The following is a 43,872-nucleotide window of genomic DNA, read 5'->3' as shown; positions in this document are numbered from 1 at the left end:
CCTGTAACACATGCCTACTCCTGCCCAAACATGGCTTACTCAATGAAGCGCATTCGCAAAGCAGTCCTCCCCGTTGCCGGTCTCGGCACCCGTTTTCTTCCGGCCACCAAGGCCGTTCCGAAGGAGATGATGTGCGTCGTGGACCGCCCCGTGGTTCAGCACGTGGTGGACGAGGCGCGCGCCGCCGGAATCGAGCAGTTCATCTTCGTCACCGGCCGCAACAAGGCCGTGATCGAGGATCATTTCGACATCGCCTATGAGCTCAACCGCACCCTCGAAAGCCGCGGCAAGACCAAGGAGCTKGAGCTTCTCGCCAAGGACCAGCCAAAGGCCGGCCAGACCAGCTTCACCCGCCAGCAGGAGCCCCTCGGCCTCGGTCATGCGGTGTGGTGCGCTCGCGAGCTCGTGGGCGACGAGCCCTTCGCCGTCATTCTCCCCGATATGCTCAGCCGGGGCTCCATGGAGCAGATGATCGCGGCCTACGACAAGCATGGCGGCAACATYATCGCCGTCGAGGAGGTGCCGGAGGACCAGACGCACCAATACGGCATCGTCTCGGTGGGCCAGGAATTCGGCCAGACCTTCGAGATCACCGGCATGGTGGAGAAGCCSCCGAAGGGCACCGCGCCCTCCAACTACATCATCTCCGGCCGCTACATCCTCCAGCCCGAGATCTTCGACCTGCTCTCCACCCAGGAGCGCGGCGCGGGCAACGAGATCCAGCTCACCGACTCGATGATCCGCCTGATGAAGRACCATCCTTTCTTCGGCATGAAGTACGAAGGCAGGACCTACGATACGGGCTCGAAGATCGGCTTCCTCATGGCGAATGTCGCCTATGCGCTGGAGCGCGAGGAGCTCTCGGCCGACTTCCGCAAGGARCTCGAGGCGCTGCTGCGCCARAAGTAATTAAGCTCGATAACGCGACAAGGCAGGAGACACAAATGACAGTGCTGGTGACGGGCGGTGCGGGCTATATCGGCAGCCATATGGTCCTCGAACTGCTTGATGCGGGCGAGAAGGTCGTGGTGCTCGACAACCTGTCCACTGGCTTCCAATGGGCCGTGCCGCCGGAGGCCACTCTCGTCGTCGGCGATGTGGGCGACCAAGCGCTCGTGACGCAGGTCATAGAGGAGCACGGCATCGACAGCATCCTGCATTTCGCGGCGCGCATCGTGGTGCCGGAATCGGTCACCGACCCGCTCGGCTATTATTTCAACAACACGGTCAAAACCCGCGCGCTCATCGAGACGGCGGTAAAGACCGGCGTGAAGAACTTCGTGTTCTCCTCCACGGCCGCCGTCTACGGAAATTTACAGGCACCGCTCCTGACCGAGGACATGCCGCTCTCGCCCATCAATCCTTATGGCCGCAGCAAGCTCATGAGCGAGTGGATGTTGCAGGACGCCGAGGTCGCCCACGGCCTGCGCTATGCGATCCTGCGCTACTTYAACGTGGCGGGCGCCGATCCGAAGGGGCGCTCGGGGCAATCGACGCCGCAGGCGACCCACATCATCAAGGTGGCGGCCCAGGCGGCGCTGGGGCAGAGGCCCCATCTCGACGTGTTCGGCACGGATTACGAGACCCCGGACGGCACATGCGTGCGCGACTACATCCAGGTCAACGATCTGGCCCGCGCCCATCTCGTGGCCCTGCGTTACTTAAGCGCGGGAGGGGCCTGTACGGTCATGAATTGCGGCTACGGCCACGGGGCCTCGGTTCTGGARGTCGTGGACACCGTCAARAAGGTYTCSGGCAYCGATTTCGAGGTGCGCCTGAGCCCCCGCCGCGCCGGCGATCCGGCCCAGCTGGTGGGAGCAGTCGATCGAATCAGGGCGCTCGGCTGGGAGCCGCTCCATGACAATCTGGAGGAAATCGTCGATCAGGCCCTGCGCTGGGAGCGGGTTCTGGTGGAACGGAAAGCCGCATAAAGGCGGTCTATCAACCCGGTATTAACTCTCTTAATGTCGCTATGGCAGGACGAATTGTCCCGTACCATGAGCGACCCCATGCATCAGCCGATCCGTGCGGTGCGCCGCCTCTGTGGCGCACTCTTTCTTGGTCTGACCCTCACCATCGGCCTGAATGGGGCGATTCCGGCAGCGCATGCGCAGGATGCCGGCTTCCAGCGTTTCGTGCAGAACCTCTGGCCCGCCGCCAAGGCGAGGGGCGTCTCCCGCGCCACCTTCGACGAGGCGTTCCGGGGCGTTGAGCCCGATCCCAAGATCATCGCGCTGACCAAGAAGCAGTCCGAGTTCGTCCGCCCGATCTGGGAGTACATCAACGGCTCCATCTCGGCCCAGCGCCTCCAGCGCGGCCAGCAGATGGCCTCCGAGTGGTCGAAAACCCTCGCCATGATCGAGAAGATCTATGGCGTTCCAAGCTCCGTGGTGCTCGGCGTCTGGGGCATGGAAACCAATTTCGGCAGTTTCACCGGCTCGATCTATGCGGTGCGGGCGCTCTCGACCCTGGCCTATACGGGCTACAGGGACGACTTCTTCAAGGAAGAGCTGCTCGTCGCCCTTCAGATTCTGGAAGGGGAGCATATCGACCGCGCCAAAATGCTGGGCTCCTGGGCCGGCGCCATGGGCCAGACCCAGTTCATGCCTTCCAGCTTCATGAAATACGCGGTGGACGGCAACCGGGACGGCGTGCGCGACATCTGGGGCACCGTGCCTGATGCCATGGCCTCCACCGCCAATTACCTACGCCAGCAGGGCTGGGAGCAGGGGCTCCCCTGGGGCTTCGAGGTCAAGCTGCCGCAGGGCTTCGATTTCCGTTACTTAAGCGGCACATTCCCGCAATGGCAGCATGTGGGCCTGCGCCGCGCCGACGGCAAAGCCATGCCGCGCGGCGGCGAGGCCACCCTGTTCCTGCCGGGCGGGGCGAATGGCCCGGCCTTCCTGGTCACCAAGAACTACGACGTGATCAAGACCTACAATTCGTCCGATGCCTATGCCATGGGCGTGGCGCATCTGGGTGACCGCCTCATGGGCGGCCTGCCGATCCAGGGCGCTTGGCCCAAGGATCAGCCCATGATGGACAAGGACGAGCGCCAGGAGCTACAGAAGCGGCTGGCGGGCTTAGGGTTCTACGAGGGCACGACGGACGGCAAGTTCGGCTCCAAGACCCGCGACGCGGTGCGGAACTTCCAACTCAAGCGCGGCTTGACCCCGGATGGCTACGCCGATTACGCGGTTTTGCGCGAATTGCGCGCGGCCCGCTGACGAGGTTCCGGTATAGCGCTATATTAAGGCGGTCCGGAACGAGAGGAGCCGCCTATGCGCTTGGTGCCGATCCTTCGTATGCTCTCGCTTGGCGCGCTGATCTCTGTCAGCGGTGGCCCGGCCGCATGGGCGCAGTATTATTATCCGCAGCAACAGCAGCAACAGCCGGCGGGCCGCCCCGACCCCCGGGCCTATCCGCCGGGCTATTACCCAGGCAAGCTGGTCCAGCCGGCTCAGCCGCAGCAGGGTTTTAGCCTCCGCCGCTTGTTCGGCGCTCCCGAGGAGCCCCCGCCACCCGCGCGCCAGCCGGTGGCAAGGCCCCGGCGGCCCGCGCCTCCGCCTCCGGCAGTTGTGGCGAAGCCCGAAAAGCCCAWGGTCAACCCCACGATCAATGTGGTGGTCTTCGGCGATTCGCTCGCCGATTTCGCCCGCCAGGGTCTGGACGCCATGTTCTCTGATAATCAGGACGTGGCCGTCGTTGCCAAGACGCGCGGCGGCAGCAACCTCGTGCGCAGCGACCCCGCCGAGTGGCCGAACTTCATCAGAACAACCCTCGATTCCGGCCAGAAGGCGACGCTCGCCGTTATCATGCTGGGCCTGAGCGACCGGCAGGCGCTGAAGGACGGCGATGACAGCGTGGAACTGCTCTCCGACCGCTGGAAGGATGTCTATACCCGCCGGATCGACGACATCGTGCGCAGCCTCCGCGAGCGCAATATCCCCGTGGTCTGGATCGGCCTGCCGCCCATGAAAAACAGCCGCCAATCCGAGGATCTCGTTGCCATGAACGAGATCTACCGGGAAAGCGTTCAGCGCAATGGCGGCACTTACGTGGATATCTGGCCGGGCTTCGTGGATGACGAGAACCGCTACACCACCAACGGCCCCGATGTGGACGGCGAGCCCGCCCGCCTGCGCACCAGCGACGGTGTTTCCTTTACCGGCGCAGGCTCCCGCAAGATCGCGCATTTTGCCGATGTGGAGATCAAGAAGATATTGGAACCGAAAGACGGCACGCCCGTCGCGACCACGCCTGTCGAGGGGCAGCCCGCTTCTCTCGAGGCTGCATTGCCCCTGCCGCCGGAAGTGGCTGCCCCGGTCGCCCTGCCGGTGAAACCGCTGATCGGCCCCGTGCTGCCTCTTACCAAGCAGGACGTGACACCTGGCGGAGCCCTGGTCTCGGCTCCTCCGAAGCTCACCGGCGATCACGCCTATTCCGTGCAGCGGGCGCTTCGCACCGGCATCGCGCCGAATTCCCGCCCAGGACGCGCGGACGATTTCCGCTGGCCGGGATCGTAGTGCTGACGCGCAATCGATGAAAACAAAACGGCGGCCGTCTTCGAGACAGGCCGCCGTTCTGGTTGATGATGTCGTTGTTCGTTACACCGGCAGCGTGCTGTCGCCTGTCAGGAAGATGTCGATGGAGCGCGCGGCCTGGCGGCCTTCGCGGATGGCCCAGACCACGAGGGATTGGCCGCGACGCATGTCGCCTGCGACGAACACCTTCTCGCTCGACGTCTTGTAGCTCCTGTCGTCGGCCACCACGTTGCCGCGGCGATCCATGTCAACGCCGGATTGCTCCAGCAGGCCTTCCTTCACGGAGCCCGCGAAGCCGATGGCGATGAACACGAGGTCGGCCTTGAGGATGAACTCGCTGCCGGCAATCGGCTGGCGCTTCTCGTCCACGCGGGCGCATTGCACGCCGATCACGTGGCCCTTCTTACCTTCGATGCCGAGCGTCGCCGCCTGGAACTCACGCTCCGCGCCTTCGGCTTGGCTAGACGAGGTGCGCATCTTGGTCGGCCAATAGGGCCACACGGTGAGCTTGTCTTCGCGCTCGGGCGGACGCGGGCGGATGTCGAGCTGCGTCACGGAGAGCGCGCCTTGACGGAACGCGGTGCCGACGCAGTCGGAGGCCGTGTCGCCGCCGCCGATCACCACAACGTGCTTGCCGCCCGCGAGGATCGGCTCGACGGTCACATCCTCGCCGCCGACGCGCTGGTTCGACTGGGTGAGATAGGGCATCGCATTGTACACGCCCTTCAGGTCCTGGCCCGGCAGGTTCGGGTTGCGCGGGTCTTCCGCGCCGCCGGCAAAGAGCATCGCGTCGAACTCGTTGTGAAGCGAGGCGAAGCTGCGATCCACGCCGATATTCACGCCGCAATGGAAGATGACGCCTTCGGCTTCCATCTGCTTCACGCGGCGGTCGATGTGGTATTTCTCCATCTTGAAGTCCGGAATGCCGTAACGCAGCAGGCCCCCGGCGCGCGCCTGACGCTCGAATACATGCACTTCATGGCCGGCGCGCGCGAGCTGCTGCGCGGCGGCAAGACCCGCAGGGCCGGAGCCAATGACGGCAACACGCTTGCCGGTCGAGAAGTCCGCGGGCTCGGGCTTGATGAAGCCCATCTCCCACGCCTTGTCGGCGATGGCCTGCTCGATGGTCTTGATCGCGACCGGCTGGTTTTCGAGGTTGAGCGTGCAGGCTTCCTCGCACGGAGCGGGGCAGATGCGCCCCGTGAATTCCGGGAAGTTGTTCGTGGTGTGGAGGTTGCGCGAAGCCTCCTCCCAGTCGTTCTGCCAGACCAGATCGTTCCAGTCCGGAATCTGGTTGTGCACCGGGCAGCCCGTCGGCCCGTGGCAGAAGGGAATGCCGCAATCCATGCAGCGTCCCGCCTGCTTCTTCAGATCGTTGTCGTCGAGCGGCAGCGTGAATTCGCGGAAGTGGCGCACGCGCTCACCGGCGAGCTGATACTTCTGATCCTGCCGGTCGTATTCGAGAAAGCCTGTGACCTTGCCCATCGGTTTGCCCCTTTAATCCTTATTCCGCCGCCTGCAGGTTCCGGAGACGATCCATCTCCTGGAGCGCGCGGCGGTACTCGACCGGCATGACCTTCACGAACTTGGTGCGGAAGGTCGTCCAGTTGTCGAGGATCTCCTTCGCGCGGGCCGAGCCCGTATAGGTGTGATGATTGGTGATGAGCTGCATCAGGCGCTCTTCATCGGGGCCGGACATGTTGGCCAGGATGTCGATGCGGCCCTTGGTCTCCAGATCGCCGCCATGGTGGTGGAGACGACGCATCAGGTCCTCTTCCTCCTCGACGGGTTCGAGATCGACCATGGACAGATTGCAGCGCTTGCCGAACGTGCCGTCCTCGTCGAGCACATAGGCGATGCCGCCCGACATGCCCGCCGCGAAGTTGCGGCCGGTTTGTCCAAGCACGACCACAAGGCCGCCGGTCATGTATTCGCAGCCGTGATCGCCCGTGCCTTCGACAACCGCGATGGCGCCGGAGTTGCGCACGGCGAAACGCTCGCCCGCCACGCCACGGAAATACGCCTCGCCGGCGATGGCGCCGTACATCACCGTGTTGCCGACGATGATCGACCGCTCAGGTGCAGCTTTCGTATCAGGCGACGGCTTGATGATGAGCTTACCGCCCGACAGGCCCTTGCCGACATAGTCGTTCGCCACGCCTTCGAGGTCGACTGTCACGCCCGCAGCCAACCACGCGCCGAAGCTTTGGCCTGCGGTGCCCTTCAACTTCACTTTGATCGTGTCGTCGGGCAGGCCCTCATGGCCGTAGCGCTTGGCGACTTCGCCGGAAAGCATTGCGCCCGCCGTGCGGTCGGAGCTGCGGATCGTCGCCTCGATGGTGACAGCCTGTCCGTTCTCCAGAGCGGGGCCTGCCTGCGCGATGAACTCACGGTCGAGCACCGTCGCGATGGGGTGAACCTGACGCTCGAGATGGCGGATGGCCACATTCGCGGGCACTTCCGGCTTGTGGAAGAGCTTCGTGAAATCGAGGCCTTTCGCCTTCCAGTGATCGATGGCCACGTTCTTGTCGAGAAGGTCCGACTGGCCGATCAGCTCGTCGATGGTGCGGAAGCCCATCTGCGCCATCAGCTCGCGCACTTCCTCGGCGACGAAGAAGAAGTAGTTGACGACGTGTTCGGGCAGGCCCTTGAAGCGCTTGCGCAGAACCGGGTCCTGCGTTGCGACGCCCACGGGGCAGGTGTTCAGATGGCACTTGCGCATCATGATGCAGCCCGCCGCGATCAGCGGCGCGGTCGAGAAGCCGAACTCGTCGGCACCGAGCAATGCAGCGATCACGACGTCACGGCCAGTGCGCAGGCCACCATCGGCCTGCAACGCCACGCGACCGCGCAGGCGGTTGAGCACCAGCGTCTGCTGCGTCTCGGCGAGGCCGATTTCCCATGGTGAGCCCGCATGCTTGAGCGAGGTCAACGGCGAGGCGCCTGTGCCGCCCTCGAAGCCGGAGATCGTGATGTGGTCGGCGCGCGCCTTGGCAACGCCTGCGGCCACGGTGCCGACGCCCACTTCCGAGACGAGCTTCACCGACACGTCGGCGGAGGGGTTCACGTTCTTCAGGTCGAAGATCAGCTGCGCGAGATCCTCGATGGAGTAGATGTCGTGGTGCGGCGGCGGGGAGATGAGGCCGACGCCCGGAGTGGAGTGGCGCACGCGGGCGATCTTGGCATCGACCTTGTGGCCGGGCAGCTGCCCGCCTTCACCGGGCTTTGCGCCCTGCGCCACCTTGATCTGCATCATGTCGGCATTGACGAGATATTCCGTCGTCACGCCGAAGCGGCCGGAAGCGACCTGCTTGATGGCGGAACGCTTGGAGCGTCCGTCGGAGAGCTTGCGGAAGCGCTCCGGCTCCTCGCCACCTTCGCCGGTGTTGGACTTGCCGCCGATGGAGTTCATGGCGAGCGCCAGGGTCTCGTGCGCTTCCTTCGAGATCGAGCCGAAGGACATGGCGCCTGTGGAGAAGCGCTTCACGATTTCCTGCGCGGGCTCGACCTCGCTTAAGCTCACAGGCGCGTGGCCGTTCTCCTCCGCGTTCTTGATGCGGAAGAGTCCGCGGATGGTCTTCAGCTCGTTGTCCTGCTCGTTCACTAGGCGCGCGAACTCGTGGTAACGATCCTGCGCATTGAGACGCACCGCGTGCTGGAGCGTCGCCACAGTGTCCGGGTTCCAGGCATGCACCTCGCCGCGCTGGCGGAAGGCGTATTCGCCGCCGACATCGAGGGCGTTGCGGTAGATCGGAGCATCGCCGAACGCATCGCGGTGACGGTGGACGTTTTCTTCCGCCACCTCGTCCATGCCGATGCCTTCGATGGTGGTCGCGGTGCCAAAGAAGTCGCGCGATACGAATTCGGACTTGAGGCCGATGGCATCGAAGATCTGCGCGCCGCAATAGGATTGGTAGGTCGAGATGCCCATCTTGGACATCACCTTCAACAGGCCCTTGCCGATGGACTTGATGTAGCGCTTGACCACCTCGTCCTCGTCCACCTCTTCCGGCAACTCGCCCCTGGCGTGCATGTCGGCAATGGTCTCGAAGGCGAGATACGGGTTGATCGCTTCCGCGCCGTAACCGGCAAGGCACGCGAAGTGATGGATCTCGCGCGGTTCGCCGGATTCGACCACGAGGCCGACCGAGGTGCGAAGCCCCTTGCGGATGAGGTAGTTGTGCACGGCCGCGGTCGCGAGCAACGCCGGGATCGGAATGCGGTCCGGCCCCACCATGCGGTCGGTGAGAATAATGATGTTGTAGCCGCCATGCACCGCTGCTTCCGCGCGATCGCAGAGACGGTCGAGTGCACCGTCGAGAGCGGATGCGCCGAGCTCGGCATCATAGGTGATGTCGAGGGTCTTCGTGTCGAAGCGGTCCTCGAAATGCCCGATGCAGCGGATCTTTTCCAGGTCCTCGTTGGTGAGGATGGGCTGGCGAACTTCCAGGCGCTTGCGGCGCGAGGTGCCTTCGAGATCGAGAATGTTCGGACGCGGGCCGATGAACGATACGAGGCTCATCACGAGCTCCTCGCGGATCGGATCGATCGGCGGGTTGGTCACCTGCGCGAAGTTCTGCTTGAAGTAAGTATAGAGCAGCTTCGGCTTGTCGGAGAGCGCGGAGATCGGCGTGTCCGAACCCATCGAGCCGACAGCCTCCTGGCCGGTCACGGCCATGGGCTGCATGAGCAGCTTCAGGTCTTCCGCCGTGTAGCCGAAGGCCTGCTGGCGGTCGAGCAGCGACACGTCGGTGCGCGACTCGCGCGCCTGCACGGGCTTCAGGTCTTCCAGCACGATCTGCGTGCGCTTCAGCCACTCCTTGTAGGGGTGCGCGTTGGAAAGCTGCTGCTTGATCTCATCGTCGGAGACGATACGGCCTTCCTCCAGATCGATGAGCAGCATCTTGCCCGGCTGCAGGCGCCACTTCTCGACGATCTTCTCTTCCGGAATCGGCAGAACGCCCATCTCGGAGGCGAGCACCACGAGGCCGTCATCGGTCACGAGATAGCGCGCGGGGCGCAGGCCGTTGCGGTCGAGCGTCGCGCCGATCTGCTTACCATCGGTGAAGCACACGGCGGCGGGGCCGTCCCACGGCTCCATGAGGGCGGCGTGATATTCATAGAACGCACGGCGATCGTCGTTCATGAGCGGGTTGCCGGCCCATGCTTCGGGGATCAGCATCATCATGGCGTGCGACAGCGAGTAGCCGCCACGCACCAGGAATTCGAGCGCGTTGTCGAAGCAGGCGGTGTCGGACTGGCCCTCATAGGAAACCGGCCAGATCTTCGAGATGTCATTGCCGAAGAGTTCGGAATCGACGGAAGCCTGACGCGCCGCCATCCAGTTCACGTTGCCGCGCAGCGTGTTGATCTCGCCGTTATGGGCGACCATGCGGTAGGGGTGCGCGAGCTGCCAGGTGGGGAAGGTGTTGGTGGCGAAGCGCTGGTGCACGAGAGCGATGGCGCTCTCGAAACGCTCGTCCTGCAGGTCGAGATAGTAGTCGCGCAGCTGGGTGACGAGCACCATGCCCTTGTAGACGACTGTGCGGGAGGAGAGGCTCACCGGATAATAGCCGGCGGTGCGCTCGTCCTTCATGTCGTAGACGGCGTTGGAGATCACTTTACGGGCGAGGAACAGGCGACGCTCGAACGTCTCCTGATCGTCCATGCCTTTGCCCTTGCCGATGAAGATCTGGCGGTGCTGCGGCTCGGTGGCCTTCACGCTCTCGCCGAGATCGCTGGAATCCACCGGCACCTCGCGCCAGCCGAGAACCTGGAGGCCTTCGTCGGTGATTGCCTTGGTGACGATCTCCTCAACGAGATTGAAGCCTTCCTGATCGCGCGGCATGAACAGGTGACCGACGCCGTATTGGCCTTCTTCCGGCAGCCAGATGCCGACCTTGGCGCATTCGGCCGCGAAGAACTTATGCGGGATCTGGACGAGGATGCCGCAGCCGTCGCCCATCTTGGGGTCGGCGCCCACCGCGCCGCGATGGTCGAGGTTGTGGAGGATCGACAGGCCCTGCTCGACAATCTCGTGCGACTTGCGGTTCTTCATATCGGCGATGAAGCCGACACCGCAGGAATCCTGCTCGTTCGACGGGTGGTAGAGGCCCTGCGCAACCGGCAGGCCGGGGTCGCGCACAACCTTGACCGTGTCCGTTTTGGCGGCTGTGCGGCTTGGGACTTGGGTTTCCAGGCTCTTCATCGGCACGTCGCTCATGGCAGATCCTTCACATCCGAACACTATTCTAGATTCTTCGAGGCGGTTTTCAGGCCGCCGGATGATGAGGATCGTCCGGGCGCCCGCCGCTTCTGGGGTTTCGAGGGTTGGGTCCGGCAGGGGAGCCCGCACCTCGCGGGCACCTTTGGGCTGTCTTCAGCCCAGAGTCGCCCGTTCCGCCCACGTTTTGCGGGCGGTTTTCGTGGTATCTCGTTTCGTTCGCGGCTGGCGAAGCATCAAGAAAACCTCAGGGACGAAAAAGGGGCGCGGGGCACCCCAAAAGGGACAGCATCGCTGTCCTAATGAAGGCAAAGTGCCAGAGATCACTGCAGGGCACAAGAGGGTTTAGAAAGATTTTAGACAAAAGTTACAAGCCGCTGACTCGGAATGTAACAAAAGCAATTTTTGGATAGCCCAAACGAAACCCTTCTCCGATGGGTCAATGATCTTGACATGTCGTTTCCGTTGAGGAGGGTAGCGCCTTCGAGGAGTAAGGTTATGAACTTCGCTAGCGACAATATCGTGGGTGCGAGCCCCCAGGTCATGCAGGCCCTCAACCAAGCCAATGCCGGGGCCATGGCGGCCTATGGAGCGGACGAGATCACCCGGCGGGTCAAGACCCGCTTCAACGAGATCTTCGAGCGCGAGGTGTCGGTCTTCTTCGTCGCCACGGGCACCGCCGCCAATGCGCTGGCCTTGTCCTCTGCCGTGCCGCCCTACGGGTTGTGCGTCTGCCACCGGGAAGCGCATGTGATCGATGATGAATGCGGCGCGCCGGAATTCTTCATGCATGGGGCAAAGCTCGTCGGGCTCCCGGGCGTCGGCGCCAAGCTCGCCGCTGAGGATGTCGCGGCCTATCTGCGCAGCCTGCCGAAAGCCGTGAAGCAGATGCCGCCCAAGGCCCTGTCGATCTCGCAGGTGTCGGAGTGCGGGTTGATCTACAGCCGTGAGGAAATTGCGGCTTTGAGCGCCGTGTGCCGCGAGCATGGCCTTGCCCTGCATATGGACGGCGCGCGCTTTGCCAATGCTCTCGTGACCCTGGGCTGCACGCCAGCCGAGATGACCTGGAAGCAGGGCGTGGATATTCTCTCCTTCGGCGGCACGAAGAACGGCTGTTTCATGGCCGAGGCCATCGTGGTGTTCAAGCAGGAGCTTGCGGAAGCCATGGATTACCGCGCCAAGCGCGCCGGGCAGATCGTCTCCAAGGGCCGCCTGATCTCCGCGCAGTTCGAGGGCTATTTCGCGGATGACCATTGGTACGCCAATGCCCGCCACGCCAACCGCTTGGCGAAGGTTCTCTCGGACGGCCTCGCCCAACTCCCCGGCGTGCGCCTGGCATGGCCGACCGAGGCCAATGAGGTGTTCGCGATCATCCCGAAAGCTGTCGACAAGGCTCTGAAGGAAGCAGGCGTTCTCTACCATCCGTGGACAGTGCTGAGCCTGCCGAAGGACGAGCGGGTCGGTTCGAACGAGCATCTGGTCCGGCTGGTCCTGTCCTTCGCCACCCGCGAGGCAGATATCGGGAAAGTGATTGAAATTGCGCGCATGGCCCTCGCCCGGCAGGCGGCGGAATAATTCTTTGCCCTAACCTTGCCGCAATCTCCCGCGATGTCTCCTCTCACGAGACCATTGACCAACGGGGTTCACCTCCAGCCCCGGCGGGATATCAAGGACCAGGTTTCAAAAATAAAAAAGCGCCCCGGCATGAACCGGGGCGCTCTTCGTTTGGGGCATTGAGAGAGCGTTAAGCGGCTCTCTGGGCCTCGATGGCCTGAGTGCCATTGGACGAAATCGGAATGAGCTTCGGCTTCTTTGCCTCAGGAATCTCGCGCACGAGATCGAGGTGGAGCAGGCCGTTCTCGAGGGCAGCACCCACAACCTGTACGCCATCGGCCAGTTGGAAGCGCCGGTCGAAGCTGCGCGCCGCGATGCCCTGATGGAGCACTTCAGCCTTGCGCTCGTCGGACAGCTTGCGCTCGCCGCGCACGGAGAGTGTGTTTTCCTTGACCTCGATGGTCAGGTCCTGATCGGTGAAGCCGGCGACCGCGATGGAGATGCGGTATGCATTCTCGCCGGTGCGCTCGATGTTGTAGGGCGGGTAGCTCGGAGCCGTGTCGACGCTGACCATCTGGTCGAGCATCGAGAACAGTCGGTCGAAACCGATCGTGTTGCGGTAAAGGGGAGCAAGATCGGACTGTCGCATGGCATATCCTCCTGAGAAGCAACATGCAGTTTTCAAAGTGATCCACCTCTGAGGCTGGATCGGGGTAGGTGTGCCGCCGTCATGGCCGGCACTGATTTGATGTGGGAATAGAGGGGGTTGTTCGCAAGGGGCTCGATTCTTGCGGCCCGTGTGCCCTATATTGAAGGGTAACAGCGTGACTCATGAGACCTGACCGTGGAATTCTTCCCGACCCCTGACAATCCCGTGCCCGGCGATCCGGTGCTCACCAGCATCACCACCGCCGATGGCGTTTCCTTGCGCGTCGCTTATTGGCAGGCCGAGACCAACCAGCCGAAGGGCACAGTCTGCGTGCTTCATGGCCGGGCGGAGTTCATCGAAAAATATTTCGAGACGGTGAGCGACTTGCTCAAGCGCGGCTTTGCCGTGGTGACATTCGACTGGCGCGGGCAGGGGCTTTCCGGCCGGCAGGTGAAGAACCCGCGAAAAGGCCATGTGCGGCGCTTTGCCGATTATCGGCACGACATCGAGGCCGTGCGCGATCAGATCCTGGTGCCGCTCATGCCGGAGCCGCATTTCGCGCTCGCGCATTCCATGGGTGGAGCGATCGCGCTCAATGCAGCTTATGAGAGCTGGCTGCCTTTCCGAAGGGTCGTCACCACGACACCAATGATCGGGCTGTCGCTGATCAAGCGCACGGGTTCCGCCACTATGCTCGCGCGCGTTTTAAGGCTGCTCGGCCTTGGCAAGATGTTCGTGCCCGGCGGCGGCGAGACGTCGATCTCCACCATGCCGTTCAAGGGCAATCGCCTCACCACCGATCCGGTGCGTTATGCCCGCAATGCCGATGCGGCGACCGCCATCGGCCCCGGCGCCATCGGTGCGCCGACGGTGGCCTGGATCGATTCCGCCCTGCGTTTCATGAAGTGCTTCACCGCGCCGAACTATGCGCTGAAGATCCGCCTGCCGACGCTCATCGTCGCGGCCGGCGACGATCCGATCTGCGCGACGCCGGCGACGGAGCGTTTCGCGGCGCGGCTGAAAGCGGGCCACGCCATCGTGATCCCCGGCGCGAGGCATGAGATTCTCATGGAGCGCGACGACATTCGTGATCAGTTCTGGGCGGCGTTCGATGCGTTCATTCCCGGCACGCCCGATCCGGTCTTCGGTAAGAAGCCGGATCTGGAAGCGCTCGGTTTAACGGCTGAGAAGCTCGACGGCGGCGGCATGGACGCGCCTATCGCCGGCCGCGACGATGCGCCCGCCTTGGGCGGCTGAACCGCCGTCCCAGGTGGTGACGATGCCGCCAGCACCCTCGATGATCGGCACGAGCGCCGCGATGTCGTAGGGCTTGAGGCCCGATTCCACGACGATGTCGATATGGCCTGCGGCAAGCATGCAATAGGCATAGCAATCGCAGCCGTAGCGGGCGAGGCGGACCACGCTCTCCACGCGGTCATAGGCGCGAAGCTCGTCGCCCGCAAAGAGCTTGGGGCTCGTGGTGGAGATCACCGCATCCTTCAGGGATTCGCAGCGGCGGGTCATCATCTTGCGCTCGCCGCCGGGGCCGCGATAGGTGGCGCTGCCGCCATCGCCGAAGAAGCGCTCGCCCGTGAAGGGCTGGTGCATCATGCCGAAGACGGGCCGGCCCTTGTGGGTGAGGCCGATCAGCGTGCCCCAGGTGGGCAGGCCCGCGATGAAGGCGCGCGTGCCGTCGATGGGGTCGAGCACCCACACAAAATCCGCGTCCGCGTTTTCCGATCCGAACTCCTCGCCGATGATGCCGTGCGTCGGGAAGCTGCGCTTGATGAGGTTGCGGATCGCCACCTCACCGGCCCGGTCGGCTTCCGTCACCGGATCGAAGGAACCGCCACGGGATTTGTCCTCGGTGGCGATCGCCGTACGGAAGAAGGGCAGGATCGCCTGACCTGATGAGGTCGCGAGCTCGTTGACGAAATGCGAAAAGTCGATGAGCCCCATGACGCGCGAATTCCTCTATGACTGTTCACGGGCGGATGCGTCCCGTAGTTACCCCGCTTTTATCAATCATGATACAAGCGGCAAGATAGCAGAGCATTTTTCGGCGAAGTGGATCCGGTTCGCCGTTAAAAAATGCGGAATAGCTAAAAGAAGAGACGGTTCCACGAAAGTGGAAGCGCCTCTGCCATTGTTTCGGGGGCGACGTTCATGGATACCGGCGTCAAAGTTGAGCCGACCCGCCAGGAGACGGCGCTTTTTCTCGTGGCGGCCCTGGCGGCGATCTATGCGATCAGCCAGTTCCTGCGCAATTCCATCGGCGTCATCGCCAACGATCTTGCCCACGAACTCTCGCTTTCGGCCACGCAAACCGGGCTGTTGTCCAGCGCCTTCTTCTTCGCCTTCGCGGCGGTGCAGATCCCGGTCGGCATCGCCATCGACCGCTATGGGCCGAAGAACACCATGCTAGTGACCGCAGCCCTGACGGTCGTGGCCACGTTCCTGTTCGCGCTCGCGCCCTCGGCCTCCGCCCTCATCGCCGCCCGCGCCCTCATGGGGCTTGGCTGCTCCACCTTTCTCATGGCGCCCCTGGTGATCTTCGCGAGGCGCTTTACGCCTTTGCGGTTTGCCGGAATGGCGAGCCTGCATATGAGCCTTGCCAATATCGGCACCCTGTCGGCCACCGCTCCGCTTGCCTTGTCCGCCGCCTATCTCGGCTGGCGGGAATCGTTCCTGGTCGTCGCCGGCCTCACCGCCATCGTCACGGTCATACTGGTATGGGCCTTGCCGAAGGACGACGCCAAGAGCGAGGGGCGGGAGAACTTGGCCGATGCCTTTCGCGGCGTTTCGAGAGCGCTCAAGGTACGCTCCTTCTGGCCGGTCTTTTTCGTGCACCTCACCACCTATGGCTGCTTCGCCTCCGTCATCGGCCTCTGGGGCGGACCGTGGCTGACGGATGTGCATGGGGCCGACCTAGAGGTCCGGGGCGGCATCCTGCTGGTCGCGGTGAGCGCGCAGATCGCCGGGCTGCTGACTTGGGGCGCCCTCGACCGCCATTGGGGAAGCTACAAACAGCTCGTGCTCCTGGCCGGATCGGCCACGGCTCTCCTGCTGATCGGCATCATCGTCCTGCCCTTGAGCCTGACCATGGCAACCATATGGTTTGCCCTATTCGGCTTCTGTGTCGCCTACACACCGATCCTTATGGCTCATGGAAAATCGCTCTTCCCACCTGAGATCATGGGCCGAGGCATCACGCTCATGAATATCGGAACGATGGGCGGGGCATTTCTCTCCCAGAGCATTACCGGCCTCCTGATCGACCTCGCCGGACGCAACGCGCAGGGAGCCTATACGGCCGCGAACTATCAGCTCGTTTTCGGCGCCCTGGCGGCTTGGCTGGCGCTCAGCCTCATCGTTTATACACGGGCTATCGATCCGCATCCGAGCAGGCATGCATCAAAAGCATAGCCGAAAGTCGAATTTCCTCTTGCAAATTGTGCATCGCGAAGTAATTATTGCAGTGCGATATGGYGATTGGCGTCGCCTTATCGTAGCCCTTCTTGGGCGTTTCCTCCCTAAACTTCGGGCCGCTTTCAGCGGCCTTTTTTCTTTTCTGGGCTCGATTTTCTTGAGTTATTCGGCCGCTATCGGCCGGCTCCTGAAATCGCCTTCGAGGTCGGAGATGACCTGGGCGAAAGCGAGCGTCAGGTCCGCGGAAAGCGCACCGAAGCCCGGTTTCTTCTGCATTGCACGCTCATCCATATAGAGCGACCGGTTGATCTCGATCTGCAGGGCGTGGCGGCCTTGGGCCGGCTCGCCATAATGCTCCGTGATGAAGCCGCCCGCATAGGGCTTGTTGCGGATCACMGTATAGCCCCGGCCCCTCAGGGCTGCTTCCACGAGATCGATGAGCAGGGTGGCGCAGGACGTGCCGTAGCGGTCTCCCAGCACGATATCGGCCTTGGTGCCCTCGTCGCGGCTCACGCTCGATGAGGGCATGGAATGGCAGTCGATCAGGACTGCTTGGCCGAACGTCTCGGCTGTGCGGCGCACCAGCTGGCGCAGGGTCCGGTGATAAGGCTTGTAGAGCCACTCGATCCGATGAAGCGCCTCATCCACGGGCAGGCGCGACTGATAGATCTCCTGACCGTCGGCGACGATGCGGGGAATCGTGCCCAATCCGCCCGCCACCCGCATGGAGCGGGTGTTGGCGAAGGGCGGCAGCCGCCCGTCGAACATGCGGGAATCGAGCTCGTAGGGCTCCCGGTTCAGGTCGAGATAGGCCCGTGGGAAGCGCGCGGCCAGAAGCGGAGCGCCGAGATCGGGCACCGCCGAGAACAATTCGTCCACGAAGGCATCCTCCGAACGGCGCAGGGCCATGGGGTCGAGCCTTGAGGCTGCGAGGAAGGACGCAGGGTAGATCGCGCCGGCATGGGGGGCGTTGAAGACGAACGGAATCGTCTGCCCCGCAGGCTCGGTCAGGATGAAAGGGGGGTCGAACTCATCGACGATGGCAGGCCGCATCGGAACAATGGCTACGCTGGAAAATCAAATCGTCGGGTTAGTGTAAGGCAGCGCCGCATTCTGTCTACGACAATATCGTTGCGTGGCCGCGTCGTTCTTTCACGGGTTATTTACCCAATTGGGCTCATGAAGGCATTCATCCTATCCGCCACGATTCGGGGCCTGGCAGCCGATGAAGATCCTTCTCGCTGAAGACGACAACGACATGAGGCGCTTTCTGGTGAAGGCGCTGGAGAACGCAGGCTACGAGGTAGCCCCGTTCGACAACGGCCTTTCGGCCTATAACCGCCTGCGGGAAGAGCCTTTCGAGCTTCTCCTGACGGATATCGTCATGCCGGAGATGGACGGCATCGAGCTGGCCCGCAAGGCCACCGAACTCGATCCGGACATCAAGGTCATGTTCATCACCGGTTTTGCCGCCGTGGCCCTGAACCCGGATTCACAGGCTCCGAAGGATGCGAAGGTGCTTTCCAAGCCCTTCCACCTGCGCGATCTGGTGAGCGAAGTCGATAAAATGATGGCAGCCTAAAAAGGTTGCCGATCATGACTTGCGCATATGCCCACTTGTGGGTATATCGCCTCCCACAGCCGAAGCGGGACGTCAAAAATCACCGTTTCCCGGGCGCGTAGCTCAGCGGGAGAGCACTACGTTGACATCGTAGGGGTCGCTGGTTCGATCCCAGCCGCGCCCACCATTTTCTTTTTTCCGGCCTTCCCGAAGGGCCGCAGGAGACCGGATATGAAGATCCGTAACTCGTTGAAGTCGATCCGCGGTCGTCACCGCGACAACCAGTTGGTTCGTCGCAAAGGCCGGGTCTACATCATCAACAAGACCCAGAAGCGCTACAAAGCCCGTCAGGGTTAAGTAGACCGCGGCAACGCCGCGCACGCTTTTATGAATTGACCGCGCATGCCGGGATCCTAAAATCCCGGCATGCGCTTTTTCATGGGTTTGTCGATCTTATCCTTAAGCTTCGTGGCACTCCCCTTGAGTGCGCAGGAATCCACGCGGCCGAGTGAGGCTCCAAAAGAGCAGGCGGCTCCGCCTCGTCCGCGCCCCACCACCATCGACGATCTCTTCGACCGGCTGGCCAAGGCCAAGTCCGAGCCGGAGGCCGAGGGAATCACCTCCCTCATCGAGCGGCGCTTCCAGCGTTCCGGCTCCGATACCGCCGATCTTCTCCTCAGCCGCGCCACGGAAGCCTTCGGCAAGAAGGATTATCCGCTCGCCATCGAGCTGCTCGACCGGGTGGTCACCCTCCAGCCGAACTGGGCCGAGGCGTGGTACAGGCGGGCGACCGTGTTCTACCAGATCGACGATCCGGTCGGCGCCATGGCCGACCTGCACCGGGCCCTTAAGATCGAGCCGCGCCACTTCAACGCCTGGACCGGCCTCGGCCATATCTTCATGGCCTCCGACGACAAGGCTCGCGCGCTGGAGGCCTATCGCCGGGTGCTCAAGCTCAACCCGAAGCTCTCGACCGTTCAAACCCTCGTGGACCGCCTCGGCCATGATGTGGATGGGCAGGATCTCTGATACTGAGCCCTGATGAGCGTCATCCTCGAGTTTCTCGCCGCATTCCTGCTGGTCGCCTTGGCCGGGGCGATCTTCACCTATGTCCATGGCTGGATCATCGAACGCCTTTATCCGCCGACAGGACACTTCATCTCAGTCGACGGATGCAGGCTCCATTATCGGGAAGAGAAGCCGGAAGGTGAGCCGCGCGGCACCATCGTTCTTCTGCACGGCGCATCGTCCAACCTCGTGGAATCCATGCTGGGCCTCGGCTGGCATCTGGCGCAGCGCTACCGGGTCATTGCCTTCGACCGGCCGGGCCATGGCTGGAGCGAGCGCAAACCGGGCCTGAGCGAAGCCGACCCCGCCCGGCAGGCAGCGCTGATTGCGGAAGCTCTGCGCAGGCTCGATGTCCGCAACGCCGTCATCGTCGGGCATTCCTGGTCGGGAACCATCGTTCCGCATTTCGCGCTCGACCATGACGATGTGGCGGGCGCCATCCTCGTCCTTGCGGGAATCACCACGCCCTGGCCCGGCGGCTATATCGGCTGGTATCGGCGCTTCATCGGCTCATGGGCGGGTTGGTTCATGATGCGCACGCTCGCGCTCCCCATCACGCTCGCCATGCGCCCATGGATGAAGCGCAAGACCTTCTATCCGCAGCCCGCTCCGCGGGGCATCGTGCGAAAAGGGTTCATTCCACTGGCGTTCCGGCCTCGCGCATATGAGGCCAACATGCACGACTTCGCCGTCATGTACGATGGGGTTGCCAAGCTGAGCCCGCGCTACGGCGACATCCGCATGCCGGTTGTGGTCGTGGCCGGTGATCGGGACGAGATCGTCTGGACCGATCTGCACAGCCAGGCCTTCGTGCATGCGGTGCCAGGCGCAAGGCTGATCCTGATGCCCGGCATCGGCCACATGCCGCAATATGCCGACGGCAGCACGGTTCTGGCGGCTATCGAAGAACTGGCGGAAGAGATCACTCTACCACTTTTACAAACACAAGCCTCATCCTGAGGAGCCGCGTCAGCGGCGTCTCGAAGGATCGTCCAGTAGTCTCTGGATCCTCCTTCGAGACGGTCACGGCATGACCTCCTCAGGATGAGGGTAGGGTGTTGTTCAAGTGCCTGAGCGCAGCCCCTCAAGCCTTGGCCGCGTGCTCCTGATTGATGAAGGCGATGCGGACCATGTTGGTGGCGCCGGGGGTGCCGAAGGGCACGCCGGCCACGATGATGATGCGGTCGCCGATGTCGGAATGGCCCTCGCGCAAGGCGAACTTGCAGGCGCGGAACGCCATGTCGTCCATGTCACTGGCATCCTTGGTGCGGATGGAATGCACGCCCCAGACGAGAGCAAGCCGACGCGCCGTGTCCTGGCTCGGGGTCAGCGCGATGACCGTCGAGTTCGGGCGCTCGCGGGCGATGCGGAAGGCTGTCGAGCCAGAGAAGGTCCAGGCTGCGATGGTCTTGAGGTTCAGCGTATCGGCGATCTGGTGCGCGCCGGCGGCAATCGCGTCCGAACCCGTGGCTTCCGGCTCGGTGTTGAGGGTGCGCATGATCGACCAGTAGTTCTGATCCTGCTCCACCTCTTCCGCGATTCGGCTCATGGTGGCCACCGCATCGACCGGATAATCGCCGGAGGCGCTTTCCGCCGAGAGCATCACCGCATCCGCGCCGTCATAGACGGCAGTTGCCACGTCGGAGACTTCGGCGCGGGTCGGCACCGGCGCGGTGATCATGGATTCGAGCATTTGCGTCGCCACCACCACCGGCTTGCCGAGTCGGCGGGCGGCGCGGACGATGCGCTTCTGGATGCCAGGCACTTTCTCGAGCGGCATTTCCACGCCGAGATCGCCGCGCGCCACCATGACCGCGTCGGAGATTTCCATGATTTCGTCTAGACGGGTAATGGCCTGCGGCTTTTCGAGCTTCGACATGACGAGGGCGCGGCCGCGAGCGACCTTCTTCACCTCGGCTACGTCCTCGGGACGCTGCACGAAGGACAGCGCGATCCAGTCCACGCCCGCATCGAGCGCGGCTTCGAGATCCGAGCGGTCCTTGTCCGTCATGGCGGCGACGGGGATCGTCGTGTCCGGCAGGCTCACGCCCTTGCGGTTCGAAATCTTGCCGGCCACTTCGACGATGGTCGTGGCGGAGCCTTCCTTCACGCTCTTCACGCGAAGACGCAGCTTACCGTCGTCGATGAGAACCGTATGTCCCGGTTCAAGCGAGGACAGGATTTCCGGATGGGGCAGGTGAACGCGGTTCACGTCACCGGGCGTCTTGTCCGCATCCAGCGTGAAAGTCTGGCCCGGCTCCAGCATGGCGCTGTCGCCATTGAACATGCCCACGCGCAGCTTCGGTCCCTGCAGGTCGGCGAGAATGGCGATGGGGCGCTTGAACTTGGCCTCGACGGCGCGGATGACCGCCACGCGTTCCTTCAGCCGCTCGCGCTGCAGGTGGCTCATGTTCAGGCGGAACACGTCGGCGCCGGCCTTGAACAGCTTCTCGATCATTTCCTGAGATTCGGAAGCCGGACCCAGCGTTGCGAGAATTTTAGTGCGCCGTGAGCGTCTCATGGTTGTGCCCCCCCAGGGCGGTTCGTTTCTGTGAGCTGGATCGTCCAGCTTTTTTGTTCACCGGTATCGACTTCGAAGAAGCCGCTGCGATCAAAGCCTCTCGCGAGGCAATCCTCCGTGCCGCGAATCGTGAACTCCCGTTCGCGCGTGCACATGAAGGAGCGTCCGCTCCATTCGCCGCCCCGGTCGTAATCGATCGCGTAGATGTAGTAGAAGCGGCCGCCGAGCTGCCCTTTAAGCAGGGTCTCGCAGCCGCGCGCATTCAGGTTCCACCAGCCTTCCGTCACCCAGCCTTGCGCATCGCGGTAGCCGAGCGCGATGCCCACGCGGCTCGACGTCATGTTGCACAGGCGCAGGTCCGCATGCGCGGGGGAGGCCATCAGGAACATCCCGCCGGCAACAAACGTCGCCAGCGCAAGGCTCCGCCGCCAGCGGGAAACCGATGTAAGCGATGCGGCAGTCATAGATGTCGATTCAGTCAATCTGTCAGGAATGAAATCGCACAATGCGTCGGAAAGTATGTCGAATCGTTGTCGGCCAGAAGTGAAAGCGCATCAAGCCAAAACAGCAGCGTTTTCGACATTTAGCCTGCTAAAAATCTCTTCTTCCGCACCGTTAAAGGCTTTTGACGAAGTTTTGCTCTTCGTTTGGAGGGGGAATTCAGTGCGCCTTCGCAGGTGCATCGGAGCGGGGCCGGGCGGCCCAGATGCCGAGCAGAATCAAGGCGCCGCCGAGCGTCTGCACAAAGGAGAGCGCTTCATTCAGGATGAGCCAGCCGAACAACGCGGCGGCCACTGCCTCCAGGAAGATTACGAGGGAGGAGAACACGGCGGGCAGCCGCCCCAGGGCAACCGCCAGAAGGCCTTGCCCGCCTGCATGGCTGATGAGGGACATGGCGGTGAGCGCCGCGATGCCCTGCCAGGTATGCGGCATCACCCGTGGATCGAGCACGAGGGCTACGATGAACAGGATCGCGGCCGTCACCACGGTGGCCTCGAATGTGACGCGGGCGGCACCCGCGTTTTCGCGTGCCTTTTCGACGGCCAGGAAATAGAGGCCGAAAAAGACCGCCGTGACGATGCCGTAGAGATCGCCCTGAATGCGGGTGGTGCCGATCTGAAGGCTTTCCCCGATCAGGGCCGCGCCGCCGGCAAGGCAGCATGCAAGGCCGATGAGCGTGCCCCTGGAAACCTTTTTTCTGAGGACGAGCCAGGTGATCAGCACCACGAAGAGCGGTGCGGTGGTGGCGAAGAAGGTGGCGTTGGCGACCGTCGTGTCGCGAATCGACAGATGCCAGAAGAACAGATCGCCGGCGAAGACGAGGCCCGCCAGCACATTGGCCTTGGCGAAGCGCACTTTCGGTTTGTCTTTGGGCGCTTTCGCTTCCTCAATCCGCATCCAGACATAGAGAACGGGAAGGCACAAAGCCACGCGCCAGAAGGCGCTGGCGAAGGGGCCGACATCCGCCAGGGCAAAGCGCACGAAAATCGGAGAGATGCCCATGGCGACCGCGCCGAGGCAGAGGGCCGTGAAGGCCGAAGCGAAGCCCGTGTCGAGGCGTGCGGTTGTGGATGTTGAGGACATAAGGGCTTTCGCAGGATTGTTGCGCGGTTGGTCGCGTTGTCACGTCTGGTAGGGCAGGTTAAGCCTTCACTTCAACCCTACAACTCCACTCAAGCTCAAGTTCTTAAATCCCGCCATGTCCGCCTCCCTCGCGCTCGAGAGCGCCGTCGAGCTCTCCCTCGAGACCCCCTTGGATCCTTGCCCCGTCGAGATCATCGAGGGGGCCGTCGAATCCGGCATTCTGCTTTTGTGCGATCACGCCTCGAATGCGGTGCCGCCGGATCTGGGAGACCTCGGATTGCCCGAGAGCCAGTTCCAGCGCCACATCGCCTACGATATCGGCGCGGCGGCGGTGACGCGCTCCCTTGCGAAGCGCCTGGGGGCGCCTGCGATCCTCACCCAATTCTCCCGCCTCATCATCGACCCGAATCGCGGGCGGGACGATCCGACGCTCGTCATGCGGTTGTCCGACGGCGCAGTGGTGCCGGGGAATGCCAAGGTGGACGAGGCCGAGGTGCAGAGGCGAATCGCCCGCTTTTACGATCCCTACGACGCCGCCATCGCGGATGCGATCCATAAGGCCATGGCAGCAGGCCACCCGCCGGTCATCGTGACGGTTCACAGCTATACGCCGGTCTGGCGCGGCTGGCCCCGACCCTGGCATGTGGGCATTCTCTGGGATGCGGATGACCGCTTCGCCAAGCCTCTGTTGGACGGCCTGATGGCGGAGGAAGGACTCGTCGTGGGCGACAACGAGCCCTATGATGGGGCGCTCGCCGGGGACACCATCGACCGTCACGCCACGATCCGGGGCCTCGCCAATGCGCTGATCGAGATCCGGCAGGATCTCATCGCCTCGGACGAGGGTGCGGAGGAATGGGCGGAGCGCTTCGCCAGGCTTCTCAAGCCTCTCGCTGCCCGATCGGACCTGCGCGTGCCCACGGCTTTCGGAACCCGCACGCGGGAGCGCCTGCGCCAGCACTGAGGAGAAGACCCGTGAAGGATTTGGATGCCGCGACCCGGACCGAACTGGAAGCCGCCGCTTTCCGCAGGCTCGTCGAGCATCTGCGCGAGCGGGGCGATGTGCAGAACATCGACCTGATGAATCTCGCGGGCTTTTGCCGCAACTGCCTGTCCAACTGGCTGAAGGAGGCTGCCGATGAGCGCGGCGTCCCGATGTCCAAGGACGAGAGCCGCGAGCATGTCTACGGCATGCCCTACGAGGAGTGGAAGGAGCGCCACCAAACGGAGGCGACTCCGTCGCAACTGAAGAATTTTGGAGAATCGAAGCCGAGGCATTAAACCGGCTTCAACCAAATGGGACGTAACACTGGCGCCAACGCCATTATCAATCAGGGGCTTCATTCATGGATGACGCAGCTTTCAACACCGAATCCGTCGCAGCCGACCAGCTGAAAGCCTTCATCGAGCGCATTGAGCGCCTCGAGGAGGAAAAGGCCGGCATCGCAGGCGACATCAAGGACGTCTATGCCGAAGCCAAGGGCAACGGCTTCGATACCAAGGTTCTCCGCAAGATCGTGTCCCTGCGTAAGCGCGACTACGCCGAGCGCCAGGAAGAGGATGCGATCCTCGAACTCTACATGCAGGCTCTTGGGATGGTCTGAGGCGTCTGACGTTAGGACATGTTTTCAAAAGGCCCGTTGCCTCGCGCTGCGGGCCTTTTTCTTTGCGTGCGAATCATGCCGCCAGGGCGATGGCTGCCGCGATCATGCCGAGCGAAGCCGACAGCCCGATCCAGTCGAGCGCCCGCGAAAGATCGTCGTCCACCGGCGAAGGCAAGGATGAGGGCTCACCCAGCACCTCTTCTCTTTCATCGTCGTCCATGGATTTCTCCAATCCTGCATAGAGTTGTAGGCCGCGAGGATTGGGCGGGCGATCACTCTTCGGTATTCGCAAACGATGAGACGGCGCGGAGGGGGTAACGACCCCGACGAGGTGAAGTGTCATCCCGGGCGAGCCGCAGGAGAGGGAAGGGGATCCACGATCAAGCGCGCCGCATGTGAATGGATTCACTTCCCCTCCGCTACGCTTCGGCCGGGAATGACAACCTTCCATGGCATCACCGGTACAAATCTAGCCATGAGTGGCAGGCCACATGAAAAAGGCGGGGTCTGTGCCCCGCCTTTTCGTTTTACCGTACCACCGGCAGCGGTTTTACCGCTGGGCCTGTGAACTTGTTCGTCGCCAAGTCTCCCAGGGGCTTGTTCGTGAAGCCCATATGCAGGCTGGGCTCTGCCGTCATGAGGGCACTCAGCGCCGTCGACGGCTTCTTCGGGGCGGATGGCCTCTGTTCGATTGGCGCCGGCTTTGCCTTGATATCCCTTGGCGTGGAGCCCGTGACCGGGATGTCCATCGGCGCCGCGGAGGCCACTGCGATCGGGCGGAGGTCCGGCCGTGGCGGCGGCAGGGGAACCGGGCCGACACCCGAATCCGTGGAGCCGCGCAGCTCGGCGAATACCGGGATCGGGTTCGTCGCAGCGAGCGAATCGGGGCGGGCGGGCGGCAGCGGCGCATAGGCGAGCGCCGTGGTCGGGATCAGCTCCTCCGGCGCATCGGGTCGGCGAGGCGGAATCGGTGCGAAGGCCATGCCCTGAGCGATGGAGAGATCCGAGCCGTTGGCACCCTGGCCCTCAGGCCCCTGCTGCCAGGCGAGCGTCGGGCCCGTCGGCGTATTGACGGTGCCAGGCGCGCCGTTGATGCGGGTTGGCGGGAGAGGGGCTGCCTGCGGCACCGAAAGCTCCTCGCGAAGAGCCGGGGCCATGGCGGCCACCACGGCAGGCGCGGGAGCGGGTTCAGGCCGCGCCTGCGCCACGGCAACCGGAGCCTGGCGTGCGACAGGCGCGTTCCGGTTCTCGTATTGCTGCATGGCGGCCGTAGGTGAGGCGTTGGAATCGTCCGCGTAATAGCCACCGGCATTGCCGCGCGAGGCAATGAGTGCGCGGCTCGGACGCGATGCGGTGCGGATTTCCTCCGCATCCTCCTCAGCGTCGTCGTCAAGACCAAACAAAGTCGCCCAGAAGCTCTTGCGGCGTGGTTGGGCGGCAATCGCTTCATCGGCATCCGCATAGGCCGAGTAGCCTGCCACCGTGCCGCCGGCAGCCAGCACGTCCGCGCGCGCCAGCTCGTAGCCGGGCAGGGGACGGCCGTCGGACGGAACGTGCACGGTCCTGCCGTCCGGGAAGATGCGGGTGAGCTGGTCACGGGTCATGCGCGGCCATGCACGCACGCTGCCCACATCGAGATGGACGAAGGGCGTGTAGGCGTTGGGGTAATAGCCCACGCCGCCGCGCTGCAGCCGCATGCCGATGGCGCGCAGGCGGTCGGCGGACACGTCAGGCAGGTAGAAGTCCATGGCCTTGCCCTGCATGTGCTGGCTGTTCTTGGCGACCGCGCTGGAGCGGCGGCGCAGCATGGAATTCGTCTGGGGCGAACGGTAGGCCGAGTTCACGCGCACCGGCGCGTCCGATCCGACCTCGCGATAGACCTCCCACACCGTGTCGAACAGGCGCGGATCCATGCGCGTCGACTCGGCCCGGCGCCAGTCGCGCAGGAACCAGTTGAGCTGCTGGAGGGCGCCTGAATCGTACTGGCCGTTTCGCCGGAACGTGACGGTCAGCGTCTCTTTGGTGTTGTTGTGATAGAAGGTCAGCGTGCGCGTGTCGCCGTTGGCAACGGCATTCTGCGTGCCGCGAACGCCGCCAGCCATGATGGCGAGAAAAGCCACGAGGCCGACACCGATGCGGCCCATGCGGCGGTTCGAACGCAATACTCTCACTGTAACACTCGTCTTGTACGCTACGCACCGCGTTACGGGCGCGGCAGAACCTTATAGTGAAAGGATCTTTGCCGAAGACGGTTACCTTCCGGTTAAGTGAGAGGCGAAAAAGCGGCGCAGATGGCCGCTTTCGGGCAAAATTCAGTTGGCGAGGTTGAGGGCGGCGCGCACCTTGCGGTCGAGGCCGTAGAGATCGGCGAAGGATTTCAGATCGCCTCTCTCGTCGACCGCGAGGGTGAAGTAGGTCAGGTGCACGGGAAGCGGCTGGGAGAGGTGAACGTAGCGCTCGCCCTTGCCGATGAGGCCGCGCAGCTTCTGCCCGTTCCACTTGCCGTCCTTGGCGAAGATTTCGTCCGCCAGCTCGAAGGGCTTGTCGACGCGCACGCAGCCATGGCTCAAGGCGCGCTTGGAGGCCGAGAAGAGATTGCGGTTCGGCGTGTCGTGCAGATAGACCGCGTGGTTGTTGGGGAACATGAACTTCACGTAGCCCAGCGCATTGCGCTCGCCCGGCGGCTGCTGCACGGAGATGGTGTTGCCCCGGCGGATGACCTTGTAGCCCTTGCGCGCCGCGTAATAGGGGTCCTGGGCAAGACCGGGCAGGATCTCCTTCTTCATGATCGACGGCGGGATCGTCCAGGACGGATTCACAACGAGATATTTCATGGTCTCGGAGAAGATCGGCGTCTGCGACTGCTCCTTGCCCACGATCACGCGGGTCTCGTGAACGGTGCGTCCCTGATCCATGAATTGCAGGCGGAATTCCGGCACGTTCACCATGATGTGGCGGGAGCCCAGATCCTGCGGAAGCCAGCGCCAGCGCTCCATATTCGCGATCAGCTCGGCCTCGCGCACCACGACGGAGGGGCCGGAGAGAGCGGCCACTGTCTGCGCGTTGAGAACCCCGTTCGTCGGCAGCCCCTTCTCCTTCTGGAAGGCCGCGACTGCGGAGGCCACGCGCTCGTCGTAGACGGTCTCGTTGCTGTCCTTCGTCAGGTTGAAGCGTGCGCGGATGAGCGGCACGCGCGGGTCCTTCATGCCTACGCGCAGAATCGGCCCTTTCGGCAGGCGCACGCTCGGCTGCGATGGATGGTTGGCGCGCAATCTGGCGAGGCGTTCTTTGAGGGCGCGGTAGCCTTCATGCGGCGGATTGTAGGCGCCGAGCGCCGCATCGGCGTTTTTCGCGATGCTCACCTTCGCCAGCACCTCGCCAGCCTCGGGCAGTTCAAGCTTGGGCGTAACAAGCGCCGACAGGCGGGATGGCTCGATGCGTCCACCGCGCGCGTCGCGAGCATAGCGAACCACTGAGGCGGAAAGTTTCAGGTCGGCCTCGGCCCATTGCGCAGGTGCGGCATCCTTGCGCATTTTAAAATCGGGCAGGGGATAATCGGCGGGAACGAGACCATCCTCGTCCGCAGCCTTCAACCGCGCGGCGACAGCCYGCGCGGCGGGTGTCCAGGCGCCGTCCCGCACCCAGGCGAGAGGCTTCTCGGCCTGCGCGTAATAGGCGGTGAGCGATTCGCGCTCAATCTTGCCCAGGCGCATCTGGCGCATCGCGCCGTCATCCGCGAGCAGGCCTTCCACGGCCATGCGCAGCACGTCCTGCTGCATCAGGGCCGTCACGGGCGCGGGATCGGGCATCGGGACGTCGATGACGGGAGCAGGTTTCGTCTCGACCGTGTCGAAGGTGACGGGCGCGGGCTCCGTCACCGGGATCGCGACGTCATGGAACGAGGGTTCAGTGGGGCTTCCCGCAACGATGGGAGCAGGCGCATCCGGCGAGAGGCTGGTGCTGGTTTCCGCCATTGCCGAGAACGATAGAAGTGAGGCGGATCCCAACAGGCTCAGCCAGATCGTCGTCTTGCGCAAATCACGCATGACCGTGCTCCTCATCGCAATGGGGGGAGGATGCGGGACCCTCCGGTCTCAAATAATTTCGCCGGTGTGCAGGCACACCTCTGCTACGCTTAACGCACGAAGGCGTCAGGCGGCTGCATCGCTTAAGCCAAGTTCTTTCAATTTTCGGTAAAGGGTCGAGCGCCCGATTCCCAAATGACGTGAAATCGCGGACAAATGTCCTTGATAATGCACGAGGGCGAAGCGGATCGCGCGCTCCTCGAGCTCCGCCAAAGTGAGCATGTCGCCGCCCTCGCGAAGGAGCGGCAGCGCGTGCGGATCGGGGCGCGAAGCTGCCTCCGGCGGGCGGATCGGCGCCAGCATGCGCGCCATGGGCACGGGAGGCACTTCCACGCGAAAACCCTCCACATGGGCCGCGATCTGCGGGAATTCTCCGGGCGTCAGCGAGGTGCTCTCAGCCAGGATCACGGCGCGATAGACGGCATTTTCCAGCTGACGCAGATTGCCAGGCCAGTCATAGCGGGAGAGAAGAGCGGAGGCATCCGCCGACAATCCCCTGATCCGCTTGCCCTCATCCGTTGCGAAGCGCTCCGCGAAGAGCCGCGCCCATTCCGTGATGCCCTCGCGCTGGGCGCGTAAGGGGCGGATCGCGATGGGCAGGGCCTGGAGGCGGTAATAGAGGTCTTCCCGGAAATGCCCCCCGCGCACCCGATCAGTGATGTCGAACCCGGCGGAAGCGATGATCCGCACGTCGAGACGCCGTGGGGCCCGTGACGGAGCGTCATGCTGGCCCAGGAGATCCATGAGCTTGTCCTGGGCCTCACTGGTCAAGCGCTCGATGGTCTCGATGAAGAGCGTGCCGCTATTGGCCTCCCTCATGGCCCTGAGGAGCCCTGCTTCCGTAGCGTCGCGGGCGAGCGCATCCTCCGCCTGAAAGCGGATAAAGGTGCGGGCCTTGCGGTCCCCGGTCTCGTGGATCGCTTTGGCCAGCGCCTTCGCGCCGCTGCCGGGTTCGCTTTCGATCAGCACAGGCAGGGGAGAGCGGGAGGCCCGATCCGCCAGCCGCGCCATCTTCTCCCGCTCGGAACCCGCAACGAAGCCAGCCGCGCCCTGCCGGAGGGTGCGGATGTCGTCGGAGAAGAAGCTGGAAAGGGGCATCAGGCTGCAAGATAAAGAGAATCGGTCCGGCGATGCTGGGCGAGAAGGGTAAACCGGCTGTTAATGCGGAAAGCTTTCCTTCACTCCAAAGAAGGGAGCCCCGGTTGATCCGAAGCCTCTTGCAGCCAATATGTGTGGCATTCCTTGTCCCGAACCTCGTTACCGGTCATGGTCCAGACCCTGCCATCTCAGAAAGCCTCTCCCTTGCACCAGACATCCACTACCGGCGCCGCTCAGGTCGATCTCGGCATGCTTCCCGAATGGAACCTGTCCCATCTCTATCCGGGCACGGACAGCGATGCCTTCAAGCGCGATCTCGCCTGGGCGGAAGGGGAGTGCAAGGCTTTCGCGGCGGCCTATCGCGGCAAGCTCGATGCCATGGTGCGGGGCGACAAGGCTCCCGAGGCCCTGACCGAGGTCATCAAGCGCTACGAGGCGCTGGAGGATGTCCTGGGCCGCATCATGTCCTATGCGGGCCTCGTCTATTCCGGTGACACCACCGACCCGATCCGCGCCAAGTTCTATGGCGACACCCAGGAGCGCCTGACCGCCGCCTCCACGGAGCTGCTGTTCTTCGGGCTGGAGCTCAACCGCATCGACGACGCGGTGCTGGACAAGGCGGTGGCGGTTGCGCCGCTGTCCCATTACAAGCCGTGGGTCGAGGATCTGCGCAAGGACAAGCCCTATCAGCTCGATGACAAGATCGAACAGCTTTTCCACGAGAAGTCGGTGACCGGGCGCTCCGCCTGGAACCGCCTGTTCGACGAGACCATCGCATCCCTGCGCTTCAACGTGCGTGGCGAGGAACTGGCGATCGAACCGACCCTCAACAAGCTGCAGGACACGGACGAGCACGTCCGTAAGGACGCTTCCGACGCATTGGCGAAAACCTTTCGGGAAAACCTGCGCACCTTCACGCTCGTCACCAACACGCTCTCCAAGGACAAGGAAATCTCCGACCGCTGGCGCGGCTTCGAGGACGTGGCGGATTCCCGCCATCTCGCCAACCGTGTCGAGCGCGAGGTCGTGGAAGCGCTGGTCTCCGCCGTGCGCGAGGCCTACCCGCGCCTGTCGCACCGCTACTATGCACTGAAGGCCAAGTGGTTCGGCAAGGACAAGCTCGACCATTGGGACCGCAATGCGCCGCTGCCGAAAGTGGAGCAGCGCTCGATTCCCTGGAACGAGGCGCGCGACACGGTGCTCTCCGCCTATTCCGCTTTCTCGCCGCGCATGGCCGATATCGCGCAGCGCTTCTTCGATGAGAACTGGATCGACGCGCCCACGCGTCCCGGCAAGGCGCCCGGCGCCTTCGCGCATCCGACCGTGCCATCAGCGCATCCTTATGTGCTGCTCAACTACCAGGGCAAGCCGCGCGATGTGATGACGCTCGCGCACGAACTCGGCCACGGCGTGCATCAGGTTCTCGCCGCACCCAACGGCGCGCTCATGGCGCCGACGCCGCTGACATTGGCTGAGACGGCCAGCGTGTTCGGCGAGATGCTCACCTTCCGCCGCCTCCTCGACCAGACCACGAATCCCGTGCAGCGCAAGGCGATGTTGGCGGCCAAGGTCGAGGACATGATCAACACGGTGGTGCGCCAGATCGCGTTCTATTCCTTCGAGCGGAAAGTTCATCTGGAGCGCCGCAACGGCGAACTGACCGCCGACAAACTGTGCGAACTCTGGATGTCCGTGCAGGACGAGAGCCTTGGTCCGTCGATCCGCCTGGGCCCGGGCTACGAGACCTTCTGGACCTACATTCCGCACTTCATCCACTCGCCCTTCTACGTTTACGCCTATGCCTTCGGCGATTGCCTCGTGAACTCGCTCTACGGCAAGTACGAGACCGCCAACGAGGGCTTCGTGGATCGCTATTTCGCGCTGCTCTCGGCGGGCGGCTCCAAGCCCTATGGCGAGCTTCTCGCGCCCTTCGGCCTCGATGCCCGCGATCCGTCCTTCTGGCAGATCGGCCTGTCGATGATCGAGCGGCTGATCGGCGAGCTCGAGGATATGGAGAAGGCGTCCGCTTAAGCGGCTGCTCTCGGCGTTCAGGCGGGACGGACCATGTCCCTCCATTGACAGGAGCGGCCATCGGGCCGAGCATTTCCGCGCTGCCGGAGCCGCAGGTCCTGTCATGCCCATAGACACCCGCTATGCCAAAAGCGGCGATCTGCGGATCGCCTATCAGGTGGTCGGCCGCGGCTCCGTCGATCTCGTCTTCGTGCCGGGCTTCATCTCCAACCTCGACCATTACTGGGATGAGCCGAACATGGCTCATTTCCTGTCCCGCTTAAGCTCGTTCAGCCGCCTCATCCTGTTCGACAAGCGCGGCACCGGGCTCTCCGACCGTGTCGGCAGCCTGCCCTCGCTGGAGGAGCGCATGGACGACGTGCGCGCAGTCATGGATGCGGTGGACAGCAAGAGGGCTGCGCTCTTCGGAATTTCCGAAGGAGGCGCCATGAGCATGCTCTTCGCGGCGACCTATCCGGAACGGACCCAGGCGCTGATCCTGTACGGCACCTATGCCGATTTCCACACCTGGGTTCTGCCGCCCAAACGCTTCGAGGGATTTCTGGAGAAGATCGACCGGTCCTGGGGACAGGGCGAGAGCCTCAATGCCTTCGCGCCGACGAAGATCAACGACGAGCGCTTCCGTCAATGGTGGGCCCGCTTCGAGCGCCTGGGCGCGAGCCCGTCGGCGGTCATCGCGCTCATGCGCATGAACAGCGAGATCGATGTGCGCCACATCCTTCCCGCGATCCGCGTTCCCACCCTTGTCCTGCATCGCTCCGGCGACACGCGGGTCGATGTGGAGGGCGGCCGCTATCTCGCGGCCCATATCCCCGGCGCAAAATATGTCGAGTTTCCCGGCATCGATCATCTCCTGTGGGCCCATGATGCGAGCCCGATCGCCGACGAGATCGAGGAATTCCTCACCGGTACGCATGGCGAGGACGAGCCCGACCGCGTGCTCGCAACGGTTCTCTTCACGGATATCGTGGATTCGACTCGTCATGCCGAGGAACTGGGCGATCGCGGCTGGCGCGCGCTCCTCGACCGGCATGACCGGATCGTGCGCGGGGAGATCGACCGCTTCCGGGGGCGGGTGATCAAGGTGCTCGGAGACGGATTCCTGGCGACCTTCGATGGCCCCGCGCGGGCCGTTCGATGTGCCAATGCTCTCATGGAGGCACTGAAGGCGCTGGGACTGGAGGTGCGCTGCGGGGTCCATACGGGCGAGATCGAGATGAAGGGAGACGATATCGGCGGGATCGCCGTCCACACCGCATCGCGCATCGCCGCCCTCGCCAATCCACGCCAGGTCCTGGTGTCGAGGACCGTGCGAGATCTCGTTGCCGGGTCGGATCTCATATTGGAGGAGAGGGGCGTCTTCACCCTCAAGGGCCTGAGCGAGCCCATGACGTTGTTCGCAGCCGCGACCCGTTGACGACCTGATCTGGTGTTTGGCGCGTCACGCCATATCTTAAGCTCTCCGGTTCAGAGCAAGAGATCCCACACCATGGCCGATTCCGACCGCGAAGCGAACCGCTTCTCCGCGCGAGCTACCCGTTATGCCCGCGTGGGCGCCAATATGGGCGGTGTGGCCGCGCGCATGGCGGGCTCGCGCCTGTTCGGGCGAGAAGGGGCGGATGCCTCCAATGCGGCTGTGCTTGCGCAGGCGCTCGGCGGCCTGAAGGGACCGATCATGAAGGTGGCGCAGTTGCTCGCCACCATTCCCGATCTCATTCCGCCGGAATACGCATCCGAACTGCAGAAGCTGCAGAGCGAAGCGCCGCCCATGGGCGCGGCTTTCGTGAAGCGGCGCATGCAGGCGGAACTCGGGCCGCAATGGCAGAGCCGGTTCGGCTCGTTCGATCTTAATCCCTCCGCCGCAGCCTCGTTGGGCCAGGTGCATCGCGCCACGACCAAGGACGGCGAGAAACTGGCCTGCAAGCTTCAATATCCCGATATGCAATCCGCCGTGGAGGCGGATCTCAAGCAGCTGGAATTCGTTTTCGCCCTCCACCGCCGCATGGACCCCGCCATCGACACCCGCGAAATCTCCAAGGAGATCGGCGAGCGCGTGCGCGAGGAGCTCGATTACGAGCGCGAGGCCAAGCACGCCGCGCTCTATATGCGGGCTTTGAGCGATGTGGACGAGGTGCGCGTGCCGAATGTGCACCTGGAATTGTCCACCAAGCGACTGTTGTCGCTGCAATGGCTCGAGGGCGAGAAGATTTTGCAATTCACCGAGAGCCCGGTGGAAATCCGAAACCGTCTCGCCATAGCCATGTTCAAGGCCTGGTGGCATCCCTTCAGCCATGCGGCGGTGATCCATGGCGATCCGCATCTGGGCAACTACACGGTCTTCTCCGAGGGCGGGGAGGCGAGGGGTATCAACCTGCTCGATTACGGCTGCGTCCGCATCTTCCACCCGCGCTTCGTCGGCGGCGTGGTCGATCTCTATCGCGGCTTGCAGACCGATGACCGCGCCCGCATCGTCCATGCCTACGAGACCTGGGGCTTCAAGAAGCTTTCGAACGAGCTGATCGACATCCTCAACATCTGGGCCCGCTTCATCTACGCCCCGCTCCTCGATGACCGGGTGCGCACCGTCGCCGATGGAGTGAAGCCCGGCGAATATGGACGCCGGCAGGCCTTCGAGGTTCACAAGGCGTTGAAAGAAAAGGGGCCGGTTACGGTGCCGCGCGAATTCGTGTTCATGGACCGGGCGGCGGTGGGCCTCGGCGCGGTGTTCCTGCACCTGAAGGCCGAGCTGAACTATCACCAGCTTTTCGAGGCCGAGATCGACCGCTTCTCCCTCGATGCCCTGGCTCAGCGGCAGCAGGAAGCGCTGGTAGCCTCCGGTTTACCTTCCCCCATGTAATGAGGTTGCATTTCCGGTCGTGAAGCTTTACAGGCTTACGATACGTTAAGGGGCAGCCAAATGAAGATCGCTTTCGTTCACCAGAACTTTCCTGGCCAGTTTTTGCGTCTGTCAAAGACATTCGTGGCAGAGGGCCATGAGGTGGTCGGTCTGGGAATGCTGCGCGAATCCCCGATCCCCGGCGTAAAGTATTATTCCTACAATGCCGTTCCCGGGCCGGACGACCCCAGATGGGAGAACCGCTATTCCCCGGTCATCCCCCGCCTGCGCCGCGCCTATGGCGTTGCCCACAAGGCGCGGGAACTCGCCAAACAAGGCTTCGAGCCGGATGTGGTGCTCGTCAACACGGGCTGGGGCGAGAACCTGTTCCTCAAGGATATATGGCCCAAGGCCAAGCATGTGGCCTATTTCGAATATTATTACGCGGCCAAGGGTCAGGATCTTGATTTCGATCCGGAATTCCCGGTCGCCAATGAAGAGGTGATCTGGCGGCTTCGTCTCAAGAMTTCCATGCAGCTGGGTGCTCTCGATGCCGCCGACGCGGCGGTGGCCCCCACCCAGTACCAGCGCGATACGTTCCCTGCCTATCTGCGGGACCAGATCAAGATCATCCACGACGGCATCGACACGGATCTTCTCCAGCCGAACCCGGGCATCAAGCTCCAATTCGGTGAGAATTCGGTCAAGTTGACCCGTGATAAGCCGGTGGTCACCTATGTGACCCGCAACATCGAGCCGATGCGCGGGGCGCATATCGTTCTGCGCAGCCTGCCTTACCTCCTCGACATCAACCCGGATTTGCAGGTGGTCATCATTGGCGGCAAGGGCACCAGCTATTCGGGTTCCGCGCCCGAGGGGCAGGCTTGGCTCGACGTGTTCCGCTCCAAGATCGAGCGCCCTGTCGACTGGTCGCGGGTCCATTTCGTCGGCAATCTGCCCTATGACCATTTCGTCAAGGTGCTGCAGGTCTCCTCGGCCCATATCTACATGACCTATCCTTTCGTCCTGTCCTGGTCCTCCATCGAATCCATGGCGCTCGAATGCCGGATCGTCGCCTCGGATACGGCCCCGGTTCGGGAGATCATCACGGATGGGGTGAACGGCCGCCTGTTCCCGTTCTTCGACGAGAAGGCCCTGGCCGAGCGAGTGCGAGAAACCTTGGCGGAGACGGAAAAGTCGGCGGAAATGGCCCGCGTGGGGCGCCAGATCGCCGTGGAAAAATACGATTACAAAACCGTCTGCCTGCCTCAATGGCGCGAGTTTCTTGGGATAAAATAACGCTTTGCCGCGTTCATAAAGTTTCCAAGGAAGCGTCGCGAAAGATTGCGGCGCCTCACCGCATGCGTTAAACGCAGCAATTAACAACCGAAGCTACAAGGCGTGAATCATGGCCGATACAAAACATGCGCCGCATGGGGGTTACAGTCCGGATATGGACGGCCCCACCCATGAGGTGACCTATACCGGATTCGTGCGGTTTGCCGAGATCGGCGCCGCTGTCGTTGCCTGCCACGTCCTCGCGCTGGCGGTCGGCGGCATCAAGCATGCTTGGCTAACGGCGATCTTTGGGGTCATCCTCTCGCTGGTCGCGGGCGGCGTGGGGGCCGTGGCGCCCTCCATCGGGGTCAGGGCCCCGGCGGCGGTTGGCGTTCTGCTGTTGCTGGCGCTGGTCTTCTTCTAATTTTCATCGAACTCGAAAAGCCCTGTTTCAGGGCTTTTTGTTTATCTTCAGTAATCGTTCGCAGGGGGAAGCATGCGGATTGTCGTTTTATCCGAAACCGATGCAGTGGAGACACGTGTCGCCGCCACGCCCGAGACGATCAAGAAATACAAAGGTCTCGGCGCCGATGTGACTGTCCAGGCCGGCGCGGGCGCGAAGGCCGGCATCCCCGATGCGGAATTCGAAGCCGCCGGAGCGTCTATTGCAGCCAATGCGACTGATGCCCTCAAGGATGCGGACATCGTCCTCAAGGTCCGCCGCCCCGGCCAGGGCGAGCTCGAAGGCGTGAAGCCCGGCGCGCTCGTCATCGGCATCCTGGACCCCTACGGCCAGGATGCGGCGCTGAAGGCGCTGGCCGACGCGCAGGTCGCGGCCTTCTCCATGGAGCTGATGCCCCGCATCACCCGTGCTCAGGTCATGGACGTTCTCTCTTCCCAGGCCAACCTCGCCGGCTACCGCGCCGTCGTGGACGCCACCGCCGAATATGGCCGTGCCATGCCGATGATGATGACGGCGGCCGGCACCGTGCCGGCGGCCCGCGTCTTCGTCATGGGTGCGGGCGTGGCAGGCCTTCAGGCCGTCGCCACGGCCCGCCGCCTCGGCGCGATCGTGACCGCCACCGACGTGCGCCCCGCCGCCAAGGAGCAGGTGGAAAGTCTGGGCGCCAAGTTCGTCGCCGTCGAGGACGAGGAGTTCAAGCAGGCGGAGACCGCCGGCGGCTACGCCAAGGAAATGTCGGCGGAGTACAAGGCCAAGCAGGCTGACCTCGTGGCCTCCCACATCGCCAAGCAGGACATCGTCATCACCACGGCGCTCATTCCCGGTCGCCCCGCGCCGAAGCTCGTGACGAAGGCCATGGTGGAAACCATGAAGCCCGGCTCCGTGATCGTCGATCTGGCGGTCGAGCGCGGCGGCAATTGCGAGGTCTCCAAGCCTGGCAAGATCGCGAACCATAACGGCGTGAAGATCATCGGCCATCTCAACGTGCCCGGCCGTCTCGCGGCGACCGCATCGAGCCTCTACGCGAAGAACCTCTATGCCTTCGTCGAGACGCTGATCGACAAGGAGAGCAAGACGCTTTCCGTGAAATGGGACGACGAGCTGGTGAAGGCGACCTGCCTGACCCGGGACGGCGCGATCGTCCACACCGCATTCCAGCCGACCGCTTAATTTCAGGGGGACATCATGGCGACACTCACGCCCGAACAGGCCGTCGAGCAGGCCCGCGCGGCAGCCGCGGCGGCCCAGAGCGCGGCCGATACGGCGCAGGCCCTGGCCGATCAGGTGGCAGCTGCCGCCGGCGCTGCCGTTTCCACCGTCACCCACGGCGCGGTGGACCCCACGGTCTTTCGCCTCGCCATCTTCGTGCTGGCGATCTTCGTCGGCTACTACGTGGTCTGGCAGGTGACCCCGGCGCTGCATACGCCGCTCATGTCGGTGACGAACGCCATCTCCTCGGTGATCGTGGTCGGTGCGCTCCTGGCGGTCGGCGTCAATGTGGCCGATAGCTTCGGCGACGGGCCCATCTGGGCGCGGGCGCTTGGCTTCATCGGCCTCATCCTTGCCAGCATCAACATTTTCGGCGGCTTCCTGGTGACCCAGCGCATGCTCGCCATGTACCGGAAGAAGGGTTGAGGCCATGTCGGCAAATCTAGCCTCGCTCCTTTATCTCGTCTCCGGCGTCCTGTTCATCCTGGCGCTGCGCGGCCTCTCGCATCCCACCACCTCCCGGCAGGGCAACCTGTACGGCATGGTGGGCATGGGCATCGCCATCGTCACGACCCTGTTCGTGTCACCGCCCAACGGTTTCAGCGGCTGGTTCCTGGCCTTCTGGGGCATTGTGATCGGCGGCGTCATCGGCGCGGTCATCGCCAAGCGCGTGCCCATGACGGCCATGCCGCAGCTGGTCGCGGCCTTCCACTCGCTGGTCGGTCTCGCGGCGGTTCTCGTGGCGGCAGGCGCGCTCTATGCGCCGCAGGCCTTCGGCATCGGCGCACCGGGCACGATCCATGGCGGCTCGCTGTTCGAAATGGCGCTCGGTGTCGCCATCGGCGCCATCACCTTCACGGGTTCGATCATCGCGTTCCTGAAGCTCGACGGGCGCATGTCCGGCAAGCCGATCATGCTGCCGAGCCGTCACCTCCTCAACATCGCGCTTGGGCTTCTGCTGGTGGTGCTGCTCGTCACCTTCATCCGCACCGAGAGCCACATGGTCTTCTGGCTCATCGTGCTGGTGTCCTTCGTGCTCGGCGTGACGCTCATCATCCCCATCGGCGGCGCGGACATGCCCGTCGTGGTGTCGATGCTGAACTCCTATTCCGGCTGGGCCGCCGCCGGCATCGGCTTCACCCTGGGCAACCTCGCGCTCATCATCACCGGCGCGCTAGTGGGCTCTTCGGGTGCGATCCTGTCCTACATCATGTGCAAGGGCATGAATCGCAGCTTCATCTCCGTCATCCTCGGCGGCTTCGGCGGCGAGACCGCTGCGGCGGGCGGCGGTGCGGTCGAGACGCGTCCCGTCAAGCAGGGCTCGGCGGATGACGCCGCCTACATCATGAAGAACGCCGCCAAGGTCATCATCGTGCCGGGCTACGGCATGGCGGTCGCCCAGGCGCAGCATGCGCTTCGTGAAATGGCGGACGAGCTGAAGGCGGAAGGCGTGGAAGTGAAGTACGCCATTCACCCGGTGGCGGGCCGCATGCCCGGCCACATGAACGTGCTGCTCGCAGAAGCCAATGTGCCTTACGACGAGGTGTTCGAGCTCGAGGACATCAACAGCGAATTCGCCCAGGCCGACGTGGCCTTCGTGATCGGCGCCAACGACGTCACGAACCCGGCCGCGAAGACGGATCCCGCCTCGCCGATCTTCGGCATGCCGATCCTCGACGTGGAGCGCGCCAAGACCGTGCTCTTCATCAAGCGGGGCATGGGCTCCGGCTATGCGGGCGTCGAGAACGAGCTGTTCTTTCGCGACAACACGATGATGCTCTTCGGCGACGCGAAGAAGGTCGTCGACGCGATCCTGAAGAGCATCTGACGGTTGTTGCTATTGCGAATGAGCGATGCCCGGCCTTAGTGCCGGGCATTGTCGTTTGGGGCAATCCGAGCACTACCCGTCATCACTGGCCCATCGTTTCACGCATGACGAAGTCGGCAAAAACTGGTTTAACGGATCACACTTATGTTCCGGACCGTCTTCCATGTCCTCCATCACCCTACGCGCCGCCCTGCCGCGCGACCGCAATACGGTTGTCGAGCTGATCCATCGCCTCAACGTGTTCGAGGCGGAGCTGACCGGCGACCGGCGTCGGGATTATGGCGCGGCCAATGCTTATTACGATGATCTGATGACCCGCCTGTCCCGGCGTAACGGCCGCATCGTCTTGGCTGAGTCCGGCAGCGTCGTCGTGGCCGCCATGGGCTTCTCGCTGGATCAGGACGCGGCTTACGTGACCGACAATGTACGCCAGCACGGCACGGTGACGGATCTGATCGTCGATGAGGAATGGCGAGGGCAGGGGATCGGCCAGACGCTTCTCGTGGAGGCCGAGCGCCTGACCCGCGAGGCGGGCCTGAAGCGCCTCGTCATCGGGGCCCTGGTCGCCAACGAGCGCGCCGAGCGCACCTACCGCCAGTTCGGCTTCCAGCCTTACGTGACGATTCTTACGAAGGAGCTATAAAGCGAAGGAGCTATAAAGCCGGCGCATGGCGCCGGCTTTGAAAGTCAATCGAGTTATTGCTGCCAATCAGCGGAACAGGCCTGCCACACCGCCCTGGAGGCGCGAGTTGCCCTGGCGGGCGACAGTGTTCGAGCTGTCGAGGGCGAGAGCGCGGGAATAGCTCTCGACGGCACCCTGGCGGTCGCCCTTGCGTTCCATCGCCACGCCGCGCCAGGCCCAGGAATTGGCGTCCTTGTTGTCGACGTTGAGCGCCGCGTTGAAGTCCTCGATGGCCTTGTCGTACTGGTTCGTCGCCACATAGCTCTGGCCGCGGGCGGCGTAGGGCGCGCCCACGAAGGGGTTGCGGTCGATGGTGGCGTCGAAGTCGAGGATCGCCTGCGGGTGCATGTTCTGGCGCTGATAGAGCAGGCCGCGCGAGTGCAGTGCCTCGGCCGATTCGGGCAGCAGGCGGGTCGCCATGTTCAGATCGTTCAGAGCGTCCTGGAAGTTGTTCTGGGCGCGCAGCAGGTTGGCGCGGCCGATATAGGCGGGGCCGTAATTGGGGTCGGCCTGGATCGCGCGGCTGAAATCCGCGAGGGCCTGATCGTTCCGATTCGTCTGGCGCAGGGCCAGGGCGCGGTTCGTATAGGCCGGGGCGTAATTGGGATCGAGCTGGATCGCCTTGGTGAAATCGGCGGTCGCGTCGCTGTAGCGGCCCACGCGGGCGTAAGCCGCGCCACGGGTGTTGTAGGCACTCGGATCGTTCGGATTACGCGAGATCACGTCGGACAGGGACGAGATGTTCACTTGGCTCGTGCCCTGCGTGTCCTCTTCCACCACGGCGATCCGTTGGGTCGGGCCACCACCTGTAGTGCTGCAAGCGGCAAGGCTAAGGGTGGCAAGGGTTAGGCTCACGGGCACGAAACGGCGAATGGATTGGGCGAGCACCTTCGTCTCCAAATTCTTACTCAACGTACTGGAGTAACCATACTGACGGAAAAACCTTAACAGCCGTGAAACACGGCAACAGAAAGGCGAGCCGAACAGAAAAACATGATCGGCATCAATCCGTTGAGCCCGAAACCCCATAATTCCAGGCCCAGACATGCAAACAGCGCCTCTGCTCACGCAGAAGGCGCTGTTTCACAATCGACGGGCTGGCCCCTCGCGGAGCCTGCTTGAAGATCTTAGCGGGGTGCGCCCGTGCGCGGCGCGGGCACCACGCGCGGCTTCGAAGGCAGGAGGCCTTCGCGCTGCATGCGCTTACGGATCAGCTTGCGGGCGCGGCGAACAGCCTCAGCCTTCTCGCGAGCCTTCTTCTCAGAGGGCTTCTCGTAGTGGCCGCGAAGCTTCATCTCGCGGAAGATACCCTCACGCTGCATCTTCTTCTTGAGAGCGCGGAGTGCCTGATCGACGTTGTTATCCCGGACAAGAACCTGCACCGAATTCCTCGTAAATTTTGAACCGTTTCGATTGTGGTAAAAGCAAACGAGGCGCGTCATGCGCACCTCAATACTGGTTGGCGTCGATATCAGAAGGAGCTTTGCCTGTCCAGAGTTGCTTCCGACAAAAGCGCCACGCGAGAGGAATAACGTGCCGGGTCCGGAAAGGTTCAGCCCTTTTCCGGAAAAACCCGGGTCACATGCCCCATCTTGCGACCCGCTCTGGCCTCGGCCTTGCCGTAGAGATGCAGGTGGGCGCCGGGCTCGGCGAGGATCCCCTCCCAGGCGTCCACATCGTGCCCGATCAGGTTCTTCATCTCCACCCGACCGAGCCGGGCGGTCTCTCCCAGGGGCCAGCCGCAGACGGCGCGGATATGCTGCTCGAACTGCGAGGTCACCGCCCCACCGAGGGTCCAGTGGCCGGAATTATGCACCCGGGGGGCGATCTCGTTCACCACCAGACGCTCGCCGCCTTCGGTGACGAGGAATAGTTCGACCGCGAGCACGCCCACGTAATCCAGGGCATCCGCGATGGATTTCGCAATAGCGAAGGCCTCGGCCTCGGTCTTGTAGGAAACGCCGGCCGGAACCCGCGTGACGTCGAGAATGTGGTGGCTGTGTTCGTTGGCGCACAGATCATAAGCGGCGAAGGCGCCGGAGGCGGTGCGGGCGGCTACCACGGAGACCTCCCGCTCGAAGGGCACGAAGCCCTCCAGAATCGACGGCGCGCGGCCGATCTCGTCCCAGGCATCAATAGGATCGGTCCCGGACCGGATCATGACCTGACCCTTGCCGTCATAGCCAAAGCGGCGAGTCTTGAGCACGGCGGGGGCGCCGATGCGCTCCAGGGCGGCCTTCAACTCGGCCTCGTCGGAAAAGGCGGCGAAGGGCGCCACCGGAATGCCGAGGCCCGAGATGAAGCTCTTTTCCAGGAAACGGTCCTGGGAGACCGCGAGTGCCTGCGCATTGGGGGCGAGCAGGGTGTGGGCGCTCAACGTGGCGGCGGTTTCGCTCGGCACGTTCTCGAATTCATAAGTCACCACGTCCACGGATTTGGCGAAGCGCACCAGCTCCGCCTCGTCCTCATAGGCGGCGATGGTTACGTGGGCGGCCACGTCGAAGGCGGGGCTGTTCTCCTCCGGGGCGTAGACATGCACCCGCAGGCCGAGTTCCGCGGCCGCCATGGCCATCATGCGGCCCAGCTGTCCGCCGCCGAGAATACCGATGGTGCAGCCGGGACGGATCATCGGTTCAGCCTTCGTCGGAGGGGCGTTCGGCCACGCTGTCGCTCTGGCGCTGGCGCCAGGCATCGAGGCGCTGGGCCAGGGCGGGATCATGGAGAGCGAGGACTGCGGCCGAGAGCAGGGCCGCGTTCACGGCTCCGGCCCGGCCGATGGCGAGCGTCCCCACCGGAATGCCGGCGGGCATCTGCACGATGGAGAGCAGGCTGTCCTGGCCGGACAGAGCCTTCGATTCCACCGGCACGCCAAAAACGGGGAGGGGGGTCATGGAGGCGGCCATGCCTGGCAGATGGGCGGCACCGCCCGCGCCTGCGATGATCACCTGAAATCCTTGAGCCTTGGCACCCTTGGCGAAGGCCACGAGGCGGTCAGGGGTGCGATGGGCGGAGACGATGCGGGCGTCAAAGGCGATCCCGAGCGCCTTGAGGGTCTCGGCGGCGTGGCGCATGGTGGCCCAGTCCGACTGACTGCCCATGATGATGGCAACGGGGGCTTGCGCCATGATGTGCTCCGGCTCTTTACGCCTTCGATGGTATGAGGCGGACATAACGAAGCAGCCCAAGACAGGCAAGCTTTACAGGCAAGCTTTGCCTCGAACGCTCCAGAGAAATCAGGCGATGATGTCGGGAGTCAGCTGGTCTTCGAGACGGATGATCTGATCTTTCAGGACAAGCTTGCGCTTCTTCAGGCGCTGGACTTGTAGCTGGTCGCCTGTGATCAGGCTCTCGAGGGCATCGATTGCCATGTCGAGATCGCGATGCTCCTGCTTGAGGCGGGCCAGTTGCATTTCCAGTTCGGCCAGTTCGGTCATTGAGCAGCTATCCAGAATGCCCGGTCCCGAGGAACCGCGCGAAAGGGGCCGGATTATGCTCTTGGGGCAAAAGGAGAGCAAGGGCACCGGACCCAAAAGTGGAGTCCACTTTCAGGACCAATCCAATGCTTTTTTAAGCGGCGCATCGTTCGGCGCGAGACCAGCGGTCTACACCATGCGCCATCCCGCAA

40 protein-coding genes and 1 tRNA gene are annotated in these 43,872 nt (G+C 63.5%); 24 read left to right on the top strand and 17 right to left on the bottom strand.

Annotated elements, in window-relative coordinates; genetic code table 11:
- The first annotated feature begins 42 nt into the window (after positions 1 to 42).
- From ACXJKO_RS10565 to ACXJKO_RS10550, 4 genes are all read left to right on the top strand, one after another.
- Positions 43 to 909, top strand: coding sequence for a UTP--glucose-1-phosphate uridylyltransferase (locus tag ACXJKO_RS10565; protein WP_457091047.1), 867 nt, complete (start codon positions 43 to 45; stop codon positions 907 to 909).
- A 35-nt stretch (positions 910 to 944) separates the two neighbouring features.
- The gene (gene galE / locus ACXJKO_RS10560) at positions 945 to 1,931 is read left to right on the top strand and encodes a UDP-glucose 4-epimerase GalE (RefSeq protein ID WP_457091044.1); all 987 of its coding nucleotides are present in this window, start codon (positions 945 to 947) and stop codon (positions 1,929 to 1,931) included.
- 78 nt (positions 1,932 to 2,009) lie between these two features.
- Entirely contained in the window at positions 2,010 to 3,227 is a 1,218-nt protein-coding gene (locus ACXJKO_RS10555) for a lytic murein transglycosylase (RefSeq protein ID WP_457091043.1), read from the top strand.
- 54 nt (positions 3,228 to 3,281) lie between these two features.
- Entirely contained in the window at positions 3,282 to 4,526 is a 1,245-nt protein-coding gene (locus ACXJKO_RS10550; protein ID WP_457091042.1) for an SGNH/GDSL hydrolase family protein, read from the top strand.
- A gap of 81 nt (positions 4,527 to 4,607) precedes the next feature.
- On the opposite strand, the gene ACXJKO_RS10545 is transcribed toward ACXJKO_RS10550, so the two are convergent.
- Both ACXJKO_RS10545 and gltB read right to left on the bottom strand, forming a co-directional pair.
- Entirely contained in the window at positions 4,608 to 6,029 is a 1,422-nt protein-coding gene (locus tag ACXJKO_RS10545) for a glutamate synthase subunit beta (RefSeq protein WP_457091041.1), read from the bottom strand.
- A 19-nt stretch (positions 6,030 to 6,048) separates the two neighbouring features.
- Positions 6,049 to 10,767 (bottom strand): glutamate synthase large subunit, encoded by a 4,719-nt coding sequence (gene gltB, locus ACXJKO_RS10540; protein WP_457091040.1) that lies wholly within the window; start codon positions 10,765 to 10,767, stop codon positions 6,049 to 6,051.
- A 498-nt stretch (positions 10,768 to 11,265) separates the two neighbouring features.
- Between gltB and ACXJKO_RS10535 the strand changes: the two genes are divergently transcribed.
- A complete protein-coding gene (locus ACXJKO_RS10535; protein WP_457091039.1) occupies positions 11,266 to 12,342 on the top strand; it encodes a threonine aldolase family protein in 1,077 nt (358 codons plus the stop codon).
- A 169-nt stretch (positions 12,343 to 12,511) separates the two neighbouring features.
- Here the strand turns inward: ACXJKO_RS10535 and ACXJKO_RS10530 are convergent, their stop codons facing one another.
- Positions 12,512 to 12,970 carry an Hsp20 family protein gene (locus ACXJKO_RS10530; RefSeq protein WP_457091038.1) on the bottom strand — a complete coding sequence of 153 codons (459 nt, stop codon included), beginning with the start codon at positions 12,968 to 12,970 and terminating at the stop codon, positions 12,512 to 12,514.
- 195 nt (positions 12,971 to 13,165) lie between these two features.
- Here ACXJKO_RS10530 and ACXJKO_RS10525 point away from each other — a divergent pair, with 195 nt between their 5' ends.
- The gene (locus ACXJKO_RS10525) at positions 13,166 to 14,227 is read left to right on the top strand and encodes an alpha/beta fold hydrolase (protein WP_457091037.1); all 1,062 of its coding nucleotides are present in this window, start codon (positions 13,166 to 13,168) and stop codon (positions 14,225 to 14,227) included.
- On the opposite strand, the gene hisN is transcribed toward ACXJKO_RS10525, so the two are convergent.
- Positions 14,147 to 14,929 (bottom strand): histidinol-phosphatase, encoded by a 783-nt coding sequence (gene hisN / locus ACXJKO_RS10520; RefSeq protein ID WP_457091036.1) that lies wholly within the window; start codon positions 14,927 to 14,929, stop codon positions 14,147 to 14,149. The two genes, ACXJKO_RS10525 and hisN, sit on opposite strands and share 81 nt — an antisense overlap.
- Positions 14,930 to 15,136: 207 nt before the next feature.
- On the opposite strand from hisN, the gene ACXJKO_RS10515 reads away from it, so the two are divergent.
- The gene (locus tag ACXJKO_RS10515; protein ID WP_457091035.1) at positions 15,137 to 16,396 is read left to right on the top strand and encodes an MFS transporter; all 1,260 of its coding nucleotides are present in this window, start codon (positions 15,137 to 15,139) and stop codon (positions 16,394 to 16,396) included.
- A gap of 165 nt (positions 16,397 to 16,561) precedes the next feature.
- On the opposite strand, the gene ACXJKO_RS10510 is transcribed toward ACXJKO_RS10515, so the two are convergent.
- Positions 16,562 to 17,452, bottom strand: coding sequence for an N-formylglutamate amidohydrolase (locus tag ACXJKO_RS10510; protein WP_457091034.1), 891 nt, complete (start codon positions 17,450 to 17,452; stop codon positions 16,562 to 16,564).
- Between the two features lie 172 nt (positions 17,453 to 17,624).
- On the opposite strand from ACXJKO_RS10510, the gene cpdR reads away from it, so the two are divergent.
- From cpdR to ACXJKO_RS10485, 5 genes are all read left to right on the top strand, one after another.
- Positions 17,625 to 17,981, top strand: a complete 357-nt coding sequence (cpdR, locus tag ACXJKO_RS10505; RefSeq protein WP_243374623.1) for a cell cycle two-component system response regulator CpdR — start codon at positions 17,625 to 17,627, stop codon at positions 17,979 to 17,981.
- Positions 17,982 to 18,072: 91 nt separating this feature from the next.
- Positions 18,073 to 18,147: transfer RNA gene (locus ACXJKO_RS10500), tRNA-Val, on the top strand.
- A gap of 44 nt (positions 18,148 to 18,191) precedes the next feature.
- On the top strand, positions 18,192 to 18,317 hold the full coding sequence (gene ykgO, locus ACXJKO_RS10495; protein WP_009763379.1) for a type B 50S ribosomal protein L36: 126 nt from the start codon (positions 18,192 to 18,194) through the stop codon (positions 18,315 to 18,317).
- 81 nt (positions 18,318 to 18,398) lie between these two features.
- A complete protein-coding gene (locus ACXJKO_RS10490) occupies positions 18,399 to 18,989 on the top strand; it encodes a tetratricopeptide repeat protein (protein ID WP_457091033.1) in 591 nt (196 codons plus the stop codon).
- A 12-nt stretch (positions 18,990 to 19,001) separates the two neighbouring features.
- Positions 19,002 to 19,988, top strand: coding sequence for an alpha/beta fold hydrolase (locus tag ACXJKO_RS10485; protein WP_457091032.1), 987 nt, complete (start codon positions 19,002 to 19,004; stop codon positions 19,986 to 19,988).
- Positions 19,989 to 20,112: 124 nt separating this feature from the next.
- Here the strand turns inward: ACXJKO_RS10485 and pyk are convergent, their stop codons facing one another.
- From pyk to ACXJKO_RS10470, 3 genes are all read right to left on the bottom strand, one after another.
- Complete coding sequence (pyk, locus tag ACXJKO_RS10480) at positions 20,113 to 21,549, bottom strand: pyruvate kinase (protein ID WP_457091031.1); 1,437 nt, start codon at positions 21,547 to 21,549, stop codon at positions 20,113 to 20,115.
- Complete coding sequence (locus ACXJKO_RS10475; RefSeq protein ID WP_457091030.1) at positions 21,546 to 22,013, bottom strand: DUF1036 domain-containing protein; 468 nt, start codon at positions 22,011 to 22,013, stop codon at positions 21,546 to 21,548. Before ACXJKO_RS10475 ends, pyk begins: the two co-directional genes overlap by 4 nt.
- Before the next feature lie 196 nt (positions 22,014 to 22,209).
- The gene (locus ACXJKO_RS10470) at positions 22,210 to 23,133 is read right to left on the bottom strand and encodes a DMT family transporter (protein WP_457091029.1); all 924 of its coding nucleotides are present in this window, start codon (positions 23,131 to 23,133) and stop codon (positions 22,210 to 22,212) included.
- 115 nt (positions 23,134 to 23,248) lie between these two features.
- On the opposite strand from ACXJKO_RS10470, the gene ACXJKO_RS10465 reads away from it, so the two are divergent.
- The 3 genes from ACXJKO_RS10465 to ACXJKO_RS10455 all read left to right on the top strand — a co-directional run bounded on the left by ACXJKO_RS10465 (position 23,249) and on the right by ACXJKO_RS10455 (position 24,737).
- The gene (locus tag ACXJKO_RS10465) at positions 23,249 to 24,097 is read left to right on the top strand and encodes an N-formylglutamate amidohydrolase (RefSeq protein ID WP_457091028.1); all 849 of its coding nucleotides are present in this window, start codon (positions 23,249 to 23,251) and stop codon (positions 24,095 to 24,097) included.
- 20 nt (positions 24,098 to 24,117) lie between these two features.
- A complete protein-coding gene (locus ACXJKO_RS10460; protein ID WP_457091046.1) occupies positions 24,118 to 24,414 on the top strand; it encodes a DUF1244 domain-containing protein in 297 nt (98 codons plus the stop codon).
- A gap of 65 nt (positions 24,415 to 24,479) precedes the next feature.
- Positions 24,480 to 24,737 carry a DUF2312 domain-containing protein gene (locus tag ACXJKO_RS10455; protein ID WP_404289535.1) on the top strand — a complete coding sequence of 86 codons (258 nt, stop codon included), beginning with the start codon at positions 24,480 to 24,482 and terminating at the stop codon, positions 24,735 to 24,737.
- Positions 24,738 to 24,810: 73 nt separating this feature from the next.
- Here the strand turns inward: ACXJKO_RS10455 and ACXJKO_RS10450 are convergent, their stop codons facing one another.
- The 4 genes from ACXJKO_RS10450 to ACXJKO_RS10435 form a co-directional block, all read right to left on the bottom strand.
- Positions 24,811 to 24,957 (bottom strand): hypothetical protein, encoded by a 147-nt coding sequence (locus tag ACXJKO_RS10450; RefSeq protein ID WP_457091027.1) that lies wholly within the window; start codon positions 24,955 to 24,957, stop codon positions 24,811 to 24,813.
- A 307-nt stretch (positions 24,958 to 25,264) separates the two neighbouring features.
- A complete protein-coding gene (locus ACXJKO_RS10445) occupies positions 25,265 to 26,908 on the bottom strand; it encodes a DUF882 domain-containing protein (protein ID WP_457091026.1) in 1,644 nt (547 codons plus the stop codon).
- Between the two features lie 141 nt (positions 26,909 to 27,049).
- Positions 27,050 to 28,783 (bottom strand): L,D-transpeptidase family protein, encoded by a 1,734-nt coding sequence (locus ACXJKO_RS10440; RefSeq protein WP_457091025.1) that lies wholly within the window; start codon positions 28,781 to 28,783, stop codon positions 27,050 to 27,052.
- A 105-nt stretch (positions 28,784 to 28,888) separates the two neighbouring features.
- A complete protein-coding gene (locus tag ACXJKO_RS10435; protein WP_457091024.1) occupies positions 28,889 to 29,920 on the bottom strand; it encodes a sigma 54-interacting transcriptional regulator in 1,032 nt (343 codons plus the stop codon).
- A 249-nt stretch (positions 29,921 to 30,169) separates the two neighbouring features.
- On the opposite strand from ACXJKO_RS10435, the gene ACXJKO_RS10430 reads away from it, so the two are divergent.
- The 9 genes from ACXJKO_RS10430 (at position 30,170) to ACXJKO_RS10390 (ending at position 40,208) form a co-directional block, all read left to right on the top strand.
- Positions 30,170 to 31,951 carry a M3 family oligoendopeptidase gene (locus ACXJKO_RS10430; protein WP_457091045.1) on the top strand — a complete coding sequence of 594 codons (1,782 nt, stop codon included), beginning with the start codon at positions 30,170 to 30,172 and terminating at the stop codon, positions 31,949 to 31,951.
- A gap of 103 nt (positions 31,952 to 32,054) precedes the next feature.
- Positions 32,055 to 33,368, top strand: coding sequence for an adenylate/guanylate cyclase domain-containing protein (locus tag ACXJKO_RS10425; RefSeq protein ID WP_457091023.1), 1,314 nt, complete (start codon positions 32,055 to 32,057; stop codon positions 33,366 to 33,368).
- 72 nt (positions 33,369 to 33,440) lie between these two features.
- The gene (locus ACXJKO_RS10420) at positions 33,441 to 34,808 is read left to right on the top strand and encodes an ABC1 kinase family protein (protein ID WP_457091022.1); all 1,368 of its coding nucleotides are present in this window, start codon (positions 33,441 to 33,443) and stop codon (positions 34,806 to 34,808) included.
- Positions 34,809 to 34,868: 60 nt separating this feature from the next.
- Entirely contained in the window at positions 34,869 to 36,086 is a 1,218-nt protein-coding gene (locus ACXJKO_RS10415; protein ID WP_457091021.1) for a glycosyltransferase, read from the top strand.
- 109 nt (positions 36,087 to 36,195) lie between these two features.
- Positions 36,196 to 36,489: an aa3-type cytochrome c oxidase subunit IV gene (locus ACXJKO_RS10410; protein WP_457091020.1), complete on the top strand. Its 294-nt coding sequence runs from the start codon at positions 36,196 to 36,198 to the stop codon at positions 36,487 to 36,489.
- A gap of 72 nt (positions 36,490 to 36,561) precedes the next feature.
- On the top strand, positions 36,562 to 37,698 hold the full coding sequence (locus tag ACXJKO_RS10405) for a Re/Si-specific NAD(P)(+) transhydrogenase subunit alpha (RefSeq protein ID WP_457091019.1): 1,137 nt from the start codon (positions 36,562 to 36,564) through the stop codon (positions 37,696 to 37,698).
- Between the two features lie 15 nt (positions 37,699 to 37,713).
- Positions 37,714 to 38,163 (top strand): proton-translocating transhydrogenase family protein, encoded by a 450-nt coding sequence (locus ACXJKO_RS10400; RefSeq protein WP_457091018.1) that lies wholly within the window; start codon positions 37,714 to 37,716, stop codon positions 38,161 to 38,163.
- Between the two features lie 4 nt (positions 38,164 to 38,167).
- The gene (locus tag ACXJKO_RS10395) at positions 38,168 to 39,565 is read left to right on the top strand and encodes an NAD(P)(+) transhydrogenase (Re/Si-specific) subunit beta (RefSeq protein ID WP_457091017.1); all 1,398 of its coding nucleotides are present in this window, start codon (positions 38,168 to 38,170) and stop codon (positions 39,563 to 39,565) included.
- A 163-nt stretch (positions 39,566 to 39,728) separates the two neighbouring features.
- A complete protein-coding gene (locus ACXJKO_RS10390) occupies positions 39,729 to 40,208 on the top strand; it encodes an N-acetyltransferase family protein (RefSeq protein WP_457091016.1) in 480 nt (159 codons plus the stop codon).
- 66 nt (positions 40,209 to 40,274) lie between these two features.
- Here the strand turns inward: ACXJKO_RS10390 and ACXJKO_RS10385 are convergent, their stop codons facing one another.
- The 5 genes from ACXJKO_RS10385 to ACXJKO_RS10365 all read right to left on the bottom strand — a co-directional run bounded on the left by ACXJKO_RS10385 (position 40,275) and on the right by ACXJKO_RS10365 (position 43,681).
- Positions 40,275 to 41,135, bottom strand: a complete 861-nt coding sequence (locus ACXJKO_RS10385) for a tetratricopeptide repeat protein (protein WP_457091015.1) — start codon at positions 41,133 to 41,135, stop codon at positions 40,275 to 40,277.
- 239 nt (positions 41,136 to 41,374) lie between these two features.
- Positions 41,375 to 41,629, bottom strand: coding sequence for a 30S ribosomal protein S21 (gene rpsU, locus ACXJKO_RS10380; protein WP_441985031.1), 255 nt, complete (start codon positions 41,627 to 41,629; stop codon positions 41,375 to 41,377).
- A gap of 170 nt (positions 41,630 to 41,799) precedes the next feature.
- Positions 41,800 to 42,876 carry a 5-(carboxyamino)imidazole ribonucleotide synthase gene (locus ACXJKO_RS10375; protein WP_457091014.1) on the bottom strand — a complete coding sequence of 359 codons (1,077 nt, stop codon included), beginning with the start codon at positions 42,874 to 42,876 and terminating at the stop codon, positions 41,800 to 41,802.
- Positions 42,877 to 42,880: 4 nt separating this feature from the next.
- Positions 42,881 to 43,372: a 5-(carboxyamino)imidazole ribonucleotide mutase gene (purE, locus tag ACXJKO_RS10370; RefSeq protein WP_457091013.1), complete on the bottom strand. Its 492-nt coding sequence runs from the start codon at positions 43,370 to 43,372 to the stop codon at positions 42,881 to 42,883.
- A 108-nt stretch (positions 43,373 to 43,480) separates the two neighbouring features.
- The gene (locus tag ACXJKO_RS10365; protein WP_457091012.1) at positions 43,481 to 43,681 is read right to left on the bottom strand and encodes a YdcH family protein; all 201 of its coding nucleotides are present in this window, start codon (positions 43,679 to 43,681) and stop codon (positions 43,481 to 43,483) included.
- Between the last annotated feature and the right edge of the window lie 191 nt (positions 43,682 to 43,872).

It is taken from the genome of Microvirga sp. P5_D2, assembly GCF_054049475.1.
The sequence above is the reverse complement of the archived record's forward strand: the minus strand, read 5'-3'. Positions and strand labels throughout refer to the sequence as shown.

What these genes read in the sequence shown, in the direction of transcription:
- ACXJKO_RS10465 (WP_457091028.1), top strand. Translation starts at nt 23,249, where the DNA reads ATGTCCGCCTCCCTCGCGCTCGAGAGCGCCGTCGAGCTCTCCCTCGAG.
- ACXJKO_RS10390 (WP_457091016.1), top strand. Translation starts at nt 39,729, where the DNA reads ATGTCCTCCATCACCCTACGCGCCGCCCTGCCGCGCGACCGCAATACG.
- gltB (WP_457091040.1), bottom strand. Translation starts at nt 10,767, where the DNA reads ATGAGCGACGTGCCGATGAAGAGCCTGGAAACCCAAGTCCCAAGCCGC.
- ACXJKO_RS10515 (WP_457091035.1), top strand. Translation starts at nt 15,137, where the DNA reads ATGGATACCGGCGTCAAAGTTGAGCCGACCCGCCAGGAGACGGCGCTT.
- ykgO (WP_009763379.1), top strand. Translation starts at nt 18,192, where the DNA reads ATGAAGATCCGTAACTCGTTGAAGTCGATCCGCGGTCGTCACCGCGAC.
- ACXJKO_RS10405 (WP_457091019.1), top strand. Translation starts at nt 36,562, where the DNA reads ATGCGGATTGTCGTTTTATCCGAAACCGATGCAGTGGAGACACGTGTC.
- ACXJKO_RS10545 (WP_457091041.1), bottom strand. Translation starts at nt 6,029, where the DNA reads ATGGGCAAGGTCACAGGCTTTCTCGAATACGACCGGCAGGATCAGAAG.
- ACXJKO_RS10470 (WP_457091029.1), bottom strand. Translation starts at nt 23,133, where the DNA reads ATGTCCTCAACATCCACAACCGCACGCCTCGACACGGGCTTCGCTTCG.
- ACXJKO_RS10485 (WP_457091032.1), top strand. Translation starts at nt 19,002, where the DNA reads ATGAGCGTCATCCTCGAGTTTCTCGCCGCATTCCTGCTGGTCGCCTTG.
- cpdR (WP_243374623.1), top strand. Translation starts at nt 17,625, where the DNA reads ATGAAGATCCTTCTCGCTGAAGACGACAACGACATGAGGCGCTTTCTG.
- ACXJKO_RS10490 (WP_457091033.1), top strand. Translation starts at nt 18,399, where the DNA reads ATGGGTTTGTCGATCTTATCCTTAAGCTTCGTGGCACTCCCCTTGAGT.
- ACXJKO_RS10530 (WP_457091038.1), bottom strand. Translation starts at nt 12,970, where the DNA reads ATGCGACAGTCCGATCTTGCTCCCCTTTACCGCAACACGATCGGTTTC.
- pyk (WP_457091031.1), bottom strand. Translation starts at nt 21,549, where the DNA reads ATGAGACGCTCACGGCGCACTAAAATTCTCGCAACGCTGGGTCCGGCT.
- ACXJKO_RS10535 (WP_457091039.1), top strand. Translation starts at nt 11,266, where the DNA reads ATGAACTTCGCTAGCGACAATATCGTGGGTGCGAGCCCCCAGGTCATG.
- ACXJKO_RS10420 (WP_457091022.1), top strand. Translation starts at nt 33,441, where the DNA reads ATGGCCGATTCCGACCGCGAAGCGAACCGCTTCTCCGCGCGAGCTACC.
- ACXJKO_RS10400 (WP_457091018.1), top strand. Translation starts at nt 37,714, where the DNA reads ATGGCGACACTCACGCCCGAACAGGCCGTCGAGCAGGCCCGCGCGGCA.
- ACXJKO_RS10425 (WP_457091023.1), top strand. Translation starts at nt 32,055, where the DNA reads ATGCCCATAGACACCCGCTATGCCAAAAGCGGCGATCTGCGGATCGCC.
- ACXJKO_RS10395 (WP_457091017.1), top strand. Translation starts at nt 38,168, where the DNA reads ATGTCGGCAAATCTAGCCTCGCTCCTTTATCTCGTCTCCGGCGTCCTG.
- ACXJKO_RS10410 (WP_457091020.1), top strand. Translation starts at nt 36,196, where the DNA reads ATGGCCGATACAAAACATGCGCCGCATGGGGGTTACAGTCCGGATATG.
- ACXJKO_RS10475 (WP_457091030.1), bottom strand. Translation starts at nt 22,013, where the DNA reads ATGACTGCCGCATCGCTTACATCGGTTTCCCGCTGGCGGCGGAGCCTT.
- hisN (WP_457091036.1), bottom strand. Translation starts at nt 14,929, where the DNA reads ATGGGGCTCATCGACTTTTCGCATTTCGTCAACGAGCTCGCGACCTCA.
- ACXJKO_RS10555 (WP_457091043.1), top strand. Translation starts at nt 2,010, where the DNA reads ATGCATCAGCCGATCCGTGCGGTGCGCCGCCTCTGTGGCGCACTCTTT.
- ACXJKO_RS10375 (WP_457091014.1), bottom strand. Translation starts at nt 42,876, where the DNA reads ATGATCCGTCCCGGCTGCACCATCGGTATTCTCGGCGGCGGACAGCTG.
- ACXJKO_RS10430 (WP_457091045.1), top strand. Translation starts at nt 30,170, where the DNA reads ATGCTTCCCGAATGGAACCTGTCCCATCTCTATCCGGGCACGGACAGC.
- ACXJKO_RS10435 (WP_457091024.1), bottom strand. Translation starts at nt 29,920, where the DNA reads ATGCCCCTTTCCAGCTTCTTCTCCGACGACATCCGCACCCTCCGGCAG.
- purE (WP_457091013.1), bottom strand. Translation starts at nt 43,372, where the DNA reads ATGGCGCAAGCCCCCGTTGCCATCATCATGGGCAGTCAGTCGGACTGG.
- ACXJKO_RS10450 (WP_457091027.1), bottom strand. Translation starts at nt 24,957, where the DNA reads ATGGACGACGATGAAAGAGAAGAGGTGCTGGGTGAGCCCTCATCCTTG.
- ACXJKO_RS10365 (WP_457091012.1), bottom strand. Translation starts at nt 43,681, where the DNA reads ATGACCGAACTGGCCGAACTGGAAATGCAACTGGCCCGCCTCAAGCAG.
- ACXJKO_RS10455 (WP_404289535.1), top strand. Translation starts at nt 24,480, where the DNA reads ATGGATGACGCAGCTTTCAACACCGAATCCGTCGCAGCCGACCAGCTG.